The 57671-nt window shown below is 40.7% G+C and carries 63 protein-coding genes, 1 tRNA gene and 3 pseudogenes (1 of these 67 running past the window's edge); 51 read left to right on the forward strand and 16 right to left on the reverse strand.

Annotation, left to right across the window (positions count from 1 at the left end):
• Window positions 1–2 precede the first annotated feature (2 nt).
• The 15 genes from MUB50_RS17280 (at window position 3) to atpC (ending at window position 11400) form a co-directional block, all read left to right on the forward strand.
• Entirely contained in the window at window positions 3–98 is a 96-nt protein-coding gene (locus MUB50_RS17280) for a transposase (protein ID WP_244791448.1), read from the forward strand.
• A 233-nt stretch (window positions 99–331) separates the two neighbouring features.
• Window positions 332–799 (forward strand): metallophosphoesterase family protein, encoded by a 468-nt coding sequence (locus MUB50_RS14390; RefSeq protein ID WP_118514076.1) that lies wholly within the window; start codon window positions 332–334, stop codon window positions 797–799.
• A 231-nt stretch (window positions 800–1030) separates the two neighbouring features.
• Window positions 1031–1393 (forward strand): CidA/LrgA family protein, encoded by a 363-nt coding sequence (locus tag MUB50_RS14395; protein WP_118514074.1) that lies wholly within the window; start codon window positions 1031–1033, stop codon window positions 1391–1393.
• The gene (locus MUB50_RS14400; RefSeq protein ID WP_118514072.1) at window positions 1390–2082 is read left to right on the forward strand and encodes an LrgB family protein; all 693 of its coding nucleotides are present in this window, start codon (window positions 1390–1392) and stop codon (window positions 2080–2082) included. Before MUB50_RS14395 ends, MUB50_RS14400 begins: the two co-directional genes overlap by 4 nt.
• A gap of 391 nt (window positions 2083–2473) precedes the next feature.
• Window positions 2474–2728 (forward strand): hypothetical protein, encoded by a 255-nt coding sequence (locus tag MUB50_RS14405; RefSeq protein ID WP_118514068.1) that lies wholly within the window; start codon window positions 2474–2476, stop codon window positions 2726–2728.
• Window positions 2729–2747: 19 nt separating this feature from the next.
• Window positions 2748–3734, forward strand: coding sequence for a helix-turn-helix transcriptional regulator (locus MUB50_RS14410; protein WP_118514066.1), 987 nt, complete (start codon window positions 2748–2750; stop codon window positions 3732–3734).
• Window positions 3735–4010: 276 nt separating this feature from the next.
• Complete coding sequence (locus tag MUB50_RS14415; RefSeq protein WP_118514064.1) at window positions 4011–4985, forward strand: biotin--[acetyl-CoA-carboxylase] ligase; 975 nt, start codon at window positions 4011–4013, stop codon at window positions 4983–4985.
• 197 nt (window positions 4986–5182) lie between these two features.
• Window positions 5183–5848, forward strand: a complete 666-nt coding sequence (locus MUB50_RS14420; RefSeq protein WP_118368483.1) for a F0F1 ATP synthase subunit A — start codon at window positions 5183–5185, stop codon at window positions 5846–5848.
• 63 nt (window positions 5849–5911) lie between these two features.
• Window positions 5912–6130, forward strand: coding sequence for an ATP synthase F0 subunit C (gene atpE / locus MUB50_RS14425; RefSeq protein WP_021652814.1), 219 nt, complete (start codon window positions 5912–5914; stop codon window positions 6128–6130).
• A 50-nt stretch (window positions 6131–6180) separates the two neighbouring features.
• A complete protein-coding gene (gene atpF / locus MUB50_RS14430) occupies window positions 6181–6681 on the forward strand; it encodes a F0F1 ATP synthase subunit B (RefSeq protein ID WP_022427145.1) in 501 nt (166 codons plus the stop codon).
• Window positions 6662–7165 carry an ATP synthase F1 subunit delta gene (atpH, locus tag MUB50_RS14435; protein ID WP_118514062.1) on the forward strand — a complete coding sequence of 168 codons (504 nt, stop codon included), beginning with the start codon at window positions 6662–6664 and terminating at the stop codon, window positions 7163–7165. The genes atpF and atpH overlap by 20 nt, the downstream gene beginning before the upstream one ends.
• A gap of 7 nt (window positions 7166–7172) precedes the next feature.
• Window positions 7173–8681: a F0F1 ATP synthase subunit alpha gene (gene atpA, locus MUB50_RS14440; RefSeq protein ID WP_021652816.1), complete on the forward strand. Its 1509-nt coding sequence runs from the start codon at window positions 7173–7175 to the stop codon at window positions 8679–8681.
• Window positions 8682–8689: 8 nt separating this feature from the next.
• Window positions 8690–9580, forward strand: coding sequence for an ATP synthase F1 subunit gamma (atpG, locus tag MUB50_RS14445; protein WP_118514060.1), 891 nt, complete (start codon window positions 8690–8692; stop codon window positions 9578–9580).
• 5 nt (window positions 9581–9585) lie between these two features.
• Complete coding sequence (gene atpD / locus MUB50_RS14450; RefSeq protein WP_118062354.1) at window positions 9586–10983, forward strand: F0F1 ATP synthase subunit beta; 1398 nt, start codon at window positions 9586–9588, stop codon at window positions 10981–10983.
• 9 nt (window positions 10984–10992) lie between these two features.
• Window positions 10993–11400 carry an ATP synthase F1 subunit epsilon gene (gene atpC, locus MUB50_RS14455; protein WP_118368480.1) on the forward strand — a complete coding sequence of 136 codons (408 nt, stop codon included), beginning with the start codon at window positions 10993–10995 and terminating at the stop codon, window positions 11398–11400.
• A 60-nt stretch (window positions 11401–11460) separates the two neighbouring features.
• Here the strand turns inward: atpC and MUB50_RS14460 are convergent, their stop codons facing one another.
• The 3 genes from MUB50_RS14460 to MUB50_RS14470 are packed head-to-tail and all read right to left on the reverse strand — an operon-like array spanning window position 11461 to window position 13180.
• Window positions 11461–12147, reverse strand: a complete 687-nt coding sequence (locus tag MUB50_RS14460) for a hypothetical protein (protein ID WP_118514058.1) — start codon at window positions 12145–12147, stop codon at window positions 11461–11463.
• A 4-nt stretch (window positions 12148–12151) separates the two neighbouring features.
• Entirely contained in the window at window positions 12152–12646 is a 495-nt protein-coding gene (locus MUB50_RS14465; RefSeq protein WP_118514056.1) for a hypothetical protein, read from the reverse strand.
• On the reverse strand, window positions 12647–13180 hold the full coding sequence (locus tag MUB50_RS14470; protein ID WP_118514054.1) for an RNA polymerase sigma factor: 534 nt from the start codon (window positions 13178–13180) through the stop codon (window positions 12647–12649).
• A 141-nt stretch (window positions 13181–13321) separates the two neighbouring features.
• Here MUB50_RS14470 and MUB50_RS14475 point away from each other — a divergent pair, with 141 nt between their 5' ends.
• Both MUB50_RS14475 and MUB50_RS14480 read left to right on the forward strand, forming a co-directional pair.
• Window positions 13322–14482, forward strand: a complete 1161-nt coding sequence (locus MUB50_RS14475) for an alanyl-tRNA editing protein (protein WP_118514052.1) — start codon at window positions 13322–13324, stop codon at window positions 14480–14482.
• A 5-nt stretch (window positions 14483–14487) separates the two neighbouring features.
• Entirely contained in the window at window positions 14488–15378 is an 891-nt protein-coding gene (locus tag MUB50_RS14480) for an amidohydrolase family protein (protein WP_118514222.1), read from the forward strand.
• Here MUB50_RS14480 and MUB50_RS14485 read toward each other — a convergent pair.
• From MUB50_RS14485 to MUB50_RS14495, 3 genes are all read right to left on the reverse strand, one after another.
• Window positions 15348–16511, reverse strand: a complete 1164-nt coding sequence (locus MUB50_RS14485; RefSeq protein WP_118514050.1) for a hypothetical protein — start codon at window positions 16509–16511, stop codon at window positions 15348–15350. The genes MUB50_RS14480 and MUB50_RS14485 overlap by 31 nt on opposite strands.
• A 26-nt stretch (window positions 16512–16537) precedes the next feature.
• Entirely contained in the window at window positions 16538–16738 is a 201-nt protein-coding gene (locus MUB50_RS14490) for a hypothetical protein (RefSeq protein WP_118368474.1), read from the reverse strand.
• A gap of 127 nt (window positions 16739–16865) precedes the next feature.
• Entirely contained in the window at window positions 16866–17630 is a 765-nt protein-coding gene (locus MUB50_RS14495) for a GNAT family N-acetyltransferase (RefSeq protein ID WP_244791389.1), read from the reverse strand.
• Between the two features lie 269 nt (window positions 17631–17899).
• Between MUB50_RS14495 and MUB50_RS14500 the strand changes: the two genes are divergently transcribed.
• From MUB50_RS14500 to MUB50_RS14520, 5 genes and pseudogenes are all read left to right on the forward strand, one after another.
• Window positions 17900–17971, forward strand: a tRNA-Glu gene (locus MUB50_RS14500).
• A 79-nt stretch (window positions 17972–18050) separates the two neighbouring features.
• Complete coding sequence (gene nagA / locus MUB50_RS14505) at window positions 18051–19205, forward strand: N-acetylglucosamine-6-phosphate deacetylase (protein WP_244791391.1); 1155 nt, start codon at window positions 18051–18053, stop codon at window positions 19203–19205.
• Between the two features lie 234 nt (window positions 19206–19439).
• Complete coding sequence (locus MUB50_RS14510; RefSeq protein WP_244791392.1) at window positions 19440–19952, forward strand: prepilin peptidase; 513 nt, start codon at window positions 19440–19442, stop codon at window positions 19950–19952.
• Window positions 19949–20962 (forward strand): hypothetical protein, encoded by a 1014-nt coding sequence (locus tag MUB50_RS14515; protein ID WP_244791394.1) that lies wholly within the window; start codon window positions 19949–19951, stop codon window positions 20960–20962. The genes MUB50_RS14510 and MUB50_RS14515 overlap by 4 nt, the downstream gene beginning before the upstream one ends.
• Window positions 20959–21819 (forward strand): annotated as a pseudogene (locus MUB50_RS14520) (CpaF family protein); the annotation flags it as partial. The gene MUB50_RS14515 and the pseudogene MUB50_RS14520, both read left to right, overlap by 4 nt.
• 474 nt (window positions 21820–22293) lie before the next feature.
• Here the strand turns inward: MUB50_RS14520 and MUB50_RS14525 are convergent.
• The 6 genes from MUB50_RS14525 to MUB50_RS14550 all read right to left on the reverse strand — a co-directional run bounded on the left by MUB50_RS14525 (window position 22294) and on the right by MUB50_RS14550 (window position 27651).
• Window positions 22294–23208, reverse strand: coding sequence for a DUF6551 family protein (locus MUB50_RS14525; RefSeq protein WP_117592861.1), 915 nt, complete (start codon window positions 23206–23208; stop codon window positions 22294–22296).
• Window positions 23209–23210: 2 nt separating this feature from the next.
• Window positions 23211–24131 (reverse strand): hypothetical protein, encoded by a 921-nt coding sequence (locus MUB50_RS14530; RefSeq protein WP_117592863.1) that lies wholly within the window; start codon window positions 24129–24131, stop codon window positions 23211–23213.
• A complete protein-coding gene (locus MUB50_RS14535; RefSeq protein ID WP_044999283.1) occupies window positions 24118–24534 on the reverse strand; it encodes a hypothetical protein in 417 nt (138 codons plus the stop codon). The genes MUB50_RS14530 and MUB50_RS14535 overlap by 14 nt, the downstream gene beginning before the upstream one ends.
• Window positions 24494–25282, reverse strand: a complete 789-nt coding sequence (locus tag MUB50_RS14540; protein WP_055145192.1) for a hypothetical protein — start codon at window positions 25280–25282, stop codon at window positions 24494–24496. The genes MUB50_RS14535 and MUB50_RS14540 overlap by 41 nt, the downstream gene beginning before the upstream one ends.
• Window positions 25279–27132 (reverse strand): recombinase family protein, encoded by a 1854-nt coding sequence (locus MUB50_RS14545; RefSeq protein WP_244791396.1) that lies wholly within the window; start codon window positions 27130–27132, stop codon window positions 25279–25281. The genes MUB50_RS14540 and MUB50_RS14545 overlap by 4 nt, the downstream gene beginning before the upstream one ends.
• Before the next feature lie 129 nt (window positions 27133–27261).
• On the reverse strand, window positions 27262–27651 hold the full coding sequence (locus tag MUB50_RS14550) for a helix-turn-helix domain-containing protein (protein WP_008374249.1): 390 nt from the start codon (window positions 27649–27651) through the stop codon (window positions 27262–27264).
• A 225-nt stretch (window positions 27652–27876) separates the two neighbouring features.
• Here MUB50_RS14550 and MUB50_RS14555 point away from each other — a divergent pair, with 225 nt between their 5' ends.
• The 8 genes and pseudogenes from MUB50_RS14555 to ltrA all read left to right on the forward strand — a co-directional run bounded on the left by MUB50_RS14555 (window position 27877) and on the right by ltrA (window position 36411).
• A complete protein-coding gene (locus tag MUB50_RS14555) occupies window positions 27877–28092 on the forward strand; it encodes a hypothetical protein (protein ID WP_013976761.1) in 216 nt (71 codons plus the stop codon).
• Between the two features lie 124 nt (window positions 28093–28216).
• Entirely contained in the window at window positions 28217–28537 is a 321-nt protein-coding gene (locus tag MUB50_RS14560) for a helix-turn-helix domain-containing protein (protein WP_013976760.1), read from the forward strand.
• 57 nt (window positions 28538–28594) lie between these two features.
• Entirely contained in the window at window positions 28595–29083 is a 489-nt protein-coding gene (locus MUB50_RS14565) for a chemotaxis protein CheY (protein ID WP_117649579.1), read from the forward strand.
• A gap of 110 nt (window positions 29084–29193) precedes the next feature.
• The gene (locus tag MUB50_RS14570; RefSeq protein WP_117592868.1) at window positions 29194–31992 is read left to right on the forward strand and encodes a DNA methyltransferase; all 2799 of its coding nucleotides are present in this window, start codon (window positions 29194–29196) and stop codon (window positions 31990–31992) included.
• Between the two features lie 1217 nt (window positions 31993–33209).
• Window positions 33210–33377 carry a transposon-encoded TnpW family protein gene (locus tag MUB50_RS14575; RefSeq protein WP_015513594.1) on the forward strand — a complete coding sequence of 56 codons (168 nt, stop codon included), beginning with the start codon at window positions 33210–33212 and terminating at the stop codon, window positions 33375–33377.
• A gap of 76 nt (window positions 33378–33453) precedes the next feature.
• Window positions 33454–34052, forward strand: a pseudogene (locus MUB50_RS14580) (Type 1 glutamine amidotransferase-like domain-containing protein).
• 54 nt (window positions 34053–34106) lie between these two features.
• The gene (locus MUB50_RS14585) at window positions 34107–34625 is read left to right on the forward strand and encodes a ClbS/DfsB family four-helix bundle protein (protein WP_033126079.1); all 519 of its coding nucleotides are present in this window, start codon (window positions 34107–34109) and stop codon (window positions 34623–34625) included.
• 490 nt (window positions 34626–35115) lie between these two features.
• The gene (gene ltrA, locus MUB50_RS14590; protein ID WP_173866989.1) at window positions 35116–36411 is read left to right on the forward strand and encodes a group II intron reverse transcriptase/maturase; all 1296 of its coding nucleotides are present in this window, start codon (window positions 35116–35118) and stop codon (window positions 36409–36411) included.
• A 505-nt stretch (window positions 36412–36916) separates the two neighbouring features.
• On the opposite strand, the gene MUB50_RS14595 is transcribed toward ltrA, so the two are convergent.
• Window positions 36917–37714: a helix-turn-helix domain-containing protein gene (locus MUB50_RS14595; protein ID WP_117649577.1), complete on the reverse strand. Its 798-nt coding sequence runs from the start codon at window positions 37712–37714 to the stop codon at window positions 36917–36919.
• A gap of 241 nt (window positions 37715–37955) precedes the next feature.
• On the opposite strand from MUB50_RS14595, the gene MUB50_RS14600 reads away from it, so the two are divergent.
• The 16 genes and pseudogenes from MUB50_RS14600 to MUB50_RS14675 all read left to right on the forward strand — a co-directional run bounded on the left by MUB50_RS14600 (window position 37956) and on the right by MUB50_RS14675 (window position 51430).
• Window positions 37956–39059, forward strand: coding sequence for a tyrosine-type recombinase/integrase (locus MUB50_RS14600; RefSeq protein WP_244791399.1), 1104 nt, complete (start codon window positions 37956–37958; stop codon window positions 39057–39059).
• An 18-nt stretch (window positions 39060–39077) separates the two neighbouring features.
• A complete protein-coding gene (locus MUB50_RS14605; protein ID WP_121056313.1) occupies window positions 39078–40808 on the forward strand; it encodes a tyrosine-type recombinase/integrase in 1731 nt (576 codons plus the stop codon).
• The gene (locus MUB50_RS14610) at window positions 40795–42303 is read left to right on the forward strand and encodes a tyrosine-type recombinase/integrase (RefSeq protein ID WP_225877012.1); all 1509 of its coding nucleotides are present in this window, start codon (window positions 40795–40797) and stop codon (window positions 42301–42303) included. The genes MUB50_RS14605 and MUB50_RS14610 overlap by 14 nt, the downstream gene beginning before the upstream one ends.
• Window positions 42287–42694: a DUF6262 family protein gene (locus MUB50_RS14615; RefSeq protein ID WP_117592877.1), complete on the forward strand. Its 408-nt coding sequence runs from the start codon at window positions 42287–42289 to the stop codon at window positions 42692–42694. The genes MUB50_RS14610 and MUB50_RS14615 overlap by 17 nt, the downstream gene beginning before the upstream one ends.
• Window positions 42695–42714: 20 nt before the next feature.
• Window positions 42715–43095: a TnpV protein gene (locus MUB50_RS14620; RefSeq protein ID WP_117592879.1), complete on the forward strand. Its 381-nt coding sequence runs from the start codon at window positions 42715–42717 to the stop codon at window positions 43093–43095.
• Between the two features lie 131 nt (window positions 43096–43226).
• The gene (locus MUB50_RS14625) at window positions 43227–43523 is read left to right on the forward strand and encodes a hypothetical protein (RefSeq protein WP_244791401.1); all 297 of its coding nucleotides are present in this window, start codon (window positions 43227–43229) and stop codon (window positions 43521–43523) included.
• A 139-nt stretch (window positions 43524–43662) separates the two neighbouring features.
• Window positions 43663–44004: pseudogene (locus MUB50_RS14630) on the forward strand (ATPase, T2SS/T4P/T4SS family); the annotation flags it as partial.
• Window positions 44001–44783, forward strand: coding sequence for a type II secretion system F family protein (locus MUB50_RS14635; RefSeq protein WP_174235830.1), 783 nt, complete (start codon window positions 44001–44003; stop codon window positions 44781–44783). The pseudogene MUB50_RS14630 and the gene MUB50_RS14635, both read left to right, overlap by 4 nt.
• 9 nt (window positions 44784–44792) lie before the next feature.
• Window positions 44793–45818 (forward strand): type II secretion system F family protein, encoded by a 1026-nt coding sequence (locus MUB50_RS14640; protein WP_174235829.1) that lies wholly within the window; start codon window positions 44793–44795, stop codon window positions 45816–45818.
• A gap of 44 nt (window positions 45819–45862) precedes the next feature.
• Entirely contained in the window at window positions 45863–46033 is a 171-nt protein-coding gene (locus MUB50_RS14645) for a Flp1 family type IVb pilin (RefSeq protein ID WP_044962312.1), read from the forward strand.
• Between the two features lie 59 nt (window positions 46034–46092).
• A complete protein-coding gene (locus MUB50_RS14650; RefSeq protein ID WP_244791403.1) occupies window positions 46093–47586 on the forward strand; it encodes a DUF5702 domain-containing protein in 1494 nt (497 codons plus the stop codon).
• An 18-nt stretch (window positions 47587–47604) separates the two neighbouring features.
• Window positions 47605–48381 (forward strand): hypothetical protein, encoded by a 777-nt coding sequence (locus tag MUB50_RS14655; protein WP_118514036.1) that lies wholly within the window; start codon window positions 47605–47607, stop codon window positions 48379–48381.
• A gap of 11 nt (window positions 48382–48392) precedes the next feature.
• Window positions 48393–48809 (forward strand): hypothetical protein, encoded by a 417-nt coding sequence (locus MUB50_RS14660; protein ID WP_244791405.1) that lies wholly within the window; start codon window positions 48393–48395, stop codon window positions 48807–48809.
• Complete coding sequence (locus MUB50_RS14665) at window positions 48806–49237, forward strand: TadE family protein (protein ID WP_243119205.1); 432 nt, start codon at window positions 48806–48808, stop codon at window positions 49235–49237. The genes MUB50_RS14660 and MUB50_RS14665 overlap by 4 nt, the downstream gene beginning before the upstream one ends.
• 1 nt (window position 49238) lies before the next feature.
• Complete coding sequence (locus MUB50_RS14670) at window positions 49239–50669, forward strand: DUF6382 domain-containing protein (RefSeq protein ID WP_244791407.1); 1431 nt, start codon at window positions 49239–49241, stop codon at window positions 50667–50669.
• A 158-nt stretch (window positions 50670–50827) separates the two neighbouring features.
• Window positions 50828–51430: a rhomboid family intramembrane serine protease gene (locus MUB50_RS14675; RefSeq protein ID WP_118514030.1), complete on the forward strand. Its 603-nt coding sequence runs from the start codon at window positions 50828–50830 to the stop codon at window positions 51428–51430.
• Here the strand turns inward: MUB50_RS14675 and MUB50_RS14680 are convergent.
• Window positions 51397–51729, reverse strand: coding sequence for a sensor histidine kinase (locus MUB50_RS14680; protein ID WP_244791409.1), 333 nt, complete (start codon window positions 51727–51729; stop codon window positions 51397–51399). The two genes, MUB50_RS14675 and MUB50_RS14680, sit on opposite strands and share 34 nt — an antisense overlap.
• A 30-nt stretch (window positions 51730–51759) precedes the next feature.
• Window positions 51760–52071, reverse strand: a complete 312-nt coding sequence (locus MUB50_RS14685; protein ID WP_244791411.1) for a hypothetical protein — start codon at window positions 52069–52071, stop codon at window positions 51760–51762.
• A gap of 130 nt (window positions 52072–52201) precedes the next feature.
• Here MUB50_RS14685 and MUB50_RS14690 point away from each other — a divergent pair, with 130 nt between their 5' ends.
• Window positions 52202–52606, forward strand: coding sequence for an HIT family protein (locus MUB50_RS14690; RefSeq protein WP_015525628.1), 405 nt, complete (start codon window positions 52202–52204; stop codon window positions 52604–52606).
• A gap of 23 nt (window positions 52607–52629) precedes the next feature.
• Window positions 52630–53157, forward strand: coding sequence for an RNA polymerase sigma factor (locus tag MUB50_RS14695; protein WP_118607839.1), 528 nt, complete (start codon window positions 52630–52632; stop codon window positions 53155–53157).
• Window positions 53158–53221: 64 nt separating this feature from the next.
• On the opposite strand, the gene MUB50_RS14700 is transcribed toward MUB50_RS14695, so the two are convergent.
• Window positions 53222–54289 carry an undecaprenyldiphospho-muramoylpentapeptide beta-N-acetylglucosaminyltransferase gene (locus MUB50_RS14700; RefSeq protein ID WP_244791413.1) on the reverse strand — a complete coding sequence of 356 codons (1068 nt, stop codon included), beginning with the start codon at window positions 54287–54289 and terminating at the stop codon, window positions 53222–53224.
• 92 nt (window positions 54290–54381) lie between these two features.
• On the opposite strand from MUB50_RS14700, the gene MUB50_RS14705 reads away from it, so the two are divergent.
• The 3 genes from MUB50_RS14705 to MUB50_RS14715 form a co-directional block, all read left to right on the forward strand.
• Window positions 54382–55221, forward strand: coding sequence for a DUF4367 domain-containing protein (locus tag MUB50_RS14705; RefSeq protein ID WP_244791414.1), 840 nt, complete (start codon window positions 54382–54384; stop codon window positions 55219–55221).
• Between the two features lie 65 nt (window positions 55222–55286).
• Window positions 55287–55766, forward strand: a complete 480-nt coding sequence (locus MUB50_RS14710) for a DUF6147 family protein (protein WP_244791416.1) — start codon at window positions 55287–55289, stop codon at window positions 55764–55766.
• 355 nt (window positions 55767–56121) lie between these two features.
• Window positions 56122–57671, forward strand: the 5' portion of a protein-coding gene (locus tag MUB50_RS14715) for an MBL fold metallo-hydrolase RNA specificity domain-containing protein (protein WP_173753995.1). It continues 67 nt past the right edge of the window; 1550 of the gene's 1617 nt are visible here — the first part of the coding sequence; the start codon lies at window positions 56122–56124; its stop codon lies beyond the right edge, outside the window.

Genomic DNA, 57671 nt, shown 5'->3' on the forward strand with positions numbered 1-57671 from the left:
GTATCTGGGAGTGCCCCAAATGCCACGCGTTCCATGACAGGGATACGAATGCAAGTATCAATATTCTGAAAAAAGGACTGCAGATGCAGTCTGCATAAAGATAAAAACTGTACCGTAGGGCATACGGGAACAGTATAAATATAGCTTGTGGACACTGTGTAAGACATTGCAGTACCGTAAGGTGTTTGCCAATGCAGTAGTGGGAGAAGCAAGAATCCCCCTGCTTTAGCTGTGGGGAGTGTCAAGTATTGTGAAGAGTATTGCCGGTCATAGCGTGAGCTGCAAAAGGTAAAAGGCGATAATGATAAAGGATTGGAGCAGGATAGAGATCATGAAAGAAAAAATAGGCATCATATCAGACACTCACGGCCTTCTGCGGCCTGAGGTACTGGAAATCTTAAAAGACTGTAAGTATATCCTCCATGCCGGAGATGTCAATAAAGACGAGATCCTGGATGTACTGCGTTCCATGGGGAATCTCTATGTGGTCCGTGGAAATAATGATAAAGACTGGGCGGAAAATCTCCGCACCAGTCTAAGCTTTACCATTGGCGGCGTGAAATTTTTTATGGTCCATAACAAAAAAGACATTGCGTGGGAGCTGGGGGACACACAGGTGGTCATCTTCGGGCATACTCACAAATATTTTGAGAAGATAATCGATGGCAGACTGTGGCTGAATCCGGGAAGCTGTGGAAGAAGCCGTTTTGGCGGAGAGGTTACCATGGCGGTGATGACTGTGGAGGATGGAAAATATCAGGTAGAAAAAATTATTTTGGCGGAGAATTCCGAAAAATGATAAAAATTTTGTTTAAAGATCCTTTTGCGCGGATATGTTTCTGGGGATTACTGGAATACGCTGATGCATAAAAGGATTTTTTGTATTTTATTGGATACAATCCTTGTAATTTTGGATTTGTAGCGTATAATTAGAAAACGTTTAAAACAAAAGTGGTCTTACCACTTTTGCAAAATTCGTTTGAGCGTAGAGTGTGAATATGCGCTTTACATGAATCAGGAGGGATGCAACATGAAGCATGTGCAGCAGTTTAGCATCATCCTGTTGATTTCCGTCATTGGAGAATTACTGAAAACCTTTCTTCCACTTCCGGTACCGGCCAGTGTCTATGGACTGATCATTATGCTGGTGGCTTTGCTCACAGGTATTCTGAAGCTGGATCAGGTCAAAGGTGCGGCAGATTTTCTGGTTGAGATCATGCCGGTGATGTTTGTACCGGCAGGTGTGGGACTGATCACAGCCTGGAGCACTCTGAAACCGATCTGTGTACCGGTTCTCATCATGACGTTTATCAGCACGGTGATCGTAATGGTCGTAACAGGAAAAGTAACACAGGGAGTGATTCGTATGGGAAAGAGAGGAACTGAAAAATGATGGAATTCATAAAAAACTCCGCATTTTTCGGAGCAATGATAAGTCTGATCGCCTATGAGATCGGTCTGATCCTGAAAAAAAAGTTTAAAATGGCGATCTTTAATCCGCTTTTGATCTCCATCATCTGTGTTATCGGTGTTCTTTTGCTCTTCCATATTGATTATGATGATTACAATGAAGGTGGAAAATATATCAGCTATCTGCTGACCCCGGCAACAGTCTGTCTGGCAGTGCCCCTTTATGAGCAGATCCATCTGCTGAAAAAAAATCTCAAGGCAGTGGCTGCCGGAATCTTTTCCGGAACGCTGGCCGGGCTTTGCAGTGTTCTGCTTATGGCGAAATTGTTTGGCTTTGATCATCAGGAATATGTCACTATGCTTCCGAAGTCTATCACAACCGCCATCGGAATGGGCGTTTCTGAGGAGCTTGGCGGTATCGTGACCATCACCGTTGCCGTGATCATCATCACAGGAGTTCTGGGAAATATGATCGCAGAGGTTGTCTACAAGGTCGCAAAGATCGAGGAGCCGATCGCAAAGGGCCTTGGACTTGGAACATCTGCCCATGCCATCGGAACTGCCAAAGCCATGGAGCTTGGCCCGGTAGAAGGAGCCATGAGCAGCCTTGCCATTGCAGTTGCCGGATTGCTTACGGTTGTCGGCGCATCGGTGTTTGCGGGAATGATGTAAATATTCATTTATCGGTGTTAAAGTTAAATCCATAGAAGAATAAAAATGTGTGAAAGGTCTGTCATATATGGCAGGCTTTTTTCTTTGGTCAGAATATCCTGGGCAGTTCACGAAAAGTAGTTACTGAGAACGGAGTGAACAATAACCGCAGAAAAGGAAGCCGGAGATGATTTTACTTCGGATGCAACAGAAGTGCCGGATGCAGCACTCTTTTTTGTGGATCTTAAAGACGAACATATTTTTGTATAAAATAAACAAATGTTCGGAAAAACCATGTTTATACCGTTTTATTGGACTAAAAATGAGCTATAATGCAAACATACAGAAAATATGTTTGGAAAATATGTTCGATAAATCGTGAGACGAACATAGGACAGGGAGGATGGATCTTATGTGGAATACAGAGAGCAGCGGGAAGGCAGTATTGGCAGAAGGAAGATATGTGGAAGCTGAGAACGGACATTGCGGCAGACAGAAGCTTTCCTCAGGAATGGCAATGGTACTGGGCGCACTTCTTACAATGGAGATCATGCTTGGCGGGGCAATGCTGTTTAATTTTGATTTCCGTGGAGCAGATATCGTTGCCGTTGTATTGTCATTCATGGTATTATATTTTGCAGTGGTGGCATCACTGACAGACAAGTAGAAGAACGGAGGGAGAGAGGATGCCAAGGGTCTTTAACCAGAAGATTAAAATTTTATATCTGATGCGCATTTTTCTGGAGCAGACGGACGAAGAGCATCCGATGTCTGTGAAGGAGCTGATCTCCTATCTAAATAGTCTGGGAATCAGTGCAGAGCGTAAGACTGTCTATGATGATATTGAAACCCTGCGGAATTTTGGAATGGATATCCTGAACCGGCGGGAGCACCCGGCCGGTTTTTATCTTGCCAGCCGGGAATTTGAGCTTCCGGAGCTGAGACTTCTGGTGGATGCAGTGCAGTCCTCCAGATGTATCACCAATGGGAAATCCCGACAGCTGATCAGGAAGCTGGAGAGCCTTGCCAGTGTTTATGAGTCCAGACAGCTGCGGCGACAGGGATTTGCAGAGAACAGTATCCGGACTATAAACGAGAATGTGTATTACAGTATTGATATGATCCAGCGTGCATTAACTGAAGACAGGCAGATTTCTTTTCAATATTGTGAATGGACTGTGGAGAAGAAGCTGTATCCGGAGAATGAGGGGGAACGATATTCGGTCAGTCCCTGGGGACTTGTATGGCAGAATGAGGAGTATTATCTGATCACTTATGACGAGAAGTGTGGAAGGGTTAAGCAGTATCAGGTAGATAAGCTCCAGCAGATCCGTATAGAGAAGGAAGTGCGATGCGGCAGAGAATTTTTTGAGAATTATGATATAGGGGAGCTGACATCCAGGACCTTCGGGATGTTTGGCGGAAAAGAGAAAACCATATGTCTGGAAGCACATAACCGTTTAGTCGGAGTGGTGCTGGATCGGTTTGGCAGAGATATTATGATACACAGGAAGGATCCTGAACATTTCAAAACACTGGTTCGTGTAAATATCAGTGACCAGTTCTTTGGCTGGATAGCCAGTCTTGGCCCGGATGCGGTGATCGCGTCACCGGATGAGGTTCGCGATAAGTACCGGGAATTTCTTGAGAAAAGTCTTTCTAATTACAAATGATAAATATATGATAAAGAAAATCTGTATATAATAAAGATTCAGGAAAATTCACTCCTGAGTCTACAGATTTTCAACAGAAATAATATATAAAAAAATAAATGAAAACAGACAAAAATGAGAAAAATTATATAATAACTGTAACTGAAATATAAAAATAATATAGATAGCATATGTGAAAAAGATAATAGACATTGCGATGTTTAAGTGCTATAATGCTTTCGACTCTTAGAAGGGAATAAATTTTGCCATTTCAGGCAGATTACGGACGGTGAAGATATGACTGTAAAAGCAAGAATGCTGAAGCTTCTGGAGCAGCACGAGAATGAACTGATATCCGGAGAGGCGGCAGCAGCAGAACTAAACTGCACGCGGGCAGCCATCTGGAAAGCTGTGAAATCCCTTCGTGAAGAGGGATATACCATAGAAGCTGGACCAAACAAAGGCTATGTGCTTCGAGGAGGCAGCCGTTTATCGGAAGAAGGAATACGGCTTTACCTCGATCATCCGGATGTCCCTGTAAAAATATACAGAGAACTGGATTCTACAAACCGGGCAGCCAAGGAGGCTGCATTTTCAGGAGAAGCAGGTCATGGTGCACTGATACTGGCGCGCAGACAGAAAAGCGGAAGAGGCCGAAGAGGCCGAAGTTTTTATTCTCCTGAAAATGCAGGACTTTATATGAGTATCGTTCTAAGACCGGACCGGACTCTGAAGGAAGGACTCCTGATCACTACAGCGGCGGCAACTGCAGTGTGCCGTGCAGTGAAGAAAATCTGCGGGATCGACCTTGGAATCAAATGGGTCAATGATCTGTATCTTCATAATAAGAAAGTGTGTGGGATACTGACAGAGGCTGTTACAGACTTTGAAAGTGGGAACATTGAGTTTGCAGTTGTAGGAATTGGTTTGAATCTGTATATGCCGGAAGATGGGTTTCCTGAAGATATACAGGAAACGGCTGGAGCATTATTTGAAAACAGGAAGGACGCAGAGCATATAAACTGCAGTATTCTTGTGGCGGAGATCGTCAATCAGCTTCTTATGGAAGTGGAGACTCCGGGACTTTCCAGAGAATATACAGAAAATAATATCATTCCTGGAAACATGATCGTGATCACAGACGGACAGTGTACGAGGGAAGCTTATGCAGAATCCATAGCACCAGATGGAAGGCTTCTTGTAAGAGAACAGGATGGTTCAGAAACTCTGCTTTCTTATGGAGAGGTATCTGTACGCAGAAAGTCGGATTAAGGTCAATCAAAATAAATTGTGTATTTTGTATAAAAAACAGATTCTTTTTTGTACAAAACAGGCAAAAATAATATTGACATTCTGGAAATGCGGAGTAAAATAAAGTCAACTACAAGGCGTGGTCATACCAATTATAAAAAGATGCGATCAGCGCCAAGAGAAAAGGAGGGAGAAAAACGGGAGATTTATCAAGTACACTGGCAGAAGAGCTAAACAGTAAGACAGCCTTTACCATTCCGGTGTTTGGTGGAATACCAATTGCAGAATGTGTGGTAGTCACATGGGTCATCATGGCGGTTCTTGTGATTCTGTCTCTGATCTTAGTTCGGAATCTCAGTGTGGAAAATCCGGGTAAGAAGCAGCTGCTTCTGGAAACCGGGGTAAGTTTTCTTCAGGATTTCTTCATGGGTATCCTTGGAGAAGAAGGCAAACAGTATGTGCCTTATTTGATGTCAACCGTAATCTACATCGGAATAGCCAATATCGCAGGCGTATTTGGTTTTACACCACCGACGAAGGACATGAATGTTACCATTGCGCTGGCGCTGATGAGCATTATTCTGATCGAGTATGCAGGCTTTCATAAGAGGGGACTGAAGGGCTTCCTGAAAAGCTTTGCGGAGCCGGTTCCGATCATGCTTCCGATCAACATTCTGGAAATAGCGATCAGACCTACATCTCTCTGCATGCGGTTGTTCGGTAATGTTCTGGGAAGCTTCGTAGTTATGAAGCTGCTGGAGTTTGTTTGTCCGGCCATTCTTCCCATACCATTCAGCCTGTATTTTGATTTCTTCGATGGATTCATACAGGCGTATGTATTTGTGTTTTTAACATCCTTGTTCATCAAGGAAGCAATTGAGTAGTGAAGCGGAAGCTCCGCTTGATCTAAAAATGAAAAAAATTGTATTTTACAGGAGGAAAAAACTATGTTAATCGCAATTGGTGCAGCTATCGCAGTTCTTACAGGTATTGGAGCAGGTATTGGTATCGGTCTTGCAACATCTAAAGCAGTAGAAGCTATCGCAAGACAGCCGGAGGCAGAGAGCAAGATCAGTAAAGCACTTCTTCTTGGATGTGCTCTTGCAGAGGCAACAGCTATTTACGGTTTCGTAATCGGTCTTCTGATCATCATCATGCTTGGCTAATAGGTAAAGACGAGATACTAATTCAGGATTAAGAGAGGCAGGTGGACCAGGTGATTAAAATTGATATCAACCTTGTCTTTACTATTATAAACCTGATCGTTCTTTATCTTTTAATGAAGAAGTTCCTTTTCGGCCCGATCATTGGTGTTATGGAGAAAAGAAAAGCCATGATCGATGAGCAGTTTGCTTCAGCAGAGAAGACAACCACTGAAGCAAACCAGCTGAAAGGACAGTATGAGGATGCACTGAAATCTGCGAAGGAGGAATCCTTCAGTATCGTAGAGCAGGCTAAGGACGAGGCAAAAGTACAGGCAGACAGCATCGTGAAGAGAGCTAATGATCAGGCTGGCCAGATTCTTGAGAAAGCAAGAAGAGACATCAGCACTGAGCAGGAAGCTGCTATGAAAGCGATGGAAGGCAAAGTGGCTGAGCTGGCAATGGATGCAGCATCCAGAATCATGGGAAAAAAGAACGACGAAGCACAGGATATGTCCCTATATGACCAGTTTTTAGAAGGAGCAGGTGATCCTCATGACAGAGACGTCCATTAATTATGCAAAAGCATTATACGGTCTTTCTGTCCCGGGGGAGGCAATCTGCGAAACAGGAAAGATTTTTAAGAATACACCTGAGATAGGTAAAATGCTTGAAAATCCACTTGTTTCCCTCAAAGAAAAAGAACAGGTAATAGAGCGGGTTTTTCCGCAGGAAATGAAGAGTTTTCTTAAAGTAACGTGTAAGTATCAGAAGATTGACAGAATCGGAGAGATCCTTGAAGCTTATGATGCTTACAGCCGGGAACAGAAAGGAATTCTCAAGGCAGAGCTTCTTTATGTAACACGTCCTACCGAAGCGCAGGAAGATAAGATGAAGGAGTTTCTCCGTAGCCAGTTTTCTGCCAGAGAAGTGGAACTTACCCTTACAGAGGATAAAAGCCTTGTAGGTGGATTTGTTCTCAGGGCAGGAGATCGTGAGTACGACTGGAGCCTCATCGGACGTTATAAGAAACTGAAACAGAAATTAACCCGGAGGTGAAATTGAATTGGGTGCAATAAATCCAGATGAAATCATTTCGATTCTCAAGGAAGAAATAAAGAACTATGACGAAATCAGCAAGGACCAGGAAGTAGGCACTGTCATCTCCGTGGGAGATGGCATCGCAACTGTTTATGGTATCGATCATGCCATGTACGGTGAGGTTGTGACTTTCGAGAATGGTCTGAAAGGTATGGTACAGGATGTCCGTGCCAACAGCATGGGATGTATTCTTTTCGGAAAGGATACAGGAATCAAGGAAGGCACCAAGGTTGCCAGAACTGGCAAACAGGCAGGTATTCCGGTAGGTGATAAATTTATCGGAAGAATCGTAAACGCACTTGGTGAGCCTATTGATGGAAAGGGAGAGATCCAGGCAGAGGAATACCGCCCGATCGAGAATCCGGCTCCTGGAATCATCGATCGTAAGTCTGTAACTGTACCTCTGGAAACAGGAATCCTTTCCATTGATTCCATGTTTCCGATCGGCCGTGGACAGCGAGAGCTGATCATCGGCGACAGACAGACAGGTAAAACATCCATCGCAACAGATACGATCATCAACCAGAAAGGTAAGGATGTGATCTGTATCTATGTTGCCATCGGACAGAAAGCTTCTACCGTTGCAAAGGTAGTTTCCAATCTTGAAAAATACGGTGCAATGGAGTATACAACTGTATTCTCCGCAACAGCCAGTGACTGTGCACCGCTTCAGTATATTGCTCCTTACGCTGGTACTGCTCTTGCAGAGTATTTCATGTATCAGGGCAAAGACGTATTGATCGTATATGATGATCTTTCCAAGCATGCAGTGGCATATCGTGCATTGTCACTTCTGCTTGAGCGTTCTCCGGGACGTGAGGCATATCCTGGTGACGTATTCTATCTTCATTCCAGACTTCTGGAGCGTTCCAGCCGTCTGAGTGAAGAGGCAGGCGGCGGATCCATTACGGCACTTCCGATCATCGAGACACAGGCCGGTGATGTATCTGCATACATTCCTACAAACGTAATTTCCATCACAGATGGTCAGATATTCCTGGAAAGTGATCTGTTCTTCTCAGGCATGCGTCCGGCAGTCAATGTTGGTCTTTCCGTATCCCGTGTTGGTGGTGCTGCACAGACCAAGGCTATGAAGAAAGCTTCCGGTAGTGTACGTATCGACCTGGCACAGTACAGAGAGATGGAAGTATTCACCCAGTTCAGTTCAGATCTGGATGAGGCTACAACTGCACAGCTGAAATACGGAAGCTGTCTGATGGAGCTTCTGAAACAGCCGCTCTGCAGCCCGTTAAGTCTTCATCAGCAGGTAATTACTCTCTGCGTTGCGACTCACAAGCTGATGGTAGATGTAGAAAAGAAAGAGATCAAGAAATATCAGAAGGATCTTCTGGAGTACTTTGATAATGTATATCCTGAGATCGGCAAAGAGATCGAGACTACAAAGCAGCTCTCTGATGAGCTTGTAGAGAAAATCGTAAAGGCGGCAGAAGAATTCAGAGATAAGAGCAGGTAGGTGTTGATATGGCAAATGCAAAAGAAATACAGACTCGTATGAAAAGCATTCAGGACACCATGAAGATCACCAATGCGATGTACATGATTTCTTCTTCCAAGATGCAAAAGGCCAAGAAGATCCTGCAGGATACGGAACCATATTTCTATAATATGCAGGCCGCCATTGCCAGGATCCTCCGTCATATGCCGGATATCCAGCATCCTTTCTTCAGTGAGCGTCATCTTGTTCCGAAGGATGAAAGAAAGGTAGGTACCATTGTCATTACAGGTGATAAAGGTATGGCTGGTGCATACAATCATAATGTACAGAAAATGACAGAAGATTTCATGGAAGAGGTACCGGGACATCACAAGCTGTATGTCCTTGGCATGGTAGGGCGTCAGTATTTCGGCAAGAGAGATGTGGATATGGACGGCAGTTTTCATTATACCGTACAGAAGCCGACTATGCACAGAGCACGCCTTATCACAGATGAGATCGTACGTGCGTTTTTGGAAAGAGAGCTGGATGAAATTCACATTGTCTATACACAGATGCTGAATGCGATGGCAATGGAAAATGTGAATATGCAGCTTTTACCGCTGAAAAAGGCTGATTTTAAAGTGGGTCAGATTCCGGCAGATATTTATCAGGAGGAGATCGTGTTATCTCCGTCTGCAGATGTGCTTCTGGATACTATGATCCCCAACTACCTTACAGGTGTGATCTATGGATGTCTTGTAGAGGCATATGCCAGTGAGAACAGTGCGAGAATGACAGCAATGCAGTCCTCTACAGATAGTGCGAAGGCGATGCTGAAGGATCTTTCCATTCAGTATAATCGTGCACGTCAGGCTGCGATCACGCAGGAGATCACAGAGGTTATCAGCGGTGCTAAAGCACAAAAAAGGAAGTGATGACTATGAATAAAGGTAAGATCGTACAGGTTATGGGACCTGTTGTAGACGTTGTTTTTGAAGACGGACAGCTTCCGGATATCAAGGATGCCCTTGAAGTTGAGAACAACGGTAAGAGATGCGTTATGGAGGTGTCCCAGCACCTTGGAAATAATATCGTACGCTGCATCATGCTGGGAGCCAGCGAGGGCCTGCAGCGAGACAGAGAAGTAACAGCTACCGGAAGCGGTATCAAGGTTCCGGTTGGAGATAAAACACTTGGTCGTCTGTTCAACGTTCTTGGAGATACCGTAGATGGCGGTGATTCCCTGGACGGTGAGGAGCATTGGGTCATCCATCGTGATCCACCTTCATTTGAAGAGCAGAAACCGGCAGTTGAGATCCTGGAAACAGGTATCAAGGTTATCGACCTTCTTGCTCCATATGCAAAAGGTGGTAAGATCGGTCTGTTCGGTGGTGCCGGTGTTGGTAAGACAGTCCTTATCCAGGAGCTGATCCAGAATATCGCTACCGAGCATGGTGGATATTCTATTTTCACCGGTGTCGGTGAGCGTTCCCGTGAGGGTAATGACCTTTGGACAGAAATGAAGGAATCAGGTGTTCTTGAGAAGACAGCCTTAGTGTTCGGACAGATGAACGAGCCGCCCGGAGCACGTATGCGTGTTGCGGAGACCGGACTTACTATGGCAGAGTATTTCCGTGATCAGGAGCACAGAGACGTACTTCTTTTTATTGATAATATCTTCCGTTTTGTACAGGCAGGATCTGAGGTTTCCGCTCTGCTTGGACGTATGCCGTCCGCAGTAGGATACCAGCCTACACTGGCAACTGAGATGGGTGAGCTTCAGGAGAGAATCGCATCTACCAAGGAAGGATCCGTTACATCCGTACAGGCCGTATATGTACCGGCCGATGACCTGACTGACCCGGCTCCGGCAACAACATTTGCTCATCTGGATGCGACAACGGTTCTTTCCCGTAAGATCGTTGAGCAGGGTATTTATCCGGCTGTAGATCCGCTTGAGTCTACTTCCCGTATCCTGGAGGCAGATATTGTTGGTGAGGAACATTACGAGGTTGCACGTAGAGTACAGGAGATTCTTCAGAAATATAAAGAGCTGCAGGACATCATTGCTATTCTTGGTATGGAGGAGCTCTCAGAGGAAGATAAGCAGACAGTATTCCGTGCAAGAAAGATCCAGAAGTTCCTTTCACAGCCGTTCCATGTAGCTGAGAACTTCACCGGTATCAAAGGTAAATATGTACCGCTGAAAGAGACGATCCGTGGCTTCAAGGCAATCATTGACGGTGAAATGGATGAGTATCCGGAGAACGCATTCTTTAATGTTGGAACCATTGATGATGTAATTGCAAAAGCAAAAGCCGAGGAGAACCGGCAGTAAGGAGCGGCTATGAGTGAGACATTTGGCCTGGAAATATATGCCAGCAATAAACTGGCTTATGCAGGACGTGCTCAGAAGCTTATTATCCCGGCAGTGGATGGTGAGCAGGGATTTCTTGCTCATCATGCGAATGTGGTAGCAACCATTATTCCAGGTGAGATGCGTTTTGAGGATGCAGATGGAAATACACATGTTTTTGCTGTGAGCAGCGGATTTGTTGAGATGATCAATAACCGTGCCAAGCTGTTCTGTCTCAGTGTAGAAAGCCCCGAGGAAATCGATATCCGTCGTGCGCAGGAAGCGAAGGATCGTGCAGAGGAGCAGCTTCGCCAGAAACAGAGTATTATGGAATACCACAGGAGTCAGCTGGCTCTTGCGAGAGCAATGACACGTCTTAAGGTAACACATAAGCAGTAAATTTAAATCATATAAAAAGATCCATTGTCAGGAAACTGGCAGTGGATCTTTTTTTCTCTGTTATTTTGTGGATGAAGCAGGATCAGATTCGGTATTTTCCGGATCAGTAATGGAAGAAGCTTCAGAAGCTGTATCTTTGTCTGAGTTATCAGAAGTATGAACAGGCTTTTCTGTCAGCTGCTGATATGGACGATAGGGTTCCCAGTAATGTTCATCTTTTGTTTCGGTTTCCTGTTTCAGTTTCTTTTTCTGCTGAGTAAGAAGATAAATACCTGCAGCAATGATACCTGTAGCAATGACGATCTGCGGAAGGCTGTTGCAGATATTGTATACATAGTCAGCCATATTATTCGGTACAATGAAGTACAGAAGACTTGTGAAACGACTCCACAGGATGCAGATACCAAACAGGATCAGAACCCATGCAGCTGCACTCTGATGCTTTTGTAAGAATTTTCCCATATCACCGGAAAACTGATCCATGTGAAGAATGTAATTATCCTCTACAGAGTAGAATTCTTCTTCTGACAGGGATTTCAGATTATGGACATTAAAAAAACTATAGAACCATATCACCGGGAGAAACATGGCCAGCCATCCAAGTCCGGTTATGGATGCCAGTGCGATAGCCCCCCAGAACAGCAGCATAATGCTGAGTCCCTGTTTTTTAAATCCCATGTACATTTCCCCGGCACCGGGGATCAGGGAAAAGATAAATACCCAGAAACCATGTTTTTGTTTTTTCATAAATTTACTTGCCTCCGTTTATAATTTTATTCGTAAGATCGTTCAGATTATTACTGATCTTCTGAGAATGTTCACTGAGCTGGGAACCTACCTGCATGGAAAGCTGGTTCAGGCCGGAACCAATGTCAAAGGATGAAGAAATCTTAACTTTTGTTTCCGGTGAAGGATGAAGAGCCGTAAAATCTGTCTGCGATACAGAAAAAAGCATGATCAGCGCAACGCCCATGCCTACGCCAGTCCGTAAGCCTGCACAGAGAAGCTTCATCCAAAAAGCAGTTTCATGTATTTTTCTGGAAGCCTGAACTTCCGGAGAAGCTGCTTTTTTCAGAATTTCATCCTGCAGATAGGATGGAGCATACTCAGAAGCGGCATCTTCATTCTGAAGAAGTTCATCCAGACAGAAGTCACATTGCTCCATATGCTCCAGAAAATGGATCATTTCATCTGTATTCATGGTTCCGTCCTGGAATTTCTGTAATTCATCCTGTGGTATGTGCATCTAATCACTCCTTTCCAGCAGTGCTTTCAGCATAGATCTGGACCGGTAGATCTGCGTCTGGACTGTTTTGATATTTTTATTCTGCGCTTTTGCAATTTCTGCGGCGTTTTTTTCTTCGCAGAAATGCTCAAGGGCAACCTCCCTGTAGGGGCTTTTCAGCGCTGAACATAAATGCCGGATCCGATCCTTGAAATCTTTGTCCAGGAATGCCTCCTCCGGGGAAAACTCTTTATCATGGAGCTGTTCAAAATAGGTGTCCTCTGTGGGAATGGTACGTCTGCCGGCTGCTTTCAGATGATCCAGACATTTTCTGACTGCGATCTTGCTGAGCCAGGCTTTTTCGTAGGTGCCATCAAAACGGGAGAGATTTTTGTAGGCGGAAAGAAAAACATCCTGTGTCAGATCCTCGGCGTCAAAGGGATTGCCCACCGATTTCAGACAAATGGAAAATATTAAATTTTGGTATGTATGTATCAGATATTCCAGATATTCTTCCCGTGTGATGCAATCAGCTCCCTTCTCTTCCCGTTTCATTTATTATAACGCGGAACCTGAAGGAAAGACTTCAGCTTTTATGGAAAAATATGTAAATCATTGGATAAATGCCGTTTTTATATAGCGGGGAGAGAAAATTTGGTCTATACTATAAGTCGTCAAAGCAGAGATGCAGAAAGGATGAGACAAATGACAGAGACGAAACGCTTATATTATGAAGATGTATATAAAAAAGAATTTACAGCCAAAGTCCTGGAGTGCAGAGAAGCCAAAAAAGGCTTTCATATCATTCTGGATGAGAGTGCTTTTTACCCGGAGGGCGGCGGACAGCCAAGCGATACCGGATATCTCAACGATGTGAAAGTAAAGGAAGTGCATGAAAAGGAGGGAGAACTTCTTCATTATACAGATCAGCCGATGGAAGCCGGAACAGAAGTACAGGGACGCATCGACTGGGCAAGAAGGTTTGATCTGATGCAGCAGCATTCCGGTGAGCACATGGTGAGCGGACTGATCCATGAGGCTTACGGATATGATAATGTAGGCTTTCATATGGGGAGCGATACCATTACCATAGATCTGAATGGCCCGTTGGATGAGGTGCAGCTTGCTGAGATTGAGCGGAAAACAAACCAAAAGATATGGGAAGACACGCAGATAAAGATCATATATCCTACAGCGGAGGAACTGGAAAAAATCGACTACCGAAGCAAAAAAGAGCTTACCGGTCAGGTGCGGATCGTGGAATTTCCGGGTGCAGATATCTGTGCCTGCTGTGGCACACATGTGACACATACCGGAGAGATCGGAATGGTGAAACTTCTTTCCGTGGAAAAATTCCGTGAAGGTGTCCGTATTGAGATGATCTGCGGAAAACGTGTTCTGGATTATCTGAATATGATCAACGAGCAGAACCATCAGATTTCTGTAAAGCTTTCTGCAAAAATGGATAAGACTGCGCAGGCAGTGGAACGTCTTCAGGAAGAGAATTTCCGCTTGAAAGGACAGGTTGGTCAGCTGGTAGACGACATGTGCCGGAAAGAGGCAGAGCGTTATGCAGGAAGCGGAAGCGTTCTCATCTTTATGGATGGAATGGATGCAGACAGTGTTCGGAAGCTTGCAGATGCGGTGACACAGACCTGCCAGGGCTGCTGCGCGGTTTTTTCCAGAAATGCAGATGGAAGCTATAAGTATGCAATGGGTGAAAAGGACGGAGATCTTCGCCGATTTACAAAGGAAATGAATGAGAAATTAAATGGACGCGGAGGTGGGAAGCCGTTTTTTGTACAGGGGTCGGTGCAGGCATCTGAGAAAGAGATCCGAAACTTTTTTGAGCAGTGATGAAAATGTTTGGAGAATGTCATGCACATATATTTCTCAATGGCTATGATTACCGGAAAGCCGTTGAGACACAGAAAAACGGACCACGGGATGCTCTGATCCGTGCTCATCTTGAGGAATACCGGAAAAGAGGAATCCGTTTTGTGAGAGACGGAGGAGATCATTACGGTGTGTCAAAACGGGCTGCCAGACTGGCTCCGGAATATGAAATTGACTATCGCACACCGGTTTTTGCCATTTATAAAGAGGGTTATTATGGGAAGATCGTTGGAAAAAGCTTCTCAGACATGAAGGAATATCACAGAAGAGTTCTGGAAGCTGCCGCTGAAGGTGCGGATTTTATCAAGATCATGACTACAGGGCTTCTGGATTTTGCAGATCACGGGAAAATTACGGGAACGCCGCTTTCAGCAACGGATGTGAAAGAAATGGTACATATTGCTCATGAAGAGGGATTTGCCGTGATGAGCCATACAAATGGATGCTATGGCGTACAGGCAGCAGTAGAGGCTGGTGTTGACAGTATTGAGCATGGGAACTATATGGATGATGAGACGATTTCCATACTGGCAGACAGTGAAAGCGTGTGGGTTCCGACACTTGTAACTGTGCGGAATCTTAAAGGCTGCGGCAGATTTGAAGATACGATCCTTGCATCTATTATAAAGACAGGCGAGCAGAATCTGAAGAAAGCTTTTGAAAAGAAGGTTCATGTGGCAGTAGGAAGCGATGCAGGTGCATATCAGGTTCTTCACGGCCAGGGTGTACAGGATGAAAGCAGAGCTTTTTTTGATATACTGGGTGATACGCAGGCAGTACGAAGCTGGATGGAAGATGGAGAAAAAAGGATCCGTACCATCTTCCGTCACGGGTCTTCGAATTTAATACAGGTATAAATATTGGAGGTGCGTGATTTCGCAGGGTTGAAAGTAACCCGGAGATCGGCACCTTCTTCCATTCCGCTTGAGGAAAGGTCCGGAACGTTTTCACGGCTGCAGAGGATCTTTACGCCGTCGTATGTCTGGAGCAGCACGGTATTGGCGGTTGTGCCCAGGATCGTGCCGGTTACAGTAGAAGTAATGTTGCGTACTGAAAGTATGTCTGGATCCTCCCCGGTGATTCCACGAATCTTCATGCCGCTGGTGGATTCACCATTAAATTTACCGGTATAGATAATGTTTACATAAGATCCAGGAGCCATTCCTCCTTTGAAATATACAGGAACGGAGGAAAGTGAAACAGTCAGTTCCGAGCCTGTGGTCTGCGGAATGACAGTCATTGTGCCGGTGCTGACATTTACGATCTTTGCACGGAGATGCTGCTCTTTTTTCTTCGGTTCGGGGGAAGGAGTAGGAGTTGCTGCAGGTACTTTCAGTGGATCCGTATCGGAGACACTGATCACTTTTGTGAAACTGCCGTCATACTGCTTGTCACTCACGAGGGTTTCGTTGATGAATTTACCGCGAAAATGGACATAGACCCACTTGCCGGCCTTGAAGCCTTTTTTGTAGTATTGTCTGACACCGGTGACAGGGAAGGTTACAGTATTTCCCTTTTCTGTGACTATCACAAGGGCATTGGAGGTGAGTGATTTCACTTTGCCCTTTAAAGTGCGGTCCTCCAGAGGAGTTTCATTATGATATTTGTCGGTTATTTTGATGGGGGAAATGGTGCTGATATCAGTTCCGGAAAGCTGTCCCTGGTAGATCACACTGACCTGATCACTGGATACAACGCCGTATTTGCATTCAAGTCTTGTCTGGGAAACATCAAATACATAGGTTTCTCCATTGCTGGAAATCGTCAGGTGTGTACCGTCAAAATCCAGCAGTGTGCCGGTAAGCTCATCCATATAAACACGTTCTTCCGTGGAAGGCTCCTGATCTTCCTGTTCTGTGGAATCTGAAGCAGTAACGTCTGAAATTTTATCCTGAAGAGAAATAATATGATCATCGATCTGATCATTGCTGCAGCCTCCCGCAAAAAGGGAAAGGCCGAGAATCATACATGCAGCAGACATTTTTTTCATTTGTGTCCTCCGACCCGGGATAACGGTCAGTCCTGTTTATCTGTAAGATCATGGTTTTTCAACGCCGGTATAAAGTTAAAGATCTGGCGGAAAGAATCCCATTGCTCACGGCTGTCGATTCCATGGTTGATCAGACCCGTGCATTCAGTACAGGCATTGGTATCCAGATAATTATCGTAATAAATATGATAGGGATTTTGGGTGTTTTTTTCCTGCGGATCGTTCATCGGATCAGTCTCCTTATCGATTGATAAGGATCAGTATATGAAGGCAGGAAAGATTTTATACATATTAAGGGTATTATAGCAAAAAGATTTTTTGATTTCTACAGGGATTTACGGAAAATCCATGCATTTACTGAAAACGTGTTCCTACAGGCTGAACACGGAACCAGTAGGTATAGAAATACTGAAATCCAAGAGAGCTGTAAAGCTTTTCTGCGGAAGCATTGTTTTTTACCACTTGAAGATAGGCGTGGCTGGCGCCTCTTTTTTTGCCCTCATTGAGAAGACCGGTACAGATCTGACGGGCATATCCTCTGCGGCGATAATCTTCACGCACATGAATGGCATAGATGCCGATGTAGTCGCGATCCAGGATTCCAAGACCTGTGGCAATGATCTCGCCGTTTTTTGTTATGGAAGCGCAGACAGTTTCCTTAAGAATGGCACGGTACATGGAAGGAACAACGCTTCGATGGATCGGGTTTGTAGTTCTTTTCAGGTCAAAAAGGCTGTGAATCCAGAAATCCGGAATTTCATTGGAAAAAAGCACATCAGCGACAGGCGCATCCAGAACGGCACTGTCCAGGTCTACAGTCATAACATTTGTTATGTGCTGAACGGAATAGCCCCTGTTTTCCAGCATATAGTCAAAATCCGGGGATACAAGGGGGCTGATCTTAAAGATCGCAGGAGTTCCCAGACGCTTATAGACCTGTTCGCAGTAGGGGATTTTTTCGCGCCATGGAAGTGTGGATGTTCCGAACTGTTCCACACTGTTGGTCCTGTGTGTATAAAAATAAGAAAAACGTAAGATCCATCCGTCATAAAGTTCCATTTTATGGGAAGGCCATGCGTTCAGTGACATATCTTCGATTTTTTTGATCGTTGTTTCCATAGTATTACCTTTCTGATATACCGGGCAGATCATTATCCGCAGTTGATTATTTTGGTATTGGTGCTTTGATAGTAGCACTTACACCAGCAGTGGTCAAGCGTACGAAATATCGGAAAATGGGTAAAAAACGAATAAACGTGAAAAACATGAAAATTTTTTAAAAAAATTAAAAAAAGTACTTGCATTTTGAAAGAAAGTGTTATATACTAACGAAGTCGGTTGAGGGAAACAACAAAAAACAAAGTCAAACGACAGAAACAAAAGAATATGGCCAGTTGGTCAAGGGGTTAAGACGCCGCCCTCTCACGGCGGAAACACGGGTTCGATTCCCGTACTGGCTATTAACTGAAGGCAATCAGAACATGTTTCTGGTTGCTTTTTTGTTTATGATCACAAATGGGGATTTTGGGAGGTTTTACTATGATCATTGATAATGTGTATGTTTTTACACCGGACAAAGCGTTTGTAAAAGGCGGGATTATCCTGGATGGGGATAAGATCCGACAGGTTTATGAAGAAAAGGATGCGCCGCAGCTTAACGGGGATGTTCTGGACGGAAAAGGCTGCTACGCCATTCCGGGACTGATCGATCTGCATTTTCATGGATGCAAGGGAGATGATTTCTGCGACGGAGACAAGGATGCGATTGGAAGGATCGCGGAATATGAGGCATCGGTAGGAGTTACAGCGATCGCACCAGCTACCATGACTTTACCGGTAGAGGAACTGGAGCAGATCCTCCATACAGCTGCAGAATATAAAAAAGAAACAAAGGACTGCCGTAAGGCAGATTTTCTGGGAATTAATATGGAAGGGCCTTTTATCAGCCCGGCGAAAAAAGGTGCACAGGACGCGAGAAATATCCTGCCATGTAATGTAGAAATTTGCGACCGTTTTTTAAAGGCCTCGGAAGGTCTGGTAAAATTTATAGGGATTGCACCTGAAGAAAGTGAACATGCAGCAGAATTTATCCGGGAAGTTCATGAAAGGGTCAATATTTCTCTGGCACATACCAACGCAGATTACGATACAGCAATGGAAGCATGCAGAGCAGGAGCAAACCATGCAGTCCATCTGTATAATGCAATGCCTGCGTTTACGCATCGTGCACCAGGCGTCGTAGGTGCTGTTTTTGATAATAAGGATGTTATGGCAGAGATTATATGTGACGGGATCCATATCCATCCGTCTGTTGTCCGAGCTACCTTTCAGATGATGGGAGCTGACAGGATGATCCTGATCAGCGACAGTATGAGAGCTACCGGTATGCCGGACGGTCAGTATACACTGGGCGGACTGGATGTTAAGGTTGTGGGAAGACTTGCCACGCTGGTATCTGATGGTGCGATCGCAGGGTCTGCCACAAATCTGATGGATTGTATGCGTACAGTTGTTAAAAAGATGGATCTTCCGCTGGAAACAGCCGTGGCCTGCGCAACCATAAATCCGGCCAGAAGCCTTGGAGTAGAAGAACAGTACGGATCTCTGGAAGCAGGTAAAAAAGCTCATGTGGTACTGCTGGATCAGGATCTGGAACTGAAAGCAGTGATCAAGGACGGAGTAAAGATCCGATAAGATCATAGAAGATAAAGCGAAAAAAATTAAAAGATAAAAAGAGTTTCAGGAGCAGATGACAGCAAAATTCGTGTCAGAATTTGTCGAACGAAAATGCTGGACAAAATGCTCCTGAAATTTTATAATTAATTTCACCAGAGATCTTCTGGTATCGATCACCGCCAGGTCAGGCGGGAAATCCCATTTTTATCATAACTGAATAAACATATATTTTAAGAAGGAAAGGGGGCGTGTATGTTTCTTTATGGAGAATTATCCGTGGTGATATCTGCGATGGCGGTCTGGATGGATCTTAAAGATGCATCTGTAGACAATGGATGGATCCTTTTTTCTTTTATGATCGGTTTCCTGATCCAGGTCACAGAAAACGGGCTGAAAGGTGGAGTGATCTTTCTGGCAGGAGTGGCTGTGCCGGTGCTTCTTTTGGGAATCCTTTTCATATTCCATATGATCGGCGCCGGAGATATCAAGCTTCTGTGCGCACTTGGCGGGATCATGGGGCCGCGGACAGTTATGGAATGTATTGTTTATTCTCTGCTTGCAGGTGCAGGCATTTCTCTGGCAATTCTTATTTCTACAGGCGGTATCCGCCGACGATTCCTTTATTTATATCAGTATATGAATGAGTTTTACTGTACCGGTGAGATACGTCCTTATTACAGAAAGGGGATGAGCTTTCCGGAGAACTTTCATTTTACGGTACCCATATTTTTGAGTGCGGTGCTTTATGCAGGAGGTGTGTATTGAAGAAAAACATATTTGCAGTCTGTGATCTGGAGGTGGATTATGCTTTCAATTTTATGGATTATCTGAACCAGAAAAAGAATCTTCCGTTTGAGATCCAGGCATTTACCACGGCAGAAAGTCTCATTGCATACGGAAAAGAAAATCATATTGAGTTGCTGCTGATTTCCGATAAAGCAATGCGAAAAGAAGTCCGTGACCTTGGTATCGGAAAGATCATCATTCTTTCAGAAGGTGTGCATCCTCCGGAACTGGATCAGTATTCAAGTGTGTATAAATACCAATCTTCCTCAGATGTGATAAGGGAGGTGATGGCCTGCTATGGAGAAGAGAAATCTCTTGATCCGGTAACTTTTCCTGTGTTGAAAAAAACAATGGAGATCATCGGTGTTTTTTCTCCTCTTGGCAGATGTCTGAAGACATCCTTTGCACTTGCGCTGGGACAGATACTGGCGAAAGAACGTGCCGTTCTTTATCTGAATCTGGAATCCTATTCTGGTTTTGAGGAACTTCTTGGGAAAAAATTTCCGGCTAATCTGAGTGATCTGTTTTATTATGTTCGCCAGGGAAATGAAAACCTGATCCATAGAATGAACGGAATGATCCAGACAGTAAACAATCTGGATTTTATACCGCCGGTAAGAACACCTTCAGATATCCGGACCGTGGACTGGGAAGACTGGGAGCGGCTGTTGCAGGAAATCGTACTTCACAGTTCCTATGAAGTGCTGATCCTGGATATGGGAGAAAATGCAGATGAGGATTTCCAGCTTTTGGAAATGTGCAGAAAAATCTATATGCCGGTTTTGAATGACACACTTTCCGTTTGTAAGGTGACACAATTCGAAAATCTTCTGCGTATCTGGAATAAAGAAAAGATTCTGGAAAAAACAGAAAAGGTGCACCTGCCCTTTCATATGGACATGATCTCTTCTGACGCTTACATTGAACAGCTGGTATGGAGTGAACTGGGAGATTATATCCGTGAACTTTTGAGAAAGGAGCGGTCATGAACAGAGAAAAATTCCGGGAAATGTATGATCTGCTCATGGAACAGCTGGATGTTTCCAGAGAGCTGTCCGATGATGAGATCCTGGGGGTGATCGATGAACTGATATTAACTCAGGCAAGGGAACTGTTTCTTTCACTGAAGGAGAAAGTAGAGCTCAGACAGGAACTGTTCTGTTCTGTGCGTAAGCTGGATGTTCTGCAGGAACTAATCGATGATGAAAGTGTTACGGAGATCATGGTAAATGGTCCGGATCATATTTTTGTGGAACGTGGAGGAAAACTGACCAGATGGAATAAGGTCTTCACGTCGGAAGAGAAGCTGGAGGATGTGATCCAGCAGATCGTAGGGCGCTGTAACCGGGTTGTCAACGAATCCATGCCCATTGTAGATGCAAGGCTGGAAAACGGAGCACGTGTGAATGCAGTGGTTTATCCGGTTGCTCTGAATGGTCCGATCCTGACGATCCGCCGTTTTCCGGATGATCCTATCACAATGGAAAAACTGATCGCTTTTGGAAGTATCACCGAAGAATGTGCACAGTTTTTAAAAAAACTTGTTCAGGCAAGATATTCTATTGTGATCGGTGGAGGTACAGGAAGTGGAAAAACAACATTCCTTGGTGCTGTTACAGAATATATTCCAAAAGATGAGCGTCTGATCACCATTGAAGATAATGCGGAGCTTAAGATCCGGGGAATTGATAACCTGGTATGTCTGGAGGCAAAAATGGCCAATATGGCGGGCGCGGTGTCAGTAACGATCCGAGATTTGATCCGGTCAGCCCTTCGAATGAGACCGGACAGGATAATTGTAGGGGAAGTCCGTGGAGGAGAGGCAGTGGATATGCTGCAGAGCCTTATATGTACTATATAACAATTATATATATAACGTATATAAGGATGGAAAATATAGATTAGAGGGAAGGCATAGGAACGATATGAACATTAAGTATAGGTTATTGTGTAAAAGGTTAATAGAGGAAAGGAAGAGAGTAGGTGTCATTCAATATTATAATGTACTGTTCATAATGGAGTTATTGTCAGATAAAGACATATTGTTTTTAGAACAGTGGGTGAACGGTATAAATAACATATATATGAAGGATATACATAACTGGTGTAGAATGCATTTTGTTAAATATCACACTGTATTTGTTTACAGGAAAGAGTATCCGGTAAAAGCAAATATTTGGAATGGATATTCATATATAAGGTGGCGGATGGAGCGGATGATGAATTTGGAATAAGATAAAATAGTGCTTGCATAAAAGGGCGTCTTAGAGTAGGGTATTCTTTTGAAAGTATGGATAGAACGAAGGCTGAAGGCTCTGCGCTATTCGTTTGGCAGAGCCTGAGTATTGTCCTGATCCGTAGAAAATAAATCTAACTGACCTTCTGGAGTGGAACTTTGACCGGATTCATCTTCAGTTGATTGTTCTCTTTTTTTGGGTGTTTTATGAGTGTATAATTTCTCAAAAGGAAGTGAATACTTGGATTTTTTATTGTATTCTAGTAAAAGAGCTTCTGCAAACCCTAATGAACCGGCACGACGTTCTCTGGCAGTACGACTGATTTCTCTGACAGAGACACGTCCTACTTTTTCTTTAAATGTGTCATCTTTCATTGTTTCTCCATAAGCATTATCCAGACGGGCAATAGCATTAAGCATATTGGAGCTAAAGGACATAGGTGCGCCTTCCCATGTGGCAACGCAAAGGCGTAAAACACGATCAAGAGTGTGAAAACCATATTTTTCATAGATATTAATTAAAGTGGATACAGCACATATACCTCCGGGGCGAGAGGAAGAAGTAATAGAGAGATCATATGATTCAACAAGGTCACGAATAATAAGTTCTCTATCATTACCAGCTTCAATATTAGCCATGAATATTTCATAAGGTAGTAACGATTTGACATATTTCATCTGATTTGCAAAAATATCTGCTTCTTGAGTGTAAACAAGATCATCATAAACCATGCACCAGACAGGAGTTTCTCTTGATCCAGAGACGAGAGCGACAATTTCTATAGTGTGTTGTCCGTTGAACACATAATTTATCCCATCACGTCTACTTACTTTTACAGGGTTTATCTGATAAAGGTCAAAATTAGCTGCAGCACGCTGAACGTGTTTGATAGAAAGATTACGTTGGTAATCTTGATTTGAACATAAATTTTTAATAGGTATTTGCTCAAAATGCACTTGGGGAACAAACTTTTGTAAATCTTCGGTATTTCCATCCATAATTATATTTCCTCCAATTTTTTCAAAATATTATTTGTGGTTGATATTAGGCACATAAGCTGATATTTAAGCTTATATTTTGCTGTATCAGATGCAATTTTAAAATCTGAAACTTTTAATACTCTTTCGATAGAACTGTTCCATGAGGGAATCGTCAACGTAAGACTTGCAATTTCCGCATCTGGATCAAATTGTGGCAGATTGCGTATAGATGGAATAGAAACGGAAGATTCTTTCTTTAATATCGGTTTGGCGTAATTATTCCACAGTAATTCCCTTTTCATATCATGATAACTGAGATGTTCTATCTTTTCGGCAAGAAGGTAGTTATTTAGACTTAAAAGCTGCTCTTTTGATAATCCTGAAAGTTCAATAATATTAGCTTGGGAAATCCAAAGCTGACCAGAACGAACTCGTTTGACAAGATCCGGAACTTTTTCATCAATTATATCTAGTGCACTACTGTAAGCAGAATATTTGTAAACGGTAGCCATTGCTACATTACATTCTTCGGATATTTTTTTTGCTGCGATGCTTGCACCGGAAATATGAGATTTATTCGTAGATGAAAGTTGTCTTGAAACTAAAATTTTTTCAGCATCATATTTTTTCCCAATCAGGTATTTTTTATTGATATTGGTTAAATCCTCTCGTTTAAGTTGGTCAGTACATATCCATGAAATTACATCTTCTTTACTGGAAAAATGGAGTCTTTTTATTCGGAAAGGAATACTGTGTTTACGAAATAATTCATATGCTTCTATACCATTAATGACAATACCATTCCATGTGCAGATGGGGGTGTGATAGGAATGACATAATATCTGTTGCTCAAGTTGTTTATAATCTTTTTCACTGAGATATTGATACAAATTGGTGAATTCTAGTTTTGTTTTTAATGTATATATACTATAATTGCGCATACTCATCTCCCATTATTTCTGATTTGAATTCTGTTTGTGGCAGTTTTGTGATGATGTTATCCATGGAAAATAGAGCTATTTTCTTATCTGGGTAAATATTGCCTTCTAAACGAAAAATGTTAAATTTCTCCCAAGAAAGGTTAAGCTGGGAAAGTGAATATAGTAATTCTCGGCTGTACAATTCATAACTGTTACCATTGATGACAAAATAATCCTTAACTTTATGTGCCAATTTATCCTCTGCACAACTAGCCTTTATACCTATCATTTTTTGATCAGGATTAACAAGAAGTTGAATATATTCTGGGTTACCAATTTGACGGAGTGTATTGCGGTGGATTCGTATACGATTCTTTTTAAAGTCAATACATATTAGTGGATGGGAAGAGTGTTTGTTGTTCATAGGATTTTTCCTCACTTTCTGCTGTTGATGGTTCTTTTGCTTTTTCTATGGATTTATCAGTTGCCTTCTTCTTTTCTTGTATGTCAAATACTGCGTAGCCTTCAAATATATTGACTTGCATTGATTTCTGATGTTCTTCCACTGGAATACCGAATTGATTCTTCCATTCTTCAGGATAAGAAGGTGTCCTAGCAGTGGTTACAGTTCCATTGTCTTTTAGTGTACGAGGAAATATTTCAGGTGAAGTTAAATCGAAAATGAACAGTATTTCATTGCCAGAACGAATTAATTTGCCGAGAATCTTGTACCGATAATTAGGATTCCAATCCATGAGAGATATCACTTTAGCAAAGAAAATTCGACAGGTGATTTGTTTTGGCGAACGCTTTTTTCCAGAGGAACACCAACGAAAAGAGTCTTTTTCTTCTTCTCGACAGGGACGGACAGCCAGTTTTTTTTCAATGGGATTGACTAATATTTGCACATATTCGACATCGGGTAGCTTTTTTATGCAGGCGGTATTTACAGATACCTTGTAGTTATTAAACGTAAACGAAGGTTCGTAAATATGAGCGAAGAATTCGCCACGTACAACTTGATAACCGTCATAGCTGAAAGAATCATCATCAATGACTTCCATTTGATTTGAGGGGCTGGGTGCGACTGTTATTGGCATAGGTGTGTTGATTTTCATCATATCAGAAGGTTCTGTAGTCATATTCCATTGATTTATAGGTTGCTCGCTCATTGGGTGTCTCCTTTAATTTCTGTAATAATATTCTTTATATTTTGTATAATGGTTTCTTTGGGAGTGGTTTGTAGCTCGGGTTCTTTATAAGGTTTACTTTCTGAAGCAGTTTGCCAGTTTTTGTCCACTGTAAATTCTGTTAATTCTGGCGCTTGAGACTGAGTATAGTAATTATTACCGAAGCTATTCATCCAGTCGGCAGGATAAGCTAACACACTCTTAGAATCAGATATTGTATCAGGCGTGTTGTTATTGGGGGCGGATACGTCGTTGGTACTTGTCGGGATTCGTATTTCTGTATCGTCCATGTTGAAAATAAGGACATTTTCATTGTCTTTTTGGTGGGCAACTCCTAATATTCTATATTTGCATTTTTTGTCCCACTTAAATATCTCGTATAATGTTGGCAAAAATGCAGCACCGGAAATTGGTTTTGGAATAAGTTGACCATCTTTGAGACGTGACCACTGCACTTTATTTTTTGTTTCAGAGGAACATGGTCGAATAGCAAGTAGTTTTGAGCTCGGGTGTATTAGCATTTCGACAAATTTTATGTTTGGAAATTTCCGTATAGCATCTTTGTTAAAAGAGATCTGTTTATATGAAAAAGAAACAGAAATCCGACCAACCGAGGAGAAAAATTGTCCTCTAGCAACTTCATAGTCTCTTAAATCGAAGGAACCGGCGGAAGCAGTAATTGTATCAGGTGCATTCATATTTGCCGGTTTAAGGACGCTTTGAGATGCTTCAAAGTAGTCTCTGGATTTAAATCCAGACCATCTTGGATTAATGCTTATAAATCCACTTAGAGAGCCTTCTTGTATCACATGTAATTCTGGTAAAATCTCTTTATTTCCATATTTCGCATTTGTAATTAATTTTTGAACAGCTATGAAATCATCTCGGGAGATAATAGCTTCATGATGTCCGACTTTTCTGTATTGATTACGGTCTTGATTGTTTTTCCTTGATTTATGGTCAAGATAATTCGGAGTCCATGTTTTTCTCGCCAGAACATCCCCACAATGGCGTTCATTTTGAAGGATTTGTAGTATGGTACTGGATGACCAGACATCATTATTCTTTTTTGTTTTACAACCGAGTTCTGTCAAAGAATCAGCAATTTGTTGAGTACTGCTTCCATTAAGATACATAAAAAAAATAAGCTGCACAATTTTAGCTTCATGTGGATTGATTACAAGATCTCCATTTTCGTCTTGGTCATATCCGAGCAGAGGAGGTGTAAGGAATATTCCCCGACGAAAACGCATTTCAATGGAAGAATTCATAATTTCACTTTTGGTATGACTTTCTTCCTGCGCAAGTGTTGACATGAATGACAGAATCATTTCGCTTTTGGGATCAAGAGTATTTAAATGCTCTGTTTCAAAAAATACACCGACGGGTGGACGGAGTGAAGAAAGCTCTCGTACATATCGGATACAGTCAACAACGTTTCTTGCAAATCGGGATACACTTTTTGTTATGATTAAATCAATTTTTCCGCCTTCACAATCTTCAATCATTTTTTTGAATGCATCTCTATGTTGAAGCGAAGTGCCGGAAATGCCTTCGTCGGCATATATTTCTACAAGCATCCAATTCGGATTTTTATTTACTACATCCTGATAATGATTTTTCTGTAATTCATATGAGGATGTTTGGCGTGGATCATCCGTAGATACCCTTGCATATACAGCTACTCGTAGTTTTTTTTCTGTTTTAAAAATATCCTCTGGTGGAAGTGCCGGAATTACTTCCAGTTCTTCTGGATCAATACCTTTGTATCTTTGCCGGATTCTGGCTTTCTGTTCATCAATATTACTGCTTCGTTCTTCACTTTCTTTCATCAATAGCGACATCCTTTATAGTTGATATAACTATCATAGAATTTTTGGATTGAAAAAGACATAAACCATCGGTTAAGTGATTAACGGATGGTTTATGTAGAAATAGATATTTGATTGTTATTGAATGATTTAATAATCATTCGGGTTATCAGCATCGTAATTGTGTTTTGAGGATAGATGCCAATCATTGATTCGTAAAATGTTTTTTATGGCTGAAAGAACCTCGAATATGTAACGTTTTTCAGTGCTGGTACAATCTGCCATTAATAAATCAATGTCAGTTTGATATTCCGTAGGATTGTATAACAAGTTCCCATAGAGTAATTCATCAATAGTAATTTCAAGTGCGTTGCTAATTTTGATTAAAGATTCTAAACTGGGTTTACGCTTGGCATTTTCAATATAGCTTATATAAACAGTAGAAAGATCAGCAATTTCAGCCAGCTCCTCGGCAGATAATCCTCGTTGTTTGCGGGTTTCTCTTATACGTTTGCCTATAAGTGCATAATTTATTTCCATGTCCTCACCTCCTTTCCATCACAACTTGACTTTCTTGTGTTGTAGATAGAAAAAATGGTGAGCTATACAACAGCAATTGGTTGTATAAAGAGAAGTATATCATATGTATATAGCAAAAAGAAGATTGTCGATTGATGGGAGAAAAAGGCGATAAGTTGTAATTGAACAACAGCGAAAAAAGGGTTATCATTTATGTATTAAAAATTATGTCTGGGAGGAAAATACATGGCAGATAAAGAGGAAATCAAAACACTGGAGGAATTAGAGGAAAAAGGAAGAGTACTGCGGGAGTACAAAGAAAAATTCCGGCAGATGTGCCAAGAGAATAAAATGATAAAGGGTTCGACAGTGCTGAAACTATATGATAAAATTGAAGAAATACAAAGAGAATATGAGCATTTAGATAATAAGCTGACATTAATGGAATACAACTTTATATAGTTCTATTTTTTTTGTTTTAATACTACTGTTTCCCTTAGTAAATACTTGTAAGATACATCTCTAATAATTTTGCGGATTTCTAGTTACAATTAAGGTAACTACTATCGGAAAGAGGTGTATTTACTTGCGTACAGAGGATTATATTGCGGACAATATTATAGCTTTATGTAAAAAACGTGATATGAGTAAATATCGGCTGTCACAATTGACTGGTATATCTCAATCTTCGATTGGAAAAATTATTGCTAAAGAAAGTTTACCAACTATGCCTACTGTAGAAAAGATATGTGATGCACTGGGAGTAACAATGGCACAATTCTTTGCCGGAATGGATGTTCCAGTAAGCTTATCAGAATCACAACAAGAGGTTCTGAATATTTGGAATAATCTTGATGAAAAAGAACAGAATGTAGTGATACAAATGCTCCGGGGACTTCAAAAATAAAGGAAACAGTTGTAACGAAAATGTTGACTGTTTCTTTTTTTATGGAGTTGGGAGATTATGGTGATTGAAAAGAAATATTATGATATTGCACAGCATGAATTGGAAGAAATGCAAAGAGAAATTAATGAAGAAAAAGCGCAAATGTCAGAAGAAGAGATACTAGAGGATAAAAAATGGCATGATGAACAATTGGAAACAATTATTAAAAAGGCAGAAGCTCATATGCGTCGTTTTAAGAAAGTTCCAGATCCTCAAAAAGTAGTGAAATTCACTTTTTTACAAAAAGATGCATTGGAAATTGCACGAAATATGCAGATGAATATAAAAACTGAGCGTAAAGAAGATGATTTATGGGGGACGATAGAAATGTCATTTAATAATATGTGGTTTTTAGATTCGGCTCCTAGTGAATGGAAAGATATTTGGAATAACTTGCTGAAAGAAGCTCAGAGAGTGTATATAGAAGCAAAAGATAACATGATCATGTATCAATATTATTATGATTTGGCGGTAGAAGTTCCTTGTGTGCAGACACAATATAAATAATGATATATGAATGCTGTTCTGTAATAATTTTATGATATACTGTGGATATGATATGTAAAAATAGTCGGAGAAAGATTTGTGAATGCACGATTATTTAGGAGGAAAAAAGCATGACAGATGCAGAACAAAGAGAGGCTGCCCGTCAATTTGTAAACCGATGGATGGGAAAAGGGAAAGAAGATGAAGATGGACGTTCTTATTGGATTGATTTATTGACGAATGTTTTGGGAATGGATAATGTGACAGAACGTTTGAACTTTGAAAAGAAAGTTGTAATTGATGGAAATACAAAACGTATTGATGTGTATATTCCTGAAACACGAGTAATTATTGAACAGAAGAGTCTTGGAAAAGCATTGGATCAGAAAATCAGGAATTCAGGAGATGTTGATCTTACTCCATTTGAACAGGCAGACAGATATAATGGAAAGCTGACTTTTGATGAAAGAGCTCGGTGGATTGTTACGTCAAATTTTGCTGAAATTTGGATTTATGATATGAACCAGAAACAGCCAGAACCGACAAAGATTGCTTTAGATGAATTACAAAGCAAATATCCATTGTTGGACTTCTTGGTGAAAAAGGAAGTAAAGACAATATCGCATGAAATGGAAGTATCAATAAAAGCAGGAGGTATTGTTGGGCTTATTTATGATGCGTTTTTAAAACAATATCGTATACCAGATATTAAGGAAAAGGATGAAACACTTGAGCAGAGAGAAAAAAGAGAGCATAAACTAAAGAGCCTGAATGCTTTATGTGTGCGAATTGTTTTTTGCTTGTATGCAGAAGATGCTGGTATTTTTGGAAAGAGAAATATGTTCCATGATTATTTGGAAACATATGAAGTAAAGGATTGCCGGAGAGCTATAATAGAATTATTTAAGATATTGGATACACCTGTATCAGAGCGAGACGAGTATTTAGAGGAAGAACTTGCTCAGTTCCCGTATGTAAATGGTGGGTTATTTGCTGATGAAACTATTGAGATACCACCTTTTACAGAGAAAATTAAAGAATTACTTCTTACAAAAGCGTCAGAAGATTTTGACTGGAGTGATATTTCTCCAACTATATTTGGAGCGGTATTTGAATCTACATTAAATCCTGAGACCAGACGTTCAGGAGGAATGCATTATACATCTATTGAAAATATTCATAAAGTTATTAGTCCTCTTTTTTTGGAAGATTTGCAGAAGGAATTTGATAGTATTAGAGCAATTCAAGTGAAGCGTACCAGAGATAAAAAATTGGAAGAATTCCAAAATAAATTGGCATCACTTACATTTTTTGATCCTGCGTGTGGTTCCGGAAATTTCCTTACAGAAACATACCTGTCGCTTCGTCGTTTGGAGAATGAGGTGATAAAGGAAAAAGTTGGCGGACAAATGACATTGGTAGAGGTAAATAATCCAATTAGAGTTTCTATTCAGCAATTTTATGGAATAGAGATTAACGATTTTGCAGTTACAGTTGCGAAAACGGCTTTATGGATTGCAGAATCTCAAATGTTGGAAGAAACGAAAAATATTGTGTATGGATTTAATGACGATTTTCTTCCTTTAAAGACATATGTAAATATTACAGAAGGAAATGCATTAAGAATTGATTGGAATGATGTAATTCCTGCAGAAAAATTATCGTTTATAATGGGAAATCCGCCATTTGTAGGAGCACGTTGGATGGCGTCGGAGCAGAAGGAAGATGTTGAGAAGATATTTGAAGGATGGAAGAGTATAGGAAATCTTGATTATGTTAGTTGCTGGTATAAAAAAGCGGCTGACTATATGGGAAATTATAATATCAGAGCAGCATTGGTATCAACTAATTCAATTACACAGGGAGAAAGTGTTTCGATTCTCTGGAAACCGCTTTTTGAATCAGGTGTACACATTGATTTTGCATACAGAACATTTATATGGGATAGTGAAGCGTCAATAAAAGCGCATGTTCATTGTGTAATTGTTGGCTTTAGCAGAGCTGTAAATAATAAGCAGAAAATAATTTATTCAGGTGAGAACGCAATTCCGGCGAATAATATTAATGGATATTTGCTTGATGCAGAAAATATATTCATTGAAAAAAGAATGAAACCATTGTGTAATGTTCCTGAAATAGCATTAGGTGGGCAAGCAATTGATGGTGGATTTTTAATATTGACGGAAGAGGAAAAGGAAGAGTTTTTGGAAAAAGAACCACAGGCTTCTCCGTTTTTTAGACATTATATGATGGGAAAAGATTTTATTGATCGAAAGCCGAGATATTGTATTTGGCTTGTTGGAGCTGATCCTGGATTATTAAAAAAATGTCCGATGATATTAGAACGAGTGAATAAAGTACGTGAATTTAGACTTAGTAGTACAAGAGCGAACACAAAAAAAGCGGCTGAGAATCCAACTTTATTTGCATCAATACTTGAACATAAAAATCAATATATTGCGATTCCCAAAGTTTCTTCTCAGAATCGTAGATATATTCCAATGGATTATTTAGATGGTGAAATTATTCCGGGAGACAAATTATTCACTATGCCCAATGCATCATTTTATGAATTTGGTGTATTGATGTCGAATGTTCACATGGCATGGATGCGAGCAGTGTGTGGAAGATTAAAAAGTGATTATAGTTATTCAAACACAATAGTGTATAACAATTTTCCGTGGCCTGTAGTAACGGAGAAGAATCGGGAACAAATTGAAAAATCGGCACAGGAAATTTTGAAAGCAAGAACATTATATCCTAGTAGTAATCTTGCGGCTTTATATGATCCTTTAACAATGCCAGCCGAGTTACGACGAGCACATACTGCAAATGATAAAGCTGTTATGGCTGCGTATGGCTTTAGTACAAAAATGACGGAAGCAGATTGTGTGGGAGAGTTGATGAAATTATACCAGAAAATGCAATGATAAAAGTTTATAGAGCTGTTTTTTGCTCAAAGTAAAATATTTGAAAACATAGAATATTCCAAATCCATAAAAGATGAATGAAAACCAATATGGGAATTTTACATGTGTTACAAAATTTGTAAAATTTTCATATTGGTTTTTTTGTAATCTGTAAAAATTATAAATTTGGATATCGAGTAAGGTTTCGGATTTTTGATTTTTATGTATTTTTCAATTTTGGATATGGCTCCGAAATTGGCAATTTTGCGGAAGTGTATCCACACTTCCTGTCCTTGCTATTTTTTAATCACATGGTGATTTCACAGGGATATAGGGCTGTTTAGCCTATTTTTTCTCCCTGTGCTGTGACCGAAGAAATTCGAGGAACCAATTATATATTTATGCTGAATGTGAGGAACTGGGGAGCACAATCCTCAGCAAGATTCCAACATCCGAAAAATGCCGTATTGCTAAAATAGCGATATGGTATTACCGGGGTGGATCTTGCTCTAATGTGTACAGTAACCTCGGCATAAATAGAAAGAATGGGTTTGGGGAATCCCCAGCAAGATAAAAACCTGATGAAAGAACATTTGTCGGAAAGACAATATTGTTAAACACAGGTGGATCTTGCTCTGGGGTAAGAAAGAAGTATCTTTATATTATCAAAATGATATTTGGAGTTTATGTTGTTGGAAAGTCGTAAGCAGGAAGAGAACTTCAAGTTGTTGGTGCAAATATAATGAATAGAAGTGTCCGGTACATTTTTGGTGATGGGTATTTTGGTGGAATTTTGAATCTGCAGCCGATTCTGCCTGCCGGACAATGTTTTTAGATATCTGTAAACGTCACGGACTGGAACTTGATGAAGAACCATCGTATGATGGAAGAAAGTATTTGGAAACACGATAGAAGCAAACGCTGTACTTATCGTCTTGTCTGGCAGGGAAGATTATTAGGCATTAACCAGAGAGATATCGGCAGAGAAAACAGAAGTGATAGACAATGATATTTGTTAGATATGCTTCTTGTCGTTGGCTGTATCATATTAAAACGCTTTTTACGTTAAAAAAGTGCTGTGATCACAAGGCTTTTTTCAAGCAAAAATGAAAAGGCTATATATAGGTAGCCTGTGAAACTGGAAGTGCCCATTTTGGGCCTGATTTAAAGAATAATGTTCTGACAGAGACCAATGGAATGACTCTCTGCTGGGGCTCAAAAAGAAAGGAAAAATGATTATGGAAAAAATGATGAATACAAAAACAGAGGGTAACACATTTACAAAGAAAATCGGGCAGACAGTCTATGTTGTCCGTTATCATTTCAATGAAAATGCAAAGGAAACAATGCAGGAGAAGATTAACCGGATGCTGGTTACAGAAGCAAGTCGACAGGCAGTATATTAAAATTAGGTGGATGTAATTGAAGAAAAAATATGATATCATGTGAGTAACAAGTCGGTATTTATAAAGGAGAATATTGATGAAATTATTTTTATGTTCGCACTTTTCAAGTGTAGGAAGTCTGATAAAGGAAGAAATTGAAAATAAGAAAGTCGCATTTATTCCAACAGCTTCACTGCGTGAAGGCTACACCGGTTATGTCGGCTCGGCTCGAAAATTATTCAAAAAGTTGGGAGCGATCGTAACTGAAATTGATATTTCAACGGAGGCTTATTCAACGATACAGTCTGTTTTTGAAGAAGCAGATGTGATATATTTTACCGGCGGAAATTCTTTCTTATGGACCAGCTCCGTAAAACGGGAACTGATGGACTGCTGAAAAAGGAATTGGCAAATGGAAAATTGATGATCGGCGAGTCGGCAGGCGCAATTATATGCGCTCCAAGCATCCAATATATCGAGCAAATGGATGAAAAGCCGGAGGACTACTCACAAGAAGATGATGCAGGGATTGATTTGATTGATTTCTATGTTCTTCCGCATTATCTTACAGCATCATTTAAGAAAGTTACCGAGAAAATAATGACTGAGTTTTCGGATTTGAATCTATGCCCTATTAACAACCATCAGGGAATTGTAATTGATGGTGAAGGTTCAAAGGTTATTTGCAAAGACTAATTTGAAAAATCCTTTTTTTGAAACTGGAAAATCGGAAGCTGAGGAGATAGACTATTGAGAACATATGAGAATAAAGACGAGCTTAAAAACGAGATAAATAAAAGCTTTGCAAAGTATATTTCAGAATTTAATGATATTCCGGAGCATTTAAAAGATAAGAGAATTGATGAGGTCGATCGAACTCCGGCAGAAAATCTTGCTTATCAGGTTGGCTGGACAACTCTTGTTATTAAATGGGAATCAGACGAAAGAAAGGGTATTCCTGTCAAAACTCCTTCGGATAATTTTAAGTGGAATCAGCTTGGCGAATTATATCAATGGTTCACAGATACATATGCTCAGCTGTCACTGCAAGAATTGAAAGACAGATTGAATGAGAATATCAACTCTATTTATGCAATGATTGATTCTCTGAGTGATGAAGAATTATTTAAACCACATATGAGAAAATGGGCTGACGAAGCAACTAAAACAGCTGTCTGGGAAGTATACAAATTCATACATGTTAATACAGTTGCTCCGTTCGGAACCTTTAGAACCAAGATTAGAAAATGGAAAAAGATTGCACTATAACTTCCAGTTGTGCGCCCAGCTAAGGGTGTGTAGTCAAGCCGGTGGGAATCCGGTTTATCCAAGGTTTAGCCAACCAGATAATAGCGAGTCTTGGGATGATGTCGGTAACGGCATTTGACAAGCGTAGACAGCAAGAAAGCAGGGTTGAATAGTGATTGAGCTTCGAAACGTTAACTTCAGTCGGTCGACGTCTTAACTGGTGCGGAAGACAATATCATGTAATACGATATGGCGAGTATTATGTGGCACTGCGGAGTCAGAGAACCAATCATGTTTTACATCGTGAATACACATCAACTGGGGAGAATCTGCCGTTTCTCGAAAAAGAGTATGAAGTCACAACTGAAAACGGAGGATTTCAAATGAATGGCAGGTAGTCGGACAATCTCATAGTACTGTAGAAATCGGGTAATGCCGATGGAGGGAAGGGGATTGCATAGTAAAGGTCTTACTGAGGACACATTATCCGTACTCAGGGACGGAGGAAATAATGGAAACGAAATTAGTAAGAATAGCTGAAATATCAGCAACAACAAAACATCCTATATTTACATCAGTGTACCATTTGATAAATGAAGATATGTTAAAGCAATGTCATAAGGAATTAGATGGGAGCAAAGCAGTCGGAATCGACAAGGTAACCAAAGATGAGTATGGGAAGAACCTTGACAGAAATATCAAGGATTTAGTACAAAGGCTGAAAAACAAATCCTTTAAGCCACTTCCATCGCTGAGGGTATACATTCCTAAAGCAAATGGAAAGAAAAGACCATTAGGGATAGCTTCTTATGAAGATAAGATTGTACAAATGGCAGTGAAGAAAATATTGGGTGCTATTTATGAGCCAAGATTCCTAAACTGTATGTATGGATTCAGACCGAACAGAGGTTGTCACGAAGCGATAAAAGAGATATATCAACGGATAAGTTATGGGAAAATCAGCTATATCGTAGATGCTGACATCAAAGGGTTCTTTGACCATATCGACCATGAGTGGATGATGAAGTTTCTCGAATGGAACATACAGGATAAGAACTTACTGTGGCTGATACGTAAATATCTTAAAGCAGGAATAATGGAACAAGGTAAATTTGAACCAACAGAGGAAGGTTCGGCACAAGGCTCAGTAATGAGTCCGATGCTTGCGAATATATACATGCATCATGTGCTGACGCTGTGGTTCAAACTTGTAGTGAAGAAGGAAATGCAGGGAGAGTGTTTTCTTGTCAACTTTGCGGATGATTTTGTTGCAGGATTTCAATATAAGTCAGAAGCTGAAAGATACTATAAAGAGTTAAAAGAACGAATGGAAAAGTTTGGTCTGGAACTTGAGAGTAGTAAAAGCAGACTGATTGAATTTGGAAGATTTGCAGAGCAGAATCGCAGGGCAAGAGGAGAACATAAACCGGAAACATTTGACTTTTTGGGATTTACTTTCTACTGTAGCAAAAACCGAAAAGGAGGTTTCGTACCAAAAGTACAGACTTCAAGAAAGAAGTTTGAGCAAAAGGTCAGAGCCTATAAGAATTGGATTTATGATAATCGGAATCGACCGATGCGAGAGATAATCAAGGAATTAAATGTGAAGCTAATCGGACACTATCGGTACTATGGTGTTACATGGAATTTCCGAAAGATAACAACATTTTTGCATAGAGTTCAGCAGTTTCTGTTTAAAGCTATGAATCGGAGAGGTTGTAGACGGGCATACACATGGAATGGATTTGTGGAAATGCTCAAGTATTATCCATTAGCAAAGCCTAAAACGTACTATTGCTTATATTAAAGTGAATGTTACTATGAGGAGCCGTATGCGGGAAAGCCGCACGTACGGATCTGTGAGGGGCTAAGATTGAGAGGTCTTAGTCTACTCGACTGTAGAATTCAAAAATTTAATATGAAATGTGAGATAGAGCGTATGGAAATAATCTATACGTTCTATTTTTTTGCCTTTTTTGAAAAAGTGATTAAAAAACTATTGACATTTTGTTACTGGTAGAAGCAGATGGTTATAAAAAGCTTTTGGTAACTATGAGTGCAAAAACAGATAGCTGCGAAAATTTATTATGAGCTAATAGCAAAATTTGATATTTTGTGATATTGAGGGTATGGGGAATCGTAATCTCCATTAAGTTCGTCAGAGAATCATAATCCAGAAATGGGATTTTGAGTTACTCTAGGCGATACTTGCTTTAGAAAATGATTTGCCATAATGAGTTAGAATATGGGAGGAGGAAGCGTTAAAAAAAGAGAGAGCCATAAGCAACTCTCTCTGTGATAAAATCAAAAAGTTATAGTATCAGTGATTCGGTAAGATTACAAAAATCCTTAACAGGAATATTTTCTTTAAGTGGTAAAGCTGTCTCTAAAAAGGTTTCGTCTGCAAATCTTTCGAGTTCAGAATCAAAATGTATAATTGAAGCATTTGTATTTAATTGATATGGCGGAATTGTAACAAAATAATCATAATCTTCGTAAGAAGGAGTGGCGCAAGAAACTTTGATTTTTCCGCCCAATTTCAATTTTGCAAATTCTCCATAAATGGCAGTTAAGGCTTTTTTTCTTTCTTCATCAGAAGTAATTCTATCTACATATCTAATATACCAATAATCTATATTTCCCTCTTTTAATTCAATTAAATAATCGTATGATCTGGGTGTTCCGGATTTTATTGTCCATTCAACTTTATGCAGACTTGTCATCATGGAAAGTCCACGCATTAAGGTAGAAAAAAATTTTTCATGCACCTGAACAGTAGAGAGATCCAGAGAAAATCCATTGTCTGCAATTATCTTTTTTCGTTCCCGTATTTTCTTAGAAGAATATCCCGTTGCATCATATAACTCTTGGATAAGTTCTGGATCATCAATGGCTTTTGCAATTTTATCAATAGTGCTTTTATATGGTCTTCCAGATCGGGCACCGTTGAGCATTCGTGAAATGGTTGCATTATTTAAGCCTGTTTGTTCAGATAATTCTTTTTGTGTTTTTTTCTGTAAAATGATTTGAAGTATATTGATGAATCTTTCCTGATCGTAAACGCTGTCAGGATTTATTAGTGTGCCTGAATTTGATATAAATTCGTTCATGCAAATCTCCTCTTGACTTCTTTGACTTTATATAAATTGACTTCTTGTATTTTATCTTATCAATTATATTCCTAAAAATCAATTTAAAACATAAAGAAATCAAAAAATGCTTTATTGAAATTCTTGTAAAAGTCAAAGAAATCAAAAACGTAATTGACATTTTGACTTCTTTGTGTATAATGTAGAATTAAGAAGTCAAAGAAGTCAAATAAATCAAAACGAAAGGAAGGAGGGCTGTGGATTGAAATATAGGGTTGTTTCGATTTTGAAAGACAATAGACCACGTTTTTTGATTATTTCTGATATTGAAGAAATTGAAATTCTTCCATCAAAGTATTTGAAGCATCTGGATCAGATTAATGCTTCTCCGAATACTGTAAAATCCGCAGCCTTCGCACTTTCATATTATTACAATTATCTGCAGGAGCAAACGATAGGATTGGATGAGATTACATTGCTATCCTATTCAGAGCAGAATAAACATTTTATTGATTTCTTGTATTGGGTTAAGAGTGGAAAGCATACTGAGCATAATACACAAACGAGCAATAAGACCTGCAATATGTATCTTGGTGCAGTTTTCAGATACTACCAGTTTTTGGCACTGGAAGATGTTTTGCCAATGCTTAAAGTCTTACGAGTAAAAAAAGTATCGTATTTTGACAGTATGGGAGTAAATCATCAAAATGCAGTGAATTCGTTTAAAGGTTTCTTCAAAGAAGAAGAACCTAATCTGGAAGAAATAACATCCGAAGAAATACAGGAGCTGATAAATGCCTGTACGAATGATAGAGATCGATTGCTGATAGCAATGATGGCAGAAACCGGTCTTAGATTAGGGGAAATTCTGGGAATCCATTATACCGAAGATATTGATTTTGAAAGAAGGACGGTTCGGGTAAGGTATCGTGAATCCAATACCAACTTGGCAAGAGCAAAAAATGCAGAATATAGAATGGCTTTGTTAAGTAATACAACTTTTGAGTTCTTGGTTAAGTACATTTCTGATAATCGAAAAAGTCTGATGAACTCGGAGTATCTATTTACAAAATTGACTGGAAAAAACAAAGGAGAGCCATTAGATGCGGATTCTGTGTATAGCATGTTGAAAAGACTATCCAAAAAAACGGATATCAATTCCCATCCGCATCAGTTCCGACACTATTTTGCGGAGGAAAGAAGAAAAGAAGGATGGGATTTGAATGACATTCGTTTTGCCCTGGGGCATAAGAAAGTTGAAACTACCATTAAATACTTGGGTGAAAATAATGAACGATTGATAGAAGCAACAGATCAATACTACTCAAATAATGAAGATTTATACCCAATTGCAGATTTTCTGTAAAAGGAAGGAGGGATTACCTTGGCAGTATTAAAAATTGTTCCGAAGTTATATCAGGAAAAAATATCTGAAAAATTAAAGGAAGAAATATCTTTAGTTACGAATGGAGAAGCAAAATACTATAACCGGTTATATAAATTTTTTCAGTATACAGATATACAGTGTACTGCAGATATTAACTATGAAACGAGAAAAATGTATATGGAGTCTCTTGAAAAAGAGGATATTTCAGAAAAATATAAAGTGGAATTAATGAGCTTATTTGATCGTTTAAAAATAGAAAATATGCCGGATGTCTATTCACAAGGAAATCCTTTCTCTGTAGAACAGGAGTTTTTTAAGCAAGACAAATTGTTTTTGCTGTATGTCCCCAATAAGAAGAAAGCACAATCCTTCCGTCAGGTGGTCGATAAGAATGATTTGTTATGGGACTTAACGAGGATACATTCATCACAGTTGGTGCGACAGACAAAAATATTGCTGTGTGAAATTCTGAATATGGATAAGGTACAAAGACATCGAAGATATTTTTTAGAACCATTAAAAGCACTTGTACGGTTTTGCGATAAGTACGGAATAGATGATATTGAAGAAATGGAACAGGCAGATGAAAACAGATTTTATCTGTATTTAAACAAGGAGTCAGAAATTATAAAAAAACAGGCTTCTAAGATTGTTGAGTTTGCGAGAAGAACGTTATTTCTAACAGATTCAGAGATAAATTGGCAAGCATGTATCTGGTATATGGATAGGTTTCAGTTTGATAAATCAAGAATCAATGCCAGTTCACCTGTTAAAAGTCTTTCATTTATTAATATTTACGAAAAAGAAAATCGTTGGTATTTACAATTATACGCAAAATATTTAGTTGGGATATCTGATCTGTCTTTATCAAATATCCGAAATACAATAAGTTTTATTTCACAATTTTTAAAATATCTGGATGGACAGAGTAAGAAAGTAACTGAACTGGAGATACAAGATATAGCGGATTATGTATCTATTTTGGATGTGTCTGATATTAAATATTCCACGTTTAACCGATATATAACTCATATACATACATTTCTACAGTTTTTGAAAATGAAAAATATTGAAGTGTTGAAGTTTTATCCGGAACGATTTTTAAAAAAAGGTTTTCCAGAACACAACGAAAGAAGTGTTCCAGAAAAAACAATTGCTCATCTGATTAAGGAGTTGCCGGCATTCCCAGAGCATTTACAGTTGATGTATTTGATTTTGTTTTGCACAGGAATTAGGAAAAGCGAGGTTTGTACAATAAAATCGGGAGCCTTTTATTCACAAGGCAATGAGAATTGGATGCGCATATATCAAAGCAAAATGCGGAGGGAAAAAGTCATTCCTGTTCCGAGTTTATTGGTTGGACTGGTGAACGATTATGAAAAAAAGTACGGAATAAAAAATGGGGAGTATTTATTCAAAAATAAAAAAGGTGGTGCATTTAATGGACAGACATTTTCAAATCAGATGATTCGGGAGTGTAAGGCTCGTGGGATTGCCTGTGGAGATTATATCTTTAGAGCACACGATTACAGACATAACCTTGCAACTTCAATGTACGGAAATGGAGTTTCTATACAAGGGGTACGAGATTATCTGGGACATTCAAGTGAGAATATGACAAAACAGTACATTGATTTCATGCCGGAACGTATTGTATCGGCTGAAGATAAATATTTTTCAAGAAATCAGTCATTTAAATTGAAAGGAGTAGAAGATGATGAAAGGTAATATTAATTTGATTTCTTATGACTGTTATCAACAAGCTACAGAAAAACAGTTGGCTGGGCTGAAATGGAAGGAAAACAGGGTGTACTACATATCAGAGATTCGTAATGAAAAGATACAGGATGAGATTTATGGGTATATCGATGATAGATGTAGACGTTTATCATTATCAACAGCCGTAAATGATATTTACAGATTTGATCTGTTGAAAGAATTTCTGAATGAGAAGTGTACAAGCTGTAGCAGCATTACTGATAAAAAATGGGAAGAACTGGAGAGAAGCTATAAAGCATTTTTATATAAAAAAGGATTGGCGCTGTACGTTAGAAGAAATAGACCGGATAGGCGGAATGTTGAGCAACAAAATAGCGCTCAGGTTTCTTTTCTGAAAATGTATTATGAGTATGTTGTGAAGTGTAAAACAGCAGATATTCCAGAAAATGAAAAAGATGTATGGGATATGAGAAAGCTGGATATTGTGCCAAGGAGTAATCCGATTCGTGGAAGATATAGATTAGATTTTCGTGAGATTAGGCAGAGAGAATTTAAAGAGATAATAAAGAGAATATTGTATAGCCACTGCCAGACAAAAGCAATGGGTAGTATAAAAGGCGAATTGTGTGGATTCCGTCGGTTTGCTAGATTTATGTATGATCGGTTTCCAGAAGTAAAGCATTTTACAGAAATTAGCAGGGATATGATAGAAGATTATCTGGTTTATATAAAAACGGATACCGGTCTTACATCAGTCAGTTACACAACAGAACTGTCGGTTTTGGATAATCTGCTGGATGAAATTGGGCGGGAACTGGAAATAGAAAATTTATGCAATCTTTTTCTGTCCAGTGATTGCAGAGCATATGACAACGCTTTGCCAGAAGCGTATTCAGATGCAGAAATCAGGAGATTTAATAGTGCATTAACAAAATTAAAGCCCCAGTTAGGAAGATGTCTAATAATACATCAGATGCTCGGTACAAGAATAGAGGATACGTTGACTTTGCGAAGGGATTGCTTATCTGAGAAATCTGGGCATTATTTTATAACTATTCTCCAGCATAAAACAAGGAAATACAAAAGACCAGTCAGCGATCAGCTGGCAGAAGTGATTAGAAAAGCAATAGAAGTTTCAGAAAAGGACCATCCAGATTCAGAATATATTTTTCTGCAAGATAATGGGAAATTATATACAGATTCAATGCTGAAATATCATGTAAATATCATGATTTATGAAAATGATATCAGGGATGATAATGGAAATTATTTTGAGTTTCGTACACATCGTTTTAGACACACTTTTGGAGTAAAACTTACAGAAATGAAATTAGATGATGATAGCATTGCAAGGCTGTTGGGGCATAAGGATACACGAACCATACCACATTATCGGCGGTTAAGAAACGAAGCATTAGCGGAGGATACAAAGGCTGTACGAGATGAAATGAATGAATTATTAGCACAATACAGGAGGGAAAAGGAAAATGCAGAAACACGATAAAATGGTAGCACTGGCAAAAGAAAAAAGTGCGGAAATGACGGAAACAGCAATAACAGCTATTGAAACAATGTATAGAAAAAATATAAAAATTTCAGTTGCTGAACTTACAAAATTAACAGGACTTTCCAGAGGTTTTTTCTATAATAATCCGAATGTGAAACAGGTCATGATGGAATTGAAGGAAAAACAACAGGGAATGATATTGCGAAATCCTAAAAGCGATGCTATTGCAAAAGCACAGGAAGCACGGATTAAGAGTTTGGAACAGAAATTATCCGATAGTGTTCCGAAAAACGAATATGAGAATCTACAGAAAAAATATGAAGAATTACAAGTGAAATATAGTCAAATGAAAAAGGGAACACTGTTGAAGATGTACGACCAATTATAGGAAGAAAAGGAGAATATTTTATGCAGAACGAAATTTACGATGAGAAAAATGGACTTACTTATATGTTATGTGGTGATTATTATTTGCCGGAATTGGCACTTAAAGATATTGAACCAACATATGGGAAATATGGGATGCTTCGTAAAAGCTATTTACAGGAACACAGAAGGGCAAAATATCAAATATTGTTGTTACAAGGAAAACTTGTTGAGCATTTGAATCAGATTGATGCAGAAGCAAGGGATAGGGAAGAACAATTAGTAAAACAGATGATGGAGAAACAAGGAATTACAGAGAAATTAAAAAGACAGGACAACATGGAATGGACTAGGAGGATGAATACCATTTGTCATGATGCAGAAGAGATGATTTTGACGGAAATGATATACACGAAAGGATAATGAACTGTATTGGATAGCAAGAATTTTGCAGCCCGGATAGCAAAAAAGTGGAAGTCCGGATAGCAAAAAAATGGAAGTCCGGATGGCAGGATTCTTGCTGTCCGGAAAGATAAAAAAGTGAGGGATTAAAAATGTTGGTTAAGTACATAATAAAAGTGTTTTTGTGTTTGATTCTTGTAGTAATGACATTGATTTGCTGGTTATTAAAAATTCCTATGATGTTGGGAAATATTTTTCTTTACTTTTTATCAATTATATTTATTCTGACAGGTGTTTTGAGCTATGGATTTGCATTGGAATCTGCAAGAGAATGTGGTCGAATGATAATAATTGGGATGGCATTTGGTGCAATACCAGACTTTGTCCCATTTTTGGGAAAAAGTTTAGAGACATTGGTTGACAAACTGTTGGGTATGACAAATGAATGAGAAAGTCGATATGAAAGAGGGCTGTGAAAGGTTCTCTTTTCTTTTTGCAACTGTGAAATGGCAAGATAATAACGTTATATACATTGTGTATTAAGTACAGATATTGTATTTCTGCATGATGGGAACATAGGGAGTCCATATAAAGAGCCTGAATACGGGACATGATGGAAGTCTTTCAACACTTCATGCAAACAGCAGTCAGGATATGCTTTCTCGAATTGAAACGATGACATTGATGGGAATCGATCTTCCCCTGGAAGCAATCCGAAGGCAGATTGCTTCCGGGGTAGATATTCTGGTGCATCTTGGGCGTATGCGGGACAAAAGCAGAAAGCTGCTGGAAATCACAGAAGTATGTGGATTTGAAAACGGAGAGATCCAGACCAGGCCGCTGTATCGCTGGGAAGAAGGAAAGGGACTTGTAAAAACCGGAGAACTTTTGCATTGTGAAAAAATGAAACGGGCAGGAATCAGACTATGAAAGAGCGGAAAGGAAAGAATCAGAAATGGAGATCTACGAGGAAAGATTACAGGATGTATCATTTTACGGGGAAGGAGACCGCAAAATATCTTCTGGAGGGAGCTGCCATATGCGCTGCAGCCGACTATCTGTTTTATCAGAGCCTTCCGGTATTGCTGTTTATGCTTCCAATACCAGTGCTTTTTCTGAAGCTACAAAGGAAAAAATGTACTGCACGGCAGCAGAGGGAGCTGAATTACCAGTTCCGGGATGCTCTGACGGCCATGAATGTGGCGGTACAGGCCGGTTATTCTGCGGAGAATGCAGTGCGTGCCAGTGTAAAGGATCTGGGGAGACTTTATGAAAAGGGAAGTGATATCCTGGATGAATTTCGGTATATCGAAAGCCAGCTGCGTCTGAGTGTTCCGGTGGAAGAGCTGTTCCTGGATCTGGGAAAACGCAGCGGAGTGGAAGATATTGAAAATTTCGCAGCAGTATTTTATACAGCAAAAAGAACAGGCGGGGATATGACGCAGGTGATCCAGAAAGTAGCCAGAATGCTTAGTGATAAGATCGAGGTAAAAAAAGAGATCGAGGCAACGCTGGCCGCAAAGAAATCGGAACAGATGGTTATGAGTATCATGCCGGCCGGTATCATTTGTTATCTGAAACTGACTTCGCCGGGATTTTTGGATGTACTTTATGGGAATCCTTTCGGAATCTGTGCCATGACAGTCTGCATGGTGATCTATGGCTTGGCTTACTGGCTGGGTGTGAAGATCGTAGACATAGAAGTGTAGGTGAGGATAATGTGGATACATATTTTGATATTTATGGTGATCCTTGGGGTGTTTCTGGCAGGAAAAATGGGGCGGCTGCCTCCGGAAGCCGGAAATCCGGAAGAAAAGAAACTGTTTATATGGATAGCGCTTACCGGAAATATCATCGGTATGCTCCTGACATTTCAAAGCGGCGGAGATAAGGTTTATTCATCCGGATACCGTATGGAAAAAGAGGAGACAGGTGCTTATGAAGAGAAATTCAAAGTATCTGTAGACGGAGAAGAAGCTGGTTCCCTGTATGTGCAGGTGCCGGAAAAAGAAACAGAAGGATCCGAAGAAGAACCGGAAACAGAACTTAGCGAAGAACAGCAGCGCGAGAAAGAGCTGCAGGATATGATCGTACAATATAATCAGAAAAAAAACGATTCGCAGTACTATTATCTTCCAGATGAATGGAATGGAAAACATCTTGAATGGGAGCAGACAAAAGACAAAACAGGAAACCTGCTTTCAGCTCTTGGCCTGGCAGCAGCGGCAGCAGCTGTCATTGCAAAAAAACGGGAAGAACAGAATGCTCAGATAAAAAGAAGAGAACAGATGCTGATGGATTATCCGGGACTGATCATGAAATTTACCCTTCTGGTGCAGGCAGGCTTAACTGCCAGAAAAGCATTCCAGAAAATAGCGCTGGATTACGGAAAGAGAGAAGATGGTAAAAAACGTGAGGCTTACGAAGAAATCCAAGTAGCCTGTTATGAGATGGACAGTGGGATTTCCGAAGCAGAGGCTTACCGGAGATTTGGAGAACGGTGCGGACAGGTAAAGTATAAAACTCTGTCAACACTGCTGATCCAGAACCTCCAGAAAGGAAGCAGGTATCTGGCCGATCTGCTGGAAAAGGAATCCGTGGAAGCCTGGGAGGAGCGAAAAAGAAAAGCAAGAGTGTTGGGAGATACAGCAGCAACAAAACTGCTTTTTCCGATGGTTCTGATGCTCCTGGTGGTGATGGCAGTGATCATGCTTCCGGCATGTCTTTCCTTTTACGGAGGGTAGGACCGGAGAGCAGAGAAAGGAAATGTGAGGTGACAAATGAAAATATGTGGAAGTATGTAAAAGAATTTGCGATGGAGGAGGATGCGGTGGGTGTTGTGGAGATCATCCTGATTCTGGTGGTTCTGATCAGTCTGGTCATCATCTTTAAGGAACAGCTTACAGCACTTGTGAAAAAAATCCTTACAAAAATCACAAAACAAAGCAATACGATCTGAAAATGAGAAAAAACGGTGATATCTGCTGATATTTCCGTTTTGGAAAGGAGAGGTACCCCTTGGCAGGAAATGTGAAAAAAGGCAGCATTACGATCTTTCTGGCTCTGATCTTGAGCCTGGTTCTTTCTCTTGTGTGTGCCAGCATTGAATCTGTACGCATGGCAGCTGCCAGGACACAGATACTTAACAGTATGGATATTGGCTTATATTCCCTGTTTGGACAGTATGACCGAACGCTTCTGGAAGATTATGAGCTGTTTGCACTGTATGCAGGTGGAAAAGAAGAACTGGATATGGCTTCTGTATATGATGATTTTCAGACTTATATGAAACCTGTATTGAAACAGAACAGTCAGAAACTGGAGCTTCTCCAGGGCGGATTCAATGGTTATCAGCTTCTGAGCGATGGAAAAGGCGAGGTTTTTTACAAGCAGGCTGTTCAGTATATGCGTGAAACTCTGGGAAGCCAGGGGGTACAGACTCTTCTCGGAAAACTGAATGATCAGGAAAAGAAGACAGAGGATGCAGAGAAAAAGGGAGAACAGGCAGAAAATAAAGGAACATTGGATTCCTATGATTCTGCCATTACGGATGCCGCACAGAAAAGCGAAGAAGCAAAAAAAGAACAGGAGCAACAAAAAAATCAGGGAGATTTTTCGGATGCAGGAAATGGGGATGATTTTACCGGCGGTGTTGATGAAAGCGTAGAAAATCCTATTCCAATCATCAGAAGAGTCCGTAAAATGGGACTTATTGATCTGGTAGTACCATCCGAACGGGGAATATCGGATGCGGTTACAGACAGAAAAAGCCTTACATCCGGAAGAAAGCTCCAGACAGGACTAATGTTGGATACGGATATACAATCCGATAATTCGTATACGTCCGGAATATTATTTGGACAGTATCTGCTAAAGAAACTGGGAAATTATCGAAGACCGGCAGCGGCAGGGTTGAATTATCAGGCGGAATATATTCTTGGAGGGAAGAACAGTGATCGGGAAAATCTGAAGTCCGTGGCAGGAAAACTTCTGGTTATCCGTCAGGGGGTTAACATGGCGTATCTGCTTTCAGATGGTGGAAAACGGATACAGGTCGAAACACTGGCGCTGGCTATTGCATCGGGTTTTCTGATCCCGCCGGCGGCAGCAGTGATCGAAGCGGCACTGATCTTTTGCTGGGCATTTGCGGAGAGTATTCTGGATGTCCGGGAACTTTTTGCAGGAGGACATGTACCTCTTATAAAAAACTCCTCAGACTGGCAGCTGTCTTTGAGTAATCTGCCCAATATCCTGGACAAACTGGATTCTTCAAGAAAGGATGCAGGGAATGGAATGTCTTATGAGGATTATCTTCAGGTTCTGCTTATGGCGAAAGGAAAACAGGATAAAGTTCTGAGAGGAATGGATATGATCGAGTGCTCTGTACGTGAAAAGGGAAAAAGACCGGGTTTTCAGATGGACCACTGCATCACTGCCCTGGAAGCGTCTGCAGATGTAAAAGCAAACCGACGGAAAATATTTACAGTTTCGCGTCAGTATGCGTATGAATAGAAAGAGAGGTGCACAGTGATGCTTTTTCAGGAAGAAAAAGAAGATAAAAATCAGATAAACAGACTGGATCAAAAAAGAGAAAGGCGCTCTCGAAGAGCTTTTTTCCTGCTTTCCCCGATAAGCCGGAAAACGCTTCCTGGAAAAGTATCCCTGTGCACCTTTCTGAAAAAAGCAAGTCTCACCCTGGAGACTGCGATGGCTTTGCCGCTGTTTTTTTTCGGAGTGCTCACGCTGCTTTCTTTTATGGATATTTATAAAGTACAGACGGAGCATCTGACCGGCTTGTGCCAGAAAGCAAAAGAAGCAGGTATGTATGCGTATGGTACCGGCGGCTCAGGTACAGAAACGATCACATTGCCGGACGTATATTCCTATCAACCCATAGGCGGTCTGATCCCGCTTCCTAAAATATGGTTCCACAATACGGTAAAGGTTCATACGTGGAATGGTGTGATATACGAAAATGGAAATGATACAGTGGAGAGCCAGCCTATGGTGTATGTGACAGAATCAGGAAGTGTGTATCACAGAAAACTGGGGTGCAGTTATCTGAATCTGTCTGTTCAGCAGATATCAGGCTCTTCGGTTAAAACTTTAAAAAATGCATATGGAGAAAAGTATCAGGCCTGTGAGCTGTGCAGTCGTGGGCAGGAACCGGCTGGAGTGGTATATATCACAAAAAAGAGTAACCGTTTTCATAACAGGGAAAGCTGCAGTGCATTGAAACGATCAGTACGGATGGTGAAAGAAACGGAGGTTTCCGATGAAATGAGTGCCTGCGGACGATGTGGCTGAAAGGAGAAATCATGAGCAGTGTTAAAATTTGCATGGCTGTACTTCTTGGAATTAATACCTGGACAGATATCCGAAAAAAAGAAATCTGTTTACCGGTACTCTTTATATTCCTGACAGGCGGGATCCTGTGGCGGATCAGGCAGGGGCTTCTCTGGCCGGCAGGGATTATTTCCATGGGAATCGGAGTATTTATAATTTTGATCGCTTTGATCAGTGGAGGAATGGTCGGATTTGGAGACGGATTGCTGATACTGACAATGGGTTCTGTGTTAGGAGCCGGAGAACTGGCAGGGATCCTCGGTGGGGCATTATTGTTGTGCGGAATCTACTCAGGCATTGAGTATCTTATGCTAAAAAAAAGTCGAAGTGAGGAAATTCCTTTTGTACCGTTTTTGCTGATCGGATATTTAGGAGGGATATTTTTGTGAGAAAAATAAAAAAGGGGAGTTTTACAATAGAAGCTGCATTGCTCATGCCTCTGGTGCTTATGATACTGATCGGAGTGCTGTATCTGGATTTTTTTGTACATGACAGAGCATATCTCACTGCGGCAGCTTATGAGGCAGCAGTCAGCGGCAGTATGGAAGGATATAAAAAGAAAGGGAACATATATGAAAAGGCGGATATACAGGGAAGAATGCTGGGAGGTATCGGGCTGCTGGGAGGAAAGAATCTTAGCATGCAGACAAATGCGGGAAAAACAGTGAAAGTAAATTACAGACTGGAAATACCGGCCGGATTCCTGGGGCAGAAATGGAAGCTGGAAGTCAGTGGTAAGGCAAAGCCTCTGCGGCCTGTGGGATGGATCCGCAAGGTAAAAGGAACTGTGGATATGCTGGGAGAGGTGACGCCATAAAATGAGAACGGAATATAAAAGAGATATGAATCATAATTATCTGATCCTGACAGGAGATGAGAGAATCGATACAGATTCTTACCAGGTAAGAATGATCGTGGCCAATGCTGTGCCGGATCTTCTTCAATGCAGGATACAGGGAATCGACGGAAAATTCATGGTGTATTATGATATAACTTCCAGGCATTCCATGACGGCGCTTTTTGAGGAAAAAAAGATGGATCTGGAGTCGCTTCAGATGATATTGGGAGGCTTTATACAGATCATGGAAGAAATGTCCGAGTATCTTTTGAATCCCTGTCAGCTGATCCTGGAACCGGAATATATTTATCTGGATGCGGAAAGAAAAAGTGTCCGTTTTTGTTATATGCCGGGATTTCATGGGGAGGTACAGAAACAGTTTCAGAGTCTTGCGGAGTATATCCTTCCAAAGCTGGATCATGAAGACGGAAAAGCGGTCATGCTGGGATACAGTGTATACAGACGTGCACTGGAGGACAGCTTTCATCTGGAATACATCAAGGAAGAGTTATATAAAATATGTAACAGCGACGAGGAAGATTTTTCTCCATATGAAAAGAAGAAAACAGTGGTCCAGGAAGAAGACAGGATGACAGAGGAGGAAAAAGAAGATAATCTGTGGCAGATGGAAAACTGGGAAAGAGCCAGTGTGTCCGGAAATGAAAAACAGAAAAAAGCTTCAGCGGACTCACAGAAGCGAAAAACAAACAAAATATGGAAGCCAGTGGCTGGATTTGGTGCAGCATTGGTGCTTCTTCTGGGAATTACGGCAGGAATGGCCGGCGGATACATTCCAAGAATAAGCAAAGAGATTTTTCTTCTGGGAGTTCTTGCAGCAATGATACTGGGGATGCTGAGTTATATTCTGATCAAAAAAGGCTGTGGGAAAAAGAAAAAACCGGATACGCCGGTGCTTAAGCAGAAATATAGTGCGGCGGAAAAAGAGACAGCTGTATATTCTGAAGATCAGAAAGAATCTGGTGCGCTGTCAGGGAGCAATGCCGGTGACAGCAGAAAAGAACTGGAAAAGATCAAAAAAAACATCCCGACAAAAGCGGAGGATTTTTCAGATGGATTTGGTGAAACAGTAGTTCTTTCGGCAGGTGCATCCAAAGGTCCTGCTACATTAGTGAGCCGGGAACCGGGGGAATTGGCTACCATTTATTTGGAAAAAGATATCACAGTGATCGGAAAACTGGAAACTGCGGCGGATGCAGTGATCAATATACCAACTGTCAGCAGGATCCATGCCAAGATCCGAAAAAGGGAGGGGGCATATTATCTGGCAGATCTGAACTCCAGAAATGGGACTTCTGTAAATGGACAGCTTCTGAAAACAGGAGAAGATTATTTGTTGGAGGATGAGGATGAAGTTGATTTTGCACAGGCCCGTTATATTTTTTTGAAATAACAGAGCGAAAAGTCCGGTTTTGTATCGCATTAATATAGGACCACAGGTTGTCCGCCTGATGAAAATCTGTTAAAATAATGAAATGAATTCAAATTTTCAGATTATAACAGCGAGTTACGGGAAATATTTCCGGAACCGCTGTGGAAAAGAGGCCGGAATTGGAAGAAATAAAAAAAGAACCTGTGACAGTTTTACTGATCCTCATAAATACGCTGATCTTTCTTGTGGTGGAATTTACCGGCGGCTCGGAGAACGGGCAGCATATGCTGGAATGCGGTGCTGCTTATGCACCGTTGATCCTGGGACAGGGACAGTGGTATCGGATGTTTAGCAGTATGTTTCTGCATTTTGGTGCGCCGCATCTGATCAATAATATGCTGGTTCTGTTTGTGCTTGGCCAGAGACTGGAACCGGTAACAGGAAAGATAAAATTTTTTCTGATCTATATATTTGGTGGTCTGGGCGGAAATATGCTCTCTTTGTTTTTTGATATGTATGCAGGAAACACTTCTTTATCTGCAGGAGCTTCCGGAGCTGTTTTTGCAGTCATGGGCGGTATGATCTATGTGATCATACGGCACAGAGGAAGAGTGGCGGATCTGACTGTCAGGCAGATGTTGATCATGGCCGCATTTTCTCTGTATTTCGGATTTGCAAGTGAAGGCGTGGATAACGTAGCGCATATAGGCGGTTTGTTGAGTGGTTTCCTGATCGCTGTAATTCTTTATCATCCCAGAAAAATATGGAAAACAGTTCCCTGACCGGGAGTACTCTCAAGCGTGATGTCTCCACTGTGTGCCTGAGCGATCTGTTTTGAAACAGCAAGGCCAAGGCCGGTCCCGGATTCTTTGGTTGTGAAAAATGGCTGAAATATCGTAGCCTGCTGTTCCTTTGAGATTCCACATCCGTTATCCCGGATATCAATGCGGATGCCGGAATTTTCCGGAATGACAGAAAAAGAAATCTTTCCTCCGGGAATGGGAACGGCTTCCCATGCGTTTTTCAGAAGATTCAGAAGCATCTGCCGGACACGGATCCGGTCAAGAGCTATCGATGGCAATGAATCCGGAATATCTGTTTCAAGCGTGATCTACAGATAATCCAGAGTAGGTTTTATGGAGGAAAGAATCGTTCGGAGATAGCAGCAGGTGTCAATGTTTTCTCTTTTGACATGGCCTGCATTATTAAATGCAGAAAGTTCATCAAGAAGTTCTTTTACATAATCAAGATTATCCATAACATCATCCCAGTGCTCATATTCTTTGACCTCAGGATGTGCAGATGCGATCATCTGGAGTCCGCTGTTAATAAGAGTCAGAGGATTCCGGAGTTCATGTGAAAATTTTGAAAGTGTATAATGAAAATCGTTTTTCAATTTACTGACTGTAGTATCGTTGCACATATTATCACCTCGGAAAAATATTAACATCAGAAATTTCAAATATCAACAAGAACAGTATTGAAAAATTCGAGAAAATACGACAAAATAAGAATATAGATAAAATAATTTTGCAAACAAGGAGGACAAAATAATGGGAGACTGCATATTTTGTAAAATCGCAAATGGAGAGATTCCATCAGCAACACTTTATGAGGATGAGGAATTTCGCGTGATTCTGGATCTGGGACCGGCAAGCAAAGGACACTCATTGATCCTGCCGAAAAAGCATGCAGCGAATATTTATGAACTTCCGGATGAGACTGCCGGAAAAGCAATGATCCTGGCTAAAAAAATGGCAGGAAAGCTGAGAGATGCACTGAACTGTGATGGATTTAATGTTGTGCAGAACAATGGAGAGATCGCAGGACAGACTGTGTTTCATTTTCACATGCATCTGATTCCGAGATATGAGGGAGATGGTGTTGGTTTAACCTGGAAACCCGGAGAACTCAGCGATGAGGTGAGAGATGAAATCTTAAAGAAAATTAAAGAATGACAAATAGCCACTAAAGAGGAAAAATGAACAATCAGACATTTGAAGAGTTTTATCTTAAATACCGAAAAATATCCAGAGGGTATGCGTATGGGGTTCTCCATGACTGGAGTGCTGCTGATGATGTCAGTCAGGATGTACTTTACAAAATGTATACGATAAAGGATGGCCTGAATATTGATAATGAAAAGATGATGTTTTCTCTGATCAAGACGGCATCTATGAATAAGGCTTTGGATTATATAAAGAAATCAAGCTCCAAGCATGAGTTTGTCTGTCAGGAAGAAGTTGCGGCTTTTCTGGAAGAACAGAATTCGGTCGATGCGGAAGAGGTATTTCTGCGTAAAGAGAAGAAAGAATTTATGTATATGGTGCTGAGAAGATTTCGAAAGGAACAGCCGATGAATTATGAGATCTTAATTCAGGTCAAATATCTGGAGATTTCCGTTGAAACAGTTGCAGAAGAATATGGTCTGACGAAAAGTGGTGTCAATAACAGGATATATAAAGCGAAGCGCTGGTTGCAGGAAGAATTTCGCAAAGTATACGAATAAAAGAAAACCCTGCCAGCCCGGAAGGGAGTGGCAGAGTTTTCATATGGCTGTTGTGGAAATATAGTCAGGCTCTGGCGCATTCTTCAATAAGATCAGTGATCTTACTGATGGAATCTACCTGGCCGTTTCCTGCCATGGCATCTGTATATTTCTGACGATCGGTATAGAGCTGGCGGATGGTTTCCAGAAGCTTTTCTTCTGTGATCTCCTCTTCTTCCAGCACTTTGCTGAAGCCCTGGCGTTCGAAGGATCGAGCGTTAAGAATCTGATCACCACGACTGGCTTTGGCAGAAAGCGGGATCAGAAGATTTGGCTTATGAAGTTCACGGATCTCACAGATCGCATTAGCGCCTGCACGGGAGATCACGATATCAGCCATGGCAAACAGATCCGGAAGCTCGTCCTGGATATATTCATACTGGACGTATCCGACAGTACCGTTGAGAGATTCATCGGTTTTTCCCTTTCCGCAGAGATGGACAACCTGGAATTCTTTCAGAAGTTCAGGGAGGATCTTGCGGACATTATCATTGACAGAAGCAGCTCCCAGACTTCCACCGATGACCATAAGTACCGGCTTGTCAGCAGTGAAACCACAGAATTTGCGACCGTTTTCCGCATTTCCGGAAAGAAGTTCCTGGCGGATCGGAGTTCCTGTAAGAACTGCTTTGTCAGCAGGAAGATTGGCGACTGTCTCAGGAAAATTACAGCAGATTCTGGATGCAGAAGAGAGACAGAGTTTATTGGCAAGACCTGGAGTCATGTCGGACTCGTGGATCAGTGCGGGGATTTTTAAACGTTTGGCCGCGATCACAACGGGAACCGTAACGAAACCGCCTTTAGAAAAAACAACGTCCGGTTTCAGCTCTTTCAGAATCTTTCTGGCCTGGCTGAATCCCTTCAGTACACGAAACGGGTCAGAGAAGTTTTTGAGATCGAAGTAACGTCTCAGCTTTCCAGATGAGATTCCATAATATGGGATTCCAAGTTCTTCGATCAGTTTTTTTTCGATTCCTTCGTAGGAACCGATGTAGGAAATCTTATAACCAAGCTCCCTGAGCTTTGGAATCAGGGCAATATTTGGAGTTACATGTCCGGCAGTACCACCGCCGGTAAGTACGATGTGTTTCATTTGGATTCCTCCTGAATAGTCATATACTATCATTAAATATGAACTCTAACGGAGGAATTGTCAAGGAAAGATAGGATTACAGGAGAAAAATAATGGAAAATTTCAGGGATGCTGAACTGAAAAAATGGTTGGCAGAAGAATATGAAAAAGAAACCGAAGAGATGGAAAAAATCCTGTTTCCAGATGGAGTGATTCCTGATGATGGAGAAACAGAAGAGGAGGCAAAGGCTGCTTATCAGAGACTTGTAGAAAGACTGAAAGCAGATGGTGTTTACAAAGAAGACGAAACTGACAGTATTAAAACTGATGATCATAAAGAGAATGTAAAAATCGTTTATCTGCCCGAAAAGAAAAGTCATAAAGCAGCTCGCGTAGCGGCAGCAGTACTTGTGTGCTCAGCCGGTATCTTCGCCGCAAGCATGACCAGCCAGGCGAACAGGAGTTATTTCCTTGATTCTGTTAGATATTGGGCTGGAGATGATACGAAAATAGTTGTAGACAATGATAGAAAAAATGAGAAAGAATATGAGGATGAGCAAAAGGCAATTGATGATATAGAAAAAGAGTTAGGTGTTGATATTCCGCGTTTTTTATATCGGCCTGAGGGACTTGAATTCAAAGATTACAATATAAGTAAAGATTTTGAATATGCTTTATTGCAGTATAATTATAACGATACAATTATGACATTATATATTAATAAATATGATAAGGAAACCAAAAGTACTGGTGCGAGTTTAGATGGAAAAGAAATAGAAACAATCAAATTGCCGGAGGGAGAAGCGAGCATTCAGGTGAAAAGAATAATGGCTAAAGAAGATAAGAAAGCCAGTTATGTTGCATATTGGAATAATTCCACAGAATTTTATCAAATAGAATCCCAAATGGAAGAACAGGAGTTTATAAAATTAATCAAAAATATAAAATTTTGACGAGATAACGTTTTTTTTTCATCGTATATATAGTGTAATGAAAGTTTAAAGGAGAAAGGTATTACATGAAAGAGAAAATGAAAAGAATAATAAGCATGCTGTTTTTGGCATGTTGCTGTAGTATATTATTTGTAGTTCCTGCAATGGCAGAAGGCTTATCAGATGATTTTTCAGTGGAAACAGATACGAATGAGGATTATGCAGAGGATACGACTTATAGTGTTCTTAGAGGCAATAATTTAAGTTTTGGAACAACAACGATAAAAAAGATGGCAAGCAATAAAGTTGGAATCTCTGGAATAACTCAGTGCCATCATGTATGCAGTAAAGTTTATTTGGATGTTTACTTGGAAAGAAAGGTAAATGGAACATATTCTACATATAAAAGCTGGAGTTTTACAGCATCAAACGCAAGTAATTTAGTTAAAGATCTTACGGTAATCGTACCAAAGGGTTATTACTACCGTGTACGAGGCTATCATGCAGCCAAGGATGGCAGTAAAGAATCAACCACAACCTTAACCAGCGGTATTCTCGTAAAATAACAAATCAACAAAATAAATCACCCACCCCAGCGATGCCACTCCCCCAAAAAAATAAAAAATCCAGTAAACTTTACATTACCTTCGCTGGGGAATGTCTAAAAATTCTGAATAATATCAAAAAATCTAAAAAAATCCCCTTAAAAAAAGAAACATATTTCACAAAAAGACTGTCAAAAAACATATATTTCGTGTATAATAAATACAATAATAAACCGTTAATAAACAGAAAATCGATTATTTCTTTTTGAAATTGTATATCACAGCGCTTTTGGATGATCGGGTATCACAGAGAGATCCTTCAGGCTTTTTTTGATATGGAAATTTCAGAACGTGGGACGGAAAAGGGGGCTTGTGCATGAAGATAACATTTATCGGTGCTACGCATGAGGTGACCGGAAGCTGTTATTACCTGGAAGCGGCAGGACGGAAGTTCCTGGTGGATTATGGAATGGAGCAGGGACCGGATTATTATGAAAATAAGGAGCTTCCGGTGGCTCCGGGTGATCTGGATTTTGTGCTTCTGACACATGCGCACATGGATCATTCCGGGAATCTTCCGGCCTTGTATGCAAAAGGCTATCAGGGTCCGATCTATGCGACAGAGGCGACCTGCAATCTCTGCGATATCATGCTTCGTGACAGCGCACATATCCAGATGTTCGAGGCTGAGTGGAGAAACCGGAAGGGACGGAGAGAAGGAAAACCGGAATTTATTCCTGCATACACTATGGAAGATGCCATGGGTGTGCTCCGGAACTTCGTCAGATGCCCATATGATAAGATCATCAAACCGGCAGAGGGAATCGAAGTAAGATTTGTGGATGCAGGACATCTTCTTGGCTCCAGCAGTATTGAAATCTGGATGACGGAAGAGGACAAAACAGAAAAGATCGTTTTTTCCGGCGATATCGGAAATATCGATCAGCCGCTGATCAGGGATCCGGTATATATCCGGGAGGCAGATTATGTTGTGATGGAATCTACCTACGGAGACCGCAGTCATGGAGAACGTCCGGATTATCCGGCAATACTGGCAGAGATCATCCAGAGGACCTTTGACAGAGGCGGCAGTCTGGTGATCCCGTCCTTTGCAGTAGGCCGTACTCAGGAAATGCTGTATTTTATCCGACAGATCAAAGAACAGGGACTGGTTCACGGCCATGATGGTTTTACGGTATATGTAGACAGTCCCCTCGCCAATGAGGCAACTACGATCTTCAGTGAGAATGCATATACCTGCTATGATGAGGAAGCAATGGATCTTTTGAATAAAGGTATCAATCCGTTATCCTTCCAGGGATTGAAGACCTCCGTTACTACCGATGATTCCAGAGCTATCAATTTTGATGAGGACTGCAAGGTGATCATTTCCGCCAGCGGTATGTGTGATGCTGGTCGTATCAAACATCATCTGAAACACAATCTGTGGAATCCCAGAAATACCATTCTTTTTGTTGGATACCAGGCTATAGGAACTCCGGGACGGGCATTATTGGAAGGTGCTGCGGAGATGAAGCTGTTTGGTGAGAATGTGCAGGTAGCTGCTGAAATATGCAAAATGCCGGGAATCAGCGGTCATGCTGATGTAAACGGACTTATAGAATGGGCGAAAGCCTTTGAGACGAGACCAAAGCACGTATTTGTTACGCATGGTGATGATACGGTGACGGAGATTTTTGCCCAGAGGCTTAAAGAAGAGCTTGGGTATGATGCAACGGCACCCTTTAGTGGAACAGAATATGATCTTCTGGAGAACCGGTGTATCCATGAGGCTGCCGGTGTTCGGATCGTAAAGGCAACTGCTTCGCCGAAAACAACCAAGGCTGCCCGTGCATATGAGAAGCTGTTGGCTATGGGACGTCGCCTGATGTCCGTGATCCGGAAGAATGAAGGCTGCCCCAATAA

Source organism: Blautia sp. NSJ-140 (assembly GCF_022868965.1).
Taxonomy (GTDB): domain Bacteria; phylum Bacillota; class Clostridia; order Lachnospirales; family Lachnospiraceae; genus Blautia_A.

Excerpts from the sequence above, each read along its gene's own strand:
- MUB50_RS14410 (WP_118514066.1), top strand. The coding sequence starts at position 2,748 with ATGCCAAGGGTCTTTAACCAGAAGATTAAAATTTTATATCTGATGCGC.
- atpD (WP_118062354.1), top strand. The coding sequence starts at position 9,586 with ATGAATAAAGGTAAGATCGTACAGGTTATGGGACCTGTTGTAGACGTT.
- atpH (WP_118514062.1), top strand. The coding sequence starts at position 6,662 with ATGACAGAGACGTCCATTAATTATGCAAAAGCATTATACGGTCTTTCT.
- MUB50_RS14625 (WP_244791401.1), top strand. The coding sequence starts at position 43,227 with ATGTTGGTTAAGTACATAATAAAAGTGTTTTTGTGTTTGATTCTTGTA.
- atpE (WP_021652814.1), top strand. The coding sequence starts at position 5,912 with ATGTTAATCGCAATTGGTGCAGCTATCGCAGTTCTTACAGGTATTGGA.
- MUB50_RS14685 (WP_244791411.1), bottom strand. The coding sequence starts at position 52,071 with ATGTGCAACGATACTACAGTCAGTAAATTGAAAAACGATTTTCATTAT.
- MUB50_RS14700 (WP_244791413.1), bottom strand. The coding sequence starts at position 54,289 with ATGAAACACATCGTACTTACCGGCGGTGGTACTGCCGGACATGTAACT.
- MUB50_RS14645 (WP_044962312.1), top strand. The coding sequence starts at position 45,863 with ATGTGGAAGTATGTAAAAGAATTTGCGATGGAGGAGGATGCGGTGGGT.
- nagA (WP_244791391.1), top strand. The coding sequence starts at position 18,051 with ATGATCATTGATAATGTGTATGTTTTTACACCGGACAAAGCGTTTGTA.
- MUB50_RS14695 (WP_118607839.1), top strand. The coding sequence starts at position 52,630 with ATGAACAATCAGACATTTGAAGAGTTTTATCTTAAATACCGAAAAATA.
- MUB50_RS14555 (WP_013976761.1), top strand. The coding sequence starts at position 27,877 with ATGGCAGATAAAGAGGAAATCAAAACACTGGAGGAATTAGAGGAAAAA.
- MUB50_RS14615 (WP_117592877.1), top strand. The coding sequence starts at position 42,287 with ATGCAGAAACACGATAAAATGGTAGCACTGGCAAAAGAAAAAAGTGCG.
- MUB50_RS14400 (WP_118514072.1), top strand. The coding sequence starts at position 1,390 with ATGATGGAATTCATAAAAAACTCCGCATTTTTCGGAGCAATGATAAGT.
- MUB50_RS14705 (WP_244791414.1), top strand. The coding sequence starts at position 54,382 with ATGGAAAATTTCAGGGATGCTGAACTGAAAAAATGGTTGGCAGAAGAA.
- MUB50_RS14545 (WP_244791396.1), bottom strand. The coding sequence starts at position 27,132 with ATGAAAGAAAGTGAAGAACGAAGCAGTAATATTGATGAACAGAAAGCC.
- MUB50_RS14510 (WP_244791392.1), top strand. The coding sequence starts at position 19,440 with ATGTTTCTTTATGGAGAATTATCCGTGGTGATATCTGCGATGGCGGTC.
- MUB50_RS14480 (WP_118514222.1), top strand. The coding sequence starts at position 14,488 with ATGTTTGGAGAATGTCATGCACATATATTTCTCAATGGCTATGATTAC.
- MUB50_RS14565 (WP_117649579.1), top strand. The coding sequence starts at position 28,595 with ATGGTGATTGAAAAGAAATATTATGATATTGCACAGCATGAATTGGAA.
- MUB50_RS14635 (WP_174235830.1), top strand. The coding sequence starts at position 44,001 with ATGAAAGAGCGGAAAGGAAAGAATCAGAAATGGAGATCTACGAGGAAA.
- MUB50_RS14640 (WP_174235829.1), top strand. The coding sequence starts at position 44,793 with ATGTGGATACATATTTTGATATTTATGGTGATCCTTGGGGTGTTTCTG.
- ltrA (WP_173866989.1), top strand. The coding sequence starts at position 35,116 with ATGGAAACGAAATTAGTAAGAATAGCTGAAATATCAGCAACAACAAAA.
- MUB50_RS14550 (WP_008374249.1), bottom strand. The coding sequence starts at position 27,651 with ATGGAAATAAATTATGCACTTATAGGCAAACGTATAAGAGAAACCCGC.
- MUB50_RS14595 (WP_117649577.1), bottom strand. The coding sequence starts at position 37,714 with ATGAACGAATTTATATCAAATTCAGGCACACTAATAAATCCTGACAGC.
- MUB50_RS14620 (WP_117592879.1), top strand. The coding sequence starts at position 42,715 with ATGCAGAACGAAATTTACGATGAGAAAAATGGACTTACTTATATGTTA.
- MUB50_RS14415 (WP_118514064.1), top strand. The coding sequence starts at position 4,011 with ATGACTGTAAAAGCAAGAATGCTGAAGCTTCTGGAGCAGCACGAGAAT.
- MUB50_RS14465 (WP_118514056.1), bottom strand. The coding sequence starts at position 12,646 with ATGCACATACCACAGGATGAATTACAGAAATTCCAGGACGGAACCATG.
- MUB50_RS14525 (WP_117592861.1), bottom strand. The coding sequence starts at position 23,208 with ATGGATGGAAATACCGAAGATTTACAAAAGTTTGTTCCCCAAGTGCAT.
- MUB50_RS14390 (WP_118514076.1), top strand. The coding sequence starts at position 332 with ATGAAAGAAAAAATAGGCATCATATCAGACACTCACGGCCTTCTGCGG.
- MUB50_RS14490 (WP_118368474.1), bottom strand. The coding sequence starts at position 16,738 with ATGAACGATCCGCAGGAAAAAAACACCCAAAATCCCTATCATATTTAT.
- MUB50_RS14485 (WP_118514050.1), bottom strand. The coding sequence starts at position 16,511 with ATGAAAAAAATGTCTGCTGCATGTATGATTCTCGGCCTTTCCCTTTTT.
- MUB50_RS14460 (WP_118514058.1), bottom strand. The coding sequence starts at position 12,147 with ATGAAAAAACAAAAACATGGTTTCTGGGTATTTATCTTTTCCCTGATC.
- MUB50_RS14535 (WP_044999283.1), bottom strand. The coding sequence starts at position 24,534 with ATGAACAACAAACACTCTTCCCATCCACTAATATGTATTGACTTTAAA.
- atpC (WP_118368480.1), top strand. The coding sequence starts at position 10,993 with ATGAGTGAGACATTTGGCCTGGAAATATATGCCAGCAATAAACTGGCT.
- MUB50_RS14710 (WP_244791416.1), top strand. The coding sequence starts at position 55,287 with ATGAAAGAGAAAATGAAAAGAATAATAAGCATGCTGTTTTTGGCATGT.
- MUB50_RS14610 (WP_225877012.1), top strand. The coding sequence starts at position 40,795 with ATGATGAAAGGTAATATTAATTTGATTTCTTATGACTGTTATCAACAA.
- MUB50_RS14690 (WP_015525628.1), top strand. The coding sequence starts at position 52,202 with ATGGGAGACTGCATATTTTGTAAAATCGCAAATGGAGAGATTCCATCA.
- MUB50_RS14655 (WP_118514036.1), top strand. The coding sequence starts at position 47,605 with ATGCTTTTTCAGGAAGAAAAAGAAGATAAAAATCAGATAAACAGACTG.
- MUB50_RS14660 (WP_244791405.1), top strand. The coding sequence starts at position 48,393 with ATGAGCAGTGTTAAAATTTGCATGGCTGTACTTCTTGGAATTAATACC.
- MUB50_RS14475 (WP_118514052.1), top strand. The coding sequence starts at position 13,322 with ATGAGACAAATGACAGAGACGAAACGCTTATATTATGAAGATGTATAT.
- MUB50_RS14395 (WP_118514074.1), top strand. The coding sequence starts at position 1,031 with ATGAAGCATGTGCAGCAGTTTAGCATCATCCTGTTGATTTCCGTCATT.
- MUB50_RS14570 (WP_117592868.1), top strand. The coding sequence starts at position 29,194 with ATGACAGATGCAGAACAAAGAGAGGCTGCCCGTCAATTTGTAAACCGA.
- MUB50_RS14470 (WP_118514054.1), bottom strand. The coding sequence starts at position 13,180 with ATGAAACGGGAAGAGAAGGGAGCTGATTGCATCACACGGGAAGAATAT.
- MUB50_RS14495 (WP_244791389.1), bottom strand. The coding sequence starts at position 17,630 with ATGGAAACAACGATCAAAAAAATCGAAGATATGTCACTGAACGCATGG.
- atpG (WP_118514060.1), top strand. The coding sequence starts at position 8,690 with ATGGCAAATGCAAAAGAAATACAGACTCGTATGAAAAGCATTCAGGAC.
- MUB50_RS14540 (WP_055145192.1), bottom strand. The coding sequence starts at position 25,282 with ATGAGCGAGCAACCTATAAATCAATGGAATATGACTACAGAACCTTCT.
- MUB50_RS14670 (WP_244791407.1), top strand. The coding sequence starts at position 49,239 with ATGAGAACGGAATATAAAAGAGATATGAATCATAATTATCTGATCCTG.
- MUB50_RS14575 (WP_015513594.1), top strand. The coding sequence starts at position 33,210 with ATGGAAAAAATGATGAATACAAAAACAGAGGGTAACACATTTACAAAG.
- MUB50_RS14530 (WP_117592863.1), bottom strand. The coding sequence starts at position 24,131 with ATGCGCAATTATAGTATATATACATTAAAAACAAAACTAGAATTCACC.
- MUB50_RS14405 (WP_118514068.1), top strand. The coding sequence starts at position 2,474 with ATGTGGAATACAGAGAGCAGCGGGAAGGCAGTATTGGCAGAAGGAAGA.